Raw genomic sequence first — 46,566 nt, 5'->3', positions numbered from 1 at the left:
GAAAATGATTTCCACGCGACGGTTCTGCGGTTCACGCACGCCAGGGCCGGTGGGCACCAGCAGGTGGGTTTCACCGAAGCCGTGGATCTCGATCTCCGAAGCGGGAACGCCATCGGCCACCAGCTGCGCAGCAACCGCCTTCGCACGTTTGATGGACAGGCCCATATTGTACTTCGCGGCACCAGAGGTGTCAGTATAGCCGTTCACCTTCAGGGTGGTCACGTTCTGGGTCTTGGAGTCAGACGCGGCCAGCGCGATGATCTGGGTCGCGCGCGGGGTCAGGTTGTACTTATCCCAGTCGAAGAACACCAGATAGGTCTTGGCCGGAGCCGGAGCCGGAGCAGCGACCGGAGCAGGAGCAGGAGCAGGAGCAGGCGGCGGCGGGGGCTGGAACAGCTGATAGCGCAGACCCAGCAGGAAGGTGTGGCTGGTGGACTGGCCAACTTTGATGTCGCCGTAATTACGGCTGGCGGTCAGCTGGGTGAACTTATACTCAGCCGTAGCGGACAGGCCAGGCACGAAGGACAGCGGGTAGGAAATACCGCCGATGATGTTGTATGCGAAGCTACCCTTGGTGCCGCCGACGACCTGGCCGCCAGCGCCGTTCATCGAGCTGTTGAACTTCTGCCACTGATAACCGACACCAGCACCCACATAGGGGAAGATTGGCAGGCCGACATTCATGTCATACAACACGTTGACCATCGGGCCATAGGTGTTGAGACCGCCGGTCACGCGCTGCTGGGCGCCACCGTCAGCATCGATCTTGTGGTCGGTGTTACGGTAGAAGTTACCGTTCAACTCCACGCGCCAGCCATTACCGAAGCCATAACCAACAGCGGCATCACCGGAGTAGGAATTGCGGAACAGCGCCTTGCCGCTCCCGCCGCCGGTGTTGGAGTGCAGGTTGAGCGGGTTCTCGATCGTGGTACCCAAACCGAGGCTCACATAAGGGCCGGTGACTGGCTGCGCGTGTGCCGCGAGAGGCAGCACAAGGCAGGTGGCAGCGGCAAGAGCTAAACGCAGCTTCATGTCGTAACTCCAATGAGTAGTGAAATTAATCAACTACGAACCATTTAGCCCTGAATACCGAAAATCAACAGGGCTAATTCAATTGAGACAATAACATTCTGGCCCTGTTGCATTTTTAGCACAAAAGCCGGGCTCTCACCGCCTAATTTACGAGCAGTTAATAACGCGGAAAGCTTCATCTGCATTCCCAGCGTCCGTTGCGCCGGGGGCGGAACGAACCATCCAGCCACGGTAAACCGGGCTACCCGAGCTATCATCCTTGGGTTGCAAGGTGACAAAAACAGCTGCATCCGGCAGGGCTTTTGGGGGACGCACAACGCAAGCCTGGACGCTGACCGTAAGGTCCCCGACCGTGGCTTGACCGCCAACCGGAATCGTTATGGTTTGGGTGCTGCCCTCTACTTTATTAAGAACACCCAGCGTGGCTGTTTTGCCCGGCACCCAGACATTGTCCGGCGTGGGCGGCACGTCATTCACCGGAGGCGGCGCGGCAACGCTGCCGGGTGCTGGCGCGGTGGGGCTGGCGGCTGGGGGCGCGGAGGGGGACACCGCCTGCAACTGCATGGTTTGACTACCGCCATTATCAGCATTGGCAGGGATAGCGCTCTGGCTGGCGTCGGGCGGCGGCAGCGGGGTTTCCACCAGCCCCGGCGGCGGCGCCACGAGGTTGGGCTTAGCCACCGGCGCCGGAGCCGCGGGCTGCGCCACCACGGCGGGCGGCGGCGCCACGGCAATGGCGGGTTGCTCGCTCTGCCCACCGGGCTGGCTTTGGCCCAGCAGGCTTTGTGCGAATGCGGCGCCGCCAAGCAAGCTGGCCGCCGAAGCGAGAAGCAAGAGACGCATTACTGAGGCAACGCCGCTGGATTGGTGGAGGAGGACGAAGCACCAGCGCTTTGACTCTTGCTGGACCCGTTGCCCATAGAGAAGATGAACTTGCCGATCAGATCTTCAAGATTGATCGCGGATTGAGTGACCGGGAAGCTCGCCCCGGGCTTTAGCATATTATTGGAGCCGCCGGGTGAAACGGAAACATATGGCCCGCCGAGCAGACCGTCCGAGGTGATGGAGGCGCTGCTGTCTGTCGGGATCTTGATGTTGTTGTTGATCGCCAGCTTCACGATCGCGGCATAGGTGGTGGGGTTCAGCTCCTCGGACGCGACATGCCCGATGACCACACCGCCGATTTTGACGTCAGAGCCGACAGTTAGCCCGCCGACTGAGCCGAACTGCGCCTTCAGCATATATCCGCCCGTATTGATCTCACCCACGCCACGCAGCGCGTAAACCAGGAAAAAGGCAGCGACGATGATGACGGCGAAGCCGGCGAGCAGCTCAGGAACGCGCCGGACCATCAGGTCTGATCCGGTGTCCAGGATTCATAATCGGCCGAGGCGGGGGCGCGCTGGCCGCCTTTATAATCATGGCCGGAGGGGCGGTAGCTCTGCGCGGTGCCTGTGAGGTTGGGCAAATGTGGGCGCTGCCAGGAGCGGCGCGGCGCGGCGAGCGGTGCGTCGGTCAGGTGATGCAGCCAAGCATGCCATTCGGGGGGCACCACGGATGGGTCCTGCACACCGGCATAAACTACCCAGCGGCGCGCACGCTGTTTGCCGGGACGCTCGAAATACTGGTTCCCTGCCTCGTCCCGGCCGACAAAGCGGCCACGGAACAGCGTGAGGAAGTACAGGCCGGGGTTACGGATAAGACCCGTGAGGCCGAGCGGCCGGGCCTTGGCGGAGGGGCCGCTCGCGGCCGGAGTCTGGGCTGCATTGCTCATGCGCTCCGATATAGGAGATGCCGGGCGAATGGTCCATCTCGATATTGCGGCGCAGAGTTTCGCGGCTGCACGACTCTATCCACAAGATTCTGTGGCTGACAGGCAGATTCACCACAAGATGCACTTTTATTGAGTCTTATCAGGGCTTAAACTCTGCGCATGGCACAAATCCGAACCGATAAATCATGGCACGGTATTAAGCTCGCCACCTTTGAGGCAGCGGCTGATCCTGATGCACCGTTCGTGCTGGCGACCCTTCCCGCCGCCTGGGGTCAACGTGCCGCGGACGGGCTGGCCGCCATTCTACCGGGCAAACGAATGCTGCATATCGCCGAGGCGGCGGAAAGCTGGATCGCTCCGCTGGCCGCGCGGGCCAAAGCCGCCGGGATAGAGGACGGACTCGCCGCCAGGCTGCACGCGATGCTGGCCACCCACCGCGCCAGCCCCAGCGCCAATGTCTGGCGCAAACGTGCCGCCGGGCAGCCGGGTTTCGTGTTTAACCCCGCCGCTTATTTGGATGAGGCAGGCGTGTTCGACAGCGTCGCGCTGGGCCGGGACGTACGGCTGGCAGTGACGGCCCTGACCCTGGCCGCGCCAAGCGAGCCGCGGCTGCGCCTTGGATTCACAAACTTCAACCTGCTGCTGGCGCGGCTGGGTTTGGCCTACGACTCGGCGGAAGCCCAGGATCTGGCGGTGATGCTGGCGGGCTTTATCGGCGCTGAGGCGGATACTGCCTCCGCGCGGATGCTGAACGGCGCCGGGCACAAGATCACCACGCCGAAACTGCCGGAAACCTGCCCCCTGCCCGGCCTGCTCGCGGATGCCCGCGCGGCGCAGACCGAGGCCGCGCAGGCTGGGGCGCGGCGCCACGAAACGCTGCTGGGCTTTTTGAACGAACCCGAGATTGAAGCGCTGCTGGGCGCGGCTCAGGTGAATTTCGCCCCGGCTTTGTCGGCCCTCGATGCGGATGGCAAATTGGCCGATTGGGCCTTGCAGTCCCTGGCGGCGCGCGGGCTGACGGCAGAAGGAGCCCTCGCCCGGATGGTGGGCGGGGAAGAAATTTTCCCGCTGCCGCGCACCGCCGCCCATGCCGCGATGCACGATGCACTGGCCGAGTTAGTGCCGGTGATGCCCGCGCGCCCCGCCGCACCGCTGGCGCCGCGCCACGAATCCACCCGCGAGACGCTGCCTGCCCGGCGCAGCGGCTATACGCAGAAAGTGGCCGTGGGCGGGCACAAGCTGTTCCTCTCCACCGGTGAATATAAAGATGGCCGCCTGGGCGAAATTTTCATCGCCTTGCATAAGGAGGGCTCGGCCTTCCGGGGGCTAATGGATGCGTTCGCTATTTCCGTTAGCATCGGGCTCCAGCATGGCGTTAACCTCGCGGATTACGTGGAAGCCTTTACGTTCACCCGCTTTGGCCCCGCCGGCGTGGTGGAGGGCGACCCGGCCGTGCCCGCCGCGACCTCCATGCTGGATTATGTGTTCCGCAATCTGGCTGTGAATTATCTGGGCCAGACCAACCTGGCCCAGGCCAGCATTGACGAGGCGGACAGCGTGGGCGAGGGTGCCGCCGAGCGTGCGCCGCTGCTGCCGCTGGACCTGCCGGCCCCTGCACCGCGTGAGCGCCGCCGTAATTTGAAATTGGTGAGCTGATCCATGAGCATTTCCGATCGTTTGGCTGATCTGGGTATTACCTTGCCGCAGGCCATGGCCCCCGTGGCGAATTATGTGCCGGTGAGCATCACGGGCAATCTGGTGACGGTCAGCGGCCAGTTGCCCGCCATGGAGGGCAAGGTGGCGGTGACCGGCAAGCTCGGCGCCACGGTGGCGCTTGAAGAAGGCCAGCACGCCGCGCGGCTCTGCCTAATTAATGTGTTGGCGCAGTTGCAAGCCGCGCTGCCGGGTGGGCTGGACAGCATTACCAAGGTGGTGCGGCTGGGCGGGTTTATCTCCTGCACGCCGGATTTCACCCAGCATGCGGTGGTGATGAACGGTGCCTCGGACCTCGCGGTGACGGTGTTTGGCGAGGCTGGACGCCATGCGCGCTCCACCGTTGGCGTGGCCTCCCTGCCCCTGGACGCGGCGGTTGAGGTCGAAGGGCTATTTTATATCGGCTAATTGTTGCGTAAAACGCTGATCGCACTTTTTTCTGCCGTTTTGTCCTGGCTATAAGTCAGGCATGAGCCATAGCGAAAACCCGCTTTTGCCAATGCGAATGGCGGTGAATATTGGTTTGGACGGCGCCCTAGCGGCGTTGGCGGTGGGGGCGAGCTTCTGGCTCGCCAACCCCGCCGCGCCCATGCCACATCCAAACAGCTTGCCGCTGGCGGGCGCAGCGGCGATCTGGCTGCTGGGGATCCCATTCGGCCTCTCGCGTCTACATTGGCGTTATGTCTCGCTGCGGGACTTGGTGCTGGTCGGTAGTGCGGCCATTATCACCACCATCATGCTAACGCTGCTGATGGTGGGCGCCGGCTTTTCCCTGCCCTCCCCAGCTTTTCCGTTTATTCTGGTGCTGACCTTGACCGCGTCCTTGACCGTGCCCAAGCTGCTTTACCGGATGGTACGCCAGAAGCGCGGCGTGCAGGGCGCTGCGCAGACCGCCTTGCTGGTGGGCGATGGAGAAAATGCCGAGCTGTTTCTCTCCGCCCATGCCCAGCAGAAGGGTATTGTACCCTACCGAGTGACGGGGCTGATCGCCTTGTCTGAAAAACATATCGGCCGGCGGTTGCAAGGGCTGGATGTGGTGGGCGCCAGCGACGAGGCCGAGGCCATGCTCGCCCGGCTGGCCCAGAAGCCGGATTTGCTGATTGTCACCGCGCCGCATTTCACCGGCGACCGGCTGCAGGCACTGATGCGTACCGCCGATGCGCTGAACATAAGAGTGATGCGCGCCCCCTGCCTCACCAAACTGGCGCCCGCCGACCAGCAGGTTGCGTTGCTGCCAATTGCCATTGAGGATTTGCTGAACCGCCGCCAAGTGCGGCTGGACCATGCGGCGATGGCGAAGATGATCGCGGGGCGGCGGGTGATGGTAACCGGCGCGGGCGGAAGCATTGGCGCGGAGTTGTGCCGGCAGATCGCCGGGTTTGGCCCGGCTGAGATCCTGCTGCTCGATTCGTCGGAATTCGCGCTCTGGCAGATTGACCTTGAGATCAAGGAACTCGCCCCCGCCTTGCCCCGCCAGACCATTGTCGCGGATGTGCGTAATGCCCCGCATATCCGCGCCATCGCGCAGGCATTCCGGCCGGAGCTGGTGTTCCATGCCGCGGCGCTGAAGCATGTGCCGATTGTGGAAGCAAACAAGCTGGAAGGGCTGCGGACCAATGCGCTCGGCACGCAGTTGGTAGCGGATGCCGCCGCGGCTTCCGGGGCAAAGCTGATGGTGCTGATCTCGACCGACAAGGCGGTGAACCCGAGTTCTGTGATGGGAGCATCGAAGCGGCTGGCCGAGATGTACGCGCAGGCGCTGGATGTGGAGGCGCGGCATAAACGCCAGGGTATGCGCTGTGTCACGGTGCGGTTTGGCAATGTGCTGGGCTCAACCGGGTCGGTGGTGCCGCTGTTCCGGCGCCAACTGGCCCAGGGCGGGCCGCTCACCGTGACCGACCCGGCCATGCAGCGCTATTTCATGACCGTCCGCGAGGCGGTGGGGCTGGTGTTGCAGGCCTCCGCCGTAGGCTGCGGCGAGGAAGCCATCCCCGATGGCGGGATTTTCGTGCTGGATATGGGCGAGCCGGTGAAGATCGTGGATCTGGCACGGCAGATGATCCGTCTAGCCGGGTTGAAGCCTGATGAGGATATTAAGATCAAATTCACCGGGCTACGGCCGGGCGAGAAATTATTTGAAGAATTGTTTCATGGCGCGGAGCAGCCAGTGCCTACCGGCTATGAAGGGCTTCTCATGGCAACACCGCGTTTTGTGGATCTGGCCGCCGTGAACGCCACCATGCAGGAGCTGGCGCAAAGTGCCCGCCACGGCGATGAGGCCTACGCCATGGCCTTGCTGCACCGGATGGTGCCTGAATTTTTACCGCCACCGGGTCTCGCCGTGCCGCGCGCGGCAGAGTAGTCTGCCGCTCCATGAACGCTGAGACCTTTCCGCTGATCCCGTTTCTCGACCTCAAAGCGCAGCAGGCACGATTAGGGCCGGGGTTAAAGGCGAGACTGGATGCGGTGCTGGCACATGGGCAATATATTCTGGGTCCCGAGGTGCGCGAGCTAGAAGCCAAGCTGGCGGATTTTTGCGGCGCTGCCCATTGCGTAAGCGTGAGCTCCGGCACGGATGCGTTGCAGATTGCGTTAATGGCGGAAAATATCGGGCGCGGAGATGCGGTGTTTCTGCCCGCTTTCACCTACACCGCCACCGCCGAGGTGCCGCTTTTGCTAGGTGCCACGCCGGTCTTCGTGGATGTTGATCCCCGCACCTTCCAAATTGATCTCGCCAGTCTCGAAGCCCGGATTAAGGCCGTGAAGCAGGCGGGGGCGTTGAAGCCGCGCGCGATTATCGGGGTGGATCTGTTCGGTCAACCCGCCGACTGGATCGCGCTTACCACCATTGCCGCACTCGAGGGGCTGTTCACGCTGGATGATTGTGCGCAGAGCTTCGGCGCCGCTCAGGATGACGTGCGCCTGGGCAAGGCGGCGGATGCCACGGCGACTAGCTTCTTTCCCTCCAAACCGCTGGGGGCTTATGGCGATGGCGGGGCGCTGTTCACCGAATCCGCTGAGCGGGCGGCGCTTTACCGTTCGCTGCGCACCCATGGCGAGGGCACGACCCGCTATGAGGTGCTGCGCACCGGCATGAACGGGCGGCTGGATACGATGCAGGCCGCCGTGCTGCTGGCCAAGCTGGAAGTGTTTGAGACAGAGTTGGCCCGGCGCGAGGAGATTGCCCGGATTTACGATGCGGCGCTGAAGGATGTTGTGGAGGTCCCCACGCGGATGCCGGGCACAACCAGCGCCTGGGCAGTTTATTCCGTGCTGCTGCCGGACGAAGCCACGCGTGAAACCGCCAAGGCGGCGCTGGCGGCGGCGGGCATTGGCCATGCGGTTTATTATCCGCGCGCGCTGCATGAGCAGCCCGCTTACAGAGCCGCCCATGATGGCACCAGCCTGCCCGTGGCGGAGGGGCTGGGCCAGCGGATTCTGGCATTGCCAATCCATCCTGACCTGAGCGACGAACAGGCCAAGCGCGTCGCAGCCACGCTTATTCAGACGCTGGGGCGCTAAAATGCCGCGCGGCGACCTGTTTCCAGAAATCGGGCCGTTCGAGTCCGGCTATCTCCCGCTCTCCGAAGGGCACGTGATGTATTGGGAGCAGGTGGGCAACCCGGCGGGTAAGCCGGTGCTATTTCTGCATGGCGGGCCGGGGGCTGGCGCTGGGGCGGTGCATCGGCGGTTTTTCGACCCCGCAATCTGGCGGGTGATTATTTTTGACCAGCGCGGAGCTGGGCGCTCCCGCCCGCTGGGGAGCCTGGAGAATAACAACACCCCGCAGCTGATCTCGGATATTGAGACGCTGCGGACCTTTCTGGGGATTGAGCGGATGCTGCTATTTGGCGGCTCCTGGGGCTCAACCCTGGCGCTGGCCTATGCCCAGGCACACTCGGACCGCGTGGCGGGGGCGGTGCTGCGCGGCATTTTTCTGGGCAGGGCTGCGGAAGTGGAGTGGTTTCTCTACGGTATGCAGCGCATCTTCCCGGATGCTCATGCTGTTTTTGCAGATTATCTGCCGCGTGAAGAGCGGCACAACCTGCTGGAAGCCTATTTCACTCGCCTGACCGACCCAGACCCACGCGTGCAGACTGAAGCGGCGCGGGCTTGGAGCTTGTATGAGGGCTCCTGCTCCACCTTGTTGCCGAGCTTTGAGGCGGTGGCCACATTCGCGCAGGACCGCAGCGCGATTGGGCTGGCACGAATCGAGGCGCATTATTTCCGCAACGAGCTGTTTCTGCCACCTGGCGGGCTGCTCGCCCATATGGACAAGCTGCGCGATATTCCGGCGGAGATTGTGCAGGGGCGGTACGACATGATCTGCCCGGCGCAAACAGCATTTGAACTCGCCGCCGCCTGGCCGCGTGCGCGCCTGACCCTGGTGCCGGATGCGGGGCATTCAGCACTTGAACCAGGGGTGCGGATGGCCTTACTCTCAGCCCTGGACCGCAGTCGGGTGCTGCTATGAGCCTGACACGGAGAAGCCTGATTGGAACTGGGGCGGCCTTGGCGCTAGTCAAGGCAGGACAGGCAGCGCAGGCCCCTTGGCCCGGTGCGCTGGTGATGGGCACCGGGGAACCGGGCGGCGCCTATGCGATTTTTGGCCCAGCTTGGGGGCAGTTGGTTAAACATGCCACGGGCATCGACATTGCTTACCGCGCCACGGGCGGCTCCAGTGCCAATCTGTTGCTGATCGAAGAAGGAAGTGCCCAGCTTGGCCTAGCCTCCGTGCCGGTGGCGGCGCAGGCGCGCGCTGGGACAGCAAACTGGACGGCCGGGGTGAAACTGGACAGCTTCCGGGCTTTGTTCCCAACTTACCCCTCAGTGCTGCAAATTATCGCCGCGACGGGTAGCGGCGTGACGAATTTGGCCGGACTGACCGCGCAGCCGATTGGCGTGGGACCGGCGGGGGCCAGCAGCGCGGTACTGTTGAAGCAGATACTGACCAGCATTGGCGTCAATCCAGGGCGAATCGAGACCGGCAATTACGAGCAGCAAGTGCGGCGGATGCTTGAAGGGCAGTTGGCCGCCTGCGCGTTTATCGGCGCGCCGCCTCTGCCAGCCATCAACGCCGCGGCGATGGGGAGGAAGCTGGTGCTGATCGGCTTCTCAGACGCGGAGGCGGCGCAAGCGGGGCGGTTTATTCCGGGGCTGTCGCGGATGATTTTGCATGCGGGCACCTTCCCGGGGCAGACAGTGGATGTGGGCAGCCTGGGGGCGATGAATGTGGCCGTTGGCACCTCGGCTCTGCCGGACAGTCTGGCGGAAGCAATTACGGCTGCAGCCTTGAAAAACCGGCATCTGCTCGCCGTGGCGGTACGCGACGCGGCTAAGCCTCAGCCGGTGAAGCCGGTTTATGAGGCGGGACTGCGGTTTCATCCCGGTGCCGCAAAGGCGCTGCGGGCGGCGGGGTATCATCTGCCGCGCGATGCGGTACAGGCGTGATCATCCGGCCCGCCATACCGGAAGATCATGAGGCGCTGCAAACCCAGCTTTGGGCATTGAACCAGTTTGAGCAGGAGATTTCAGGCGACAGGCGGATCGATCTCGCCGGGACAACTGACAGCTTGGCCGAAGCGCTAGACACTGTAGCGCAACAAGACGGCGCCGTGCTGGTGGCCGAGCAGGCTGGCCGGATTGCCGAACATCTGTCCATGTATTTTGAAATGGACGATGTTTATATGCGGGAAGATTTGCGCAGCTACGCCCCTATCTCAAACCTGTTCGTGGACGAAGCCTTGCGCGGGCAAGGCGTTGGCCGCGCCTTGACGGAGGAAGTGGAAAAGATTGCCGCCGCCAGGGGGCAAAGCAACTCAGGCTGAATATTTTGTCGACAATGAACGCGTGCGGCGCGTGTATGACGAGGCTGGATTTTCAGCCTATGGGATCGAGATGGTGAAGCCCCTCCCCCCAATGGCCTGAAATTGGGGGGGGCGTGGAGCCTCTACCTTAAACCAAACGCCCATCGCGCAGCGTGATCTGCCGGTCCATCCGAGCCGCGAGGTCGGGGTTATGGGTGGCGATTAGCGCGGCGGTGTTTTCGCTGCGGACCACATGCAGAAGTTCCTCGAACACGATGTTGGCGGTGGCCACGTCCAGATTGCCGGTTGGCTCATCGGCCAGCAGCAGCGAGGGGTTGTTGGCCAGCGCCCGGGCAATGGCGACGCGTTGCTTTTCACCGCCCGACAGCTTGCCAGGCAGATGCGAGGCACGCGGGCCGAGACCGAATTTCTCCAGCAATTCCAAGGAGCGTTGATTGGCCCGCGACTGCGGGACACCGGCGATCATTTGCGGGACGGAGATATTCTCCAGCGCCGTGAACTCAGCCAGCAGATGATGGAACTGATAGACGAAACCAACATGCTTCAAGCGCAAGGCGGTGCGCCCGGTATCATTCAGGTCGCCCGCGTTCTGACCGTTGATAATCACCGAGCCCGCATCCGGCTTTTCCAACAGCCCCGCCAGATGAAGCAAGGTTGACTTGCCGGAGCCCGAGGGCGCGACCAGGGCGACAATCTCACCTGGAGCCAGCGTGAGTGCCGCGCCGTTGAGCACGGTGAGCGCGCCTTCGCCGGACTGATAGGTGCGGCAAATGGCTTTCAGGGATAGAAGATACTCACTCACTGCGCAGCGTCTCCACCGGGTCGATCTTCGCGGCGCGCCAGCTTGGGTAAATGGTGGCGAGCACCGACAGCACGAGCGACATCACGATGACTTCGGTGACCTCGCGCCAGTCCAGCTTCGCGGGCAAGGATTCCAGGTAATAAATTGTGGGGTTGAAAAGTTGCTGGCCGGTGAGGCCCTGGATGAACAGCCGAATCTGGTTGATATGCTCGCAAAACAGCACGCCCAGCACAAACCCGATCAACGTGCCCAGCACACCCACGGACGCACCCGCCATCAGGAAGATCCGCATGATCGAGCCGGAACTCGCCCCCATCGTGCGCAGAATGGCGATGTCCTTGGCTTTGTCTTTCACCATCATGATCAAGGAGGAAATGACGTTGAACGCGGCGACGATGATAATGAGCGTGAGGATCAGGAACATCACGTTCCGCTCCACCGTGACGGCGGCGAGGAAACTGTTATTGTTCTGCTTCCAGTCCTGAATGTTCAAGGGCACATTTGGAAACTCATTCACGATGGCCTGTTTGACGGCGGTGTCGTTATCCGGGTTTTTGACAAAAACCTGAATCTGCGACGCGGTACCGTTTTGCTGAAACAGTGTTTGCGCGGCCTGGAGCGGCAGGAACACGAAGCTCGAATCATATTGCTGCATGCCGGTCTGAAAGATCGCCACCACCTTGAAGCTTTGGATGGATGGGATTGTGCCGATGACCGTTGCCTTTCCTTGAGGCAAAATCAGTGAAATTTGTGAACCGATAGAAAGGTTGAATTGCTGCGCCAGCACGCCGCCAATGGCGATGCTGTCCCCGCCTTTGAGGTTTTCGAGGCTGCCCGCGATGACGTGTTTGGAAACGGTGGGAAGCTGCTCCAGCCCCGCCGGGGTGATGCCGCGCGCAATGCCGCCCGTGGCGCCGCCTTGCGGGCCAGACATTAGCACCTCCCCCTGCGAGATGGGGAACGCACCGGTGACGCCTTTGATGTTTCTGATCTTAGCGGCCATTTCATCGTAATTGTTGAGTGGCACACCGGCGCCATAGACGCCGATATCACCATTCAGCCCAAGAATCTGGCTCAACAATTCCTGGCGGAAGCCGTTCATCACGCTCATCACGATGATGAGCGTGGCAACGCCAAGCGCGATGCCGACGAGCGAGAAAATGGCGATGACGGAGACAAAGCGCTCGCCGCGCCGGGCACGCAGATAGCGCGCCGCGATCTTCCGCTCGAAGGCATTGAACATCAGGCGCCGACCTTGGCCAGAGCGTCCTTAACGGGGAGTTCGAACCGCTCGCCCGTGGCACGGCGTTTCAGCTCCACCATGCCATTGGCGGCACCGCGCGGGCCGATGATGATCTGCCAGGGATGGCCCATCAGATCAGCCTCCGCGAATTTGGCGCCCGCGCGTTCCTCGCGGTCATCATAAAGCGCATCATTGCCGAAGCTAGCGTAGATTTTCTCGCACAGTGCATCCGTGGTGGCATCGCCCTGGCGCAGATTGAGGATGGCGGCCTTAAAGGGGGCGATGGCATCCGGCCAGATGATCCCGGCTTCGTCATGCCGCGCCTCAATAATGGCGCCGACCAAGCGGGAGACGCCGATGCCGTAAGAGCCCATCTCGGGGAAGAATTTTTGGCCATCCGCGCCGGTGACGGCGAAATTCATCGCTTGCGAGTATTTGATGCCGAAATAGAAAATCTGACCGACCTCGATACCCCTGCCCTCACGCTTACGCTCAGCCGGGATTTTGTCCCAGGCGGCCGTGTCGTGCTTTTCGTCTGTGGCGGCGTAGATAGTGGTCATTTGTTCGTAGAAGGCGTCGATATCCGTGGCGGTCATGGCATCGCCTGCCTCGAAGGCGGCGTCGTAAAACACGCCGGATTCACCCGTAGGGGCAAGGACGTGGAATTCGTGGCTGAGATCGCCGCCGATCTGCCCGGTATCGGCGCGCATAGGAATGGCTGTGATGCCTATGCGCTGGAAGGTGCGCATATAGGCAAGCATCATTTTCTTGTAGCTCACCACGGCGCCGTCACGGTCCAGGTCGAAGGAATAAGCGTCCTTCATCAAAAACTCGCGGCCGCGTAGCACACCAAAGCGCGGGCGCACCTCGTCACGGAATTTCCACTGGATCTGATAGGGGATTTGCGGAAGTTCACGGTAGGATTTGATGGAATCCCGCATGATCGCAGTGATCATTTCCTCGTTCGTGGGGCCAAACAGCAATTCGCGCTCGTGACGGTCCATGATGCGCAGCATCTCTTTGCCATAAGCGTCGTAACGGCCGGATTCGCGCCAGAGATCGGCACTCTGGACTGTTGGCATCAGCACTTCCTGCGCCCCGGCGGCGTCCTGCTCTTCCCGCACGATCTGCGCGATCTTGGAAAGCACGCGGGTGCCGGTGGGAAGCCAGGCATAAATGCCCGAGGCCATCTGGCGGATCATACCCGCCCGAAGCATCAGCCGGTGCGAGGCGATTTGCGCCTCGGCGGGCGTTTCCTTGAGGGTGGGAATCAGGCTTTTGGAGAGACGCATGAGGGACCTTAAAACAGGGATTGAGGCTTTTCAGTGGCTCGCGCCACTTGTTTAACGGCGTCTTGAGGGGTGAGCCAGCGATTGGCAAGCTTGCGGCAAGGCTGCTCAACCAGCACACGCAACAGCATGGCGAGGGCAAAGGTGCTTCCGGTCATGCAGGCAGCGAACAGCCAGCCATGCGTGGTGGGCTGCCAGCCGAAATGCCGGAAGCCCTGGACGGTGAGCATCTCGGCGGTGGCGAAGCTCATATAGAAGCAATAAGACAGCAGGCCGAGAAAATGCAGCACCGGACGGCGGCCAAAGACAGGCGGCTTTTCGGAATCAGCCTGGAGATAAAGCGCGAAAAGCACCCCCCAAAGGCCAAGTACCGCGAGAACATCCACCGACAATGCCGCGCCAAGGAAGGTTAACCCCAGACCTGCCCAGAAAAATAGCTGCCGGGCAAACTCGAAGTCCGACACGATGGTCGTAACACGGAATGATGCGATACCAAGCAGGAACTCCGGGAAAAAACGGATGAGCCCCGCGGAGAAGGTGAGATTGAGCGTATTTCCCGAGATATAATAGATCAGCCCGAGCACCGGCCACAGGAGGACAGCCAACTGGATTGAAACTTCACGAATAAAATAAGAGAGGAGCGTCGCAAATAAGGGAAATAATAAATATCCGGCCCACTCCGTACTGATGGACCAGGATGGATAATTCCAGGCACCAAAATGATCCCCGCCCCAGCCCTGAACCAGAAACAGATTCTGCACCAAGGTAGTCATACCGAAGCTCTTTGGCGTATACGGGGTTAACCCCAGGGCCGCGCCCCCCGCCAACAGTGCCAGCAAGATAAGCAGCGTCGCCAGATGGACGGGATAGATGCGCGCGAGACGCTTTGCGTAGAAGCTGAATATTGCCTTTGGAGCTGGCCAGGTTAGCTCTGGCTTTATCCAATCCATTTTTGGAACATGAAACTCACGGTGCGTATGCATCAGGATCAGGCCGGAGAGGATGAAGAACCCATCCACCCCGAGATAGCCATGCCGGATCAGCCCCGAAAGCGGTCCTAGCCAGGCCGAGAAATGCAGATGCAAATCCAAATGATAGAGGAACACCCAGGCCGCGAAAGCGGAACGGCAGATTGTCAGGTCGGTAATGTCCGTCTTCTGGCTCATCGGCGCCCCTGGTGTAAATCAATATGGCGCTGGATTAAAGCAGCGCCCCGGGGATGCAAACCTGAAATAGCCATCAGCCAAAAGAAAGAAGCCCGCCAACCCGTAAAGGGTGGCGGGCCAAGTTCAGGGAGGAAACGCCAGTCACACGGCAGGATGAAGAACCAATCTCCATCCTGCGTTCATAATGCACCGCAGCATTGCGAGGCGTCGAGAAAAAACACGCGGAAAAAAGCTTTTCTTTTAGCCTTTCAGACACAAATTGACCAAAAAATACGCAAGAAAATACAAAAAGCCAGAAAATGACCATATTTAAGTCAAACCGTTAGAATATGCACTTCCACCAGTGGGCGCTTACCGAGCGGTTTACCAACAATCCGGCGCAGACCGGCACGGGCGGCTTCAGCAAAAGCGGCTTCGTCCTGCCGCAAAGCAGGGGCAAGATCCTCCAGAAGCTCGTGGAATTCATGCTCACAGGCGATGCGCTGGGCACCGTCCAGCTCCTCCAGCAGGCCGGGGGCGGAAATACGGGGGGCGCCGACCAGCTTGCCTTTGGCATTGACGGCAAAGCTGCCCACCACCACGCCATTGAACAACATCCGCTTGCGCGCCGCCAATACGCTGCCCTTCAGTGGCACAATCCGGTCGCCATCCACTACTAGGCGCCCAGTGGGCACAGCATCCACCACCGCCGGGCCATTGCCGCCGAACAGCACGACATCGCCGTCCTCGACCAGAACAGTGTTGATGCCGTTCTCCTTGGCGAAGGCCGCCTGGGCGGAGAGATGGCGCCATTCACCGTGGGTGGGGATGATGAATTTTGGCCGTATCAACTTGTAGAGCTTCCGCAGCTCCTCCCGCGCCGGATGGCCAGAGACATGCACGAACTCGTCACCATCCACGATCACCTGCACGCCGCGCTTGGTGAGTTGGTCCTGCACCGCGAAAATGGCGCGCTCATTACCAGGGATGGTGCGGGCGGAGAAGATGGCTTTATCCCCTTCCCCCAGGACGGCGTAACGGTGCGTATCAGCCGCGATGCGCGCCATGGCGGAGCGCGGCTCGCCCTGGCTGCCGGTGACGAGCAAGAGCAGGTTATCGTCCGGGATACCGCCGATTTCTTCCTCCGGCACGAAATCTGGCACATCTTTCAGATAGCCCGCCTCCTGGGCGGCGGCCATGTAGGTGTTTAGGCTTCGCCCCACCAGCGCCACATGCCGCCCGGCAATTTCTGCCGCGGCGATAATGCTGGCCACACGCGCCACATTGCTAGCAAAGCAGGTCACCGCAACACGGCCTGTGAGGTCCGGCAGCAGCGCCTCAAAGCTTTTCTTCACGTCGGCTTCAGAGCCGGAATGCCCCTCCACCGTGGCGCAGGTGGAATCGGAGATGATGGCCAGCACGCCTTCATCGCCCAGCGCCTTCAGCGCGGCTTCATCGGTCACAGCCCCCACCACCGGGGCGGGGTCGAACTTCCAGTCCCCAGTATGCAGCACGGTGCCGTGATGAGTGGTGATGGCGAGCGCCTGCGCCTCCGGGGTGGAGTGCGTCATGCGGATATAGCGCAGCTTGAAAGGGCCTAGCTCGAATGCGCCGCCGGGGGGGATGATGTGCAGCTTCACCTCGCGACTGAAGCTGGTTTCCTGCAATTTGCGGCGGATCACGGCGGCGGCGAAGGGGGTGGCGTAAACCGGGCAACGCAGCTGGGGCCAAAGCCTCGCAATGCCGCCAATATGGTCCTCATGCGCATGGGTAATGACAATCCCCAGCAGATCCTCGCGCTGCTGCGCGATGAAAGCGGGGTCTGGCAGGACAATTTCCGCCTCGGGCGTTTCAGGGCCCGCAAAGCCCATGCCACAATCCACGGCCAGCCACGCGCCATCACAGCCATAGAGGTTGAAATTCATCCCGATCTCGCCCGTACCGCCGAGCGGGATGAAGATGAATCCAGCCTCGGCCTCGTCAAGGACGGGGGTGGTTTTGCCTTTGGATTTAGCCACGAACGAATTTGCTCCTGTGCGCTGTGTCAGTCTGTTTCCAGGAACCGCGCACGGTCGCGCGGTAAGGCTGGGGGCTTATTGCGCGCCGCGAGAAGGCGCAACCCTTCCAATGTCAGATCAGGGTCAATGGCAGTGAATTTGCTGGTGCCTTCCGCGAAAAGCGGCGCCAAGCCGCCGGTAGCGATGGCCTTGAGCGGCGCGCCGAACTCGCCTTCAATCCGCGTCAGCAACCCCTCGATCATCCCGATATAGCCCCAATAAATGCCGGATTGCATGGCGGGCACAGTGTCCTTGCCTATCACCATTTGCGGGCGGCCAATGCCGATGCGCGGCAGCCGGGCGGCGGCTTGGTGCAAGGCCTCGATGGACAGGTTGATCCCAGGAGAAATTATGCCGCCAATATAGGCGCCTGTCTCGTCAACCACGTCGAAGGTGGTGGCTGTCCCAAAATCCACCACCACCAGCGGGCCTTTATAGTGGTGATGCGCCGCTAACGCGTTTAGCAGGCGGTCCGCGCCGACCCCTTCCGGGTTAGCGGTTTTGATGTCAAAGCCCCAATCCAACGAGGCGCGGGCCACCAGCGGCTCGGCATTGAACCATTCCCGGCATAGGCGGCGCAGATGGTAGAGTGCCGCCGGCACCACCGTGCCGATGACCGTGCTGGTGATCTCCTGCGCCTGAATTCCGGCGCGGCGAAGCAGAACCTCCAACCAGACGCCATATTCATCCGAAGTCCGTTGAGCGGAGGTGGCCAGACGCCAATTTCCCCGCCAATCCATTCCGTCATGCACGGCGAACACGATATTGGTATTACCCGCATCGATGACCAGCAGCATGCCGCCCTCCTCTTTTATCCGTTCGCCAGCAGAACTTCGCCGGTATTGAGGGTCTCGATACGATTTTCGCACTGCAACAGCAATTCGCCATGCTCAGAGAGTCCCGCAAAATGCCCTGACTGACGGTGCCCTGTGTAGGCAATTTCCATCGGCGTGCCGAGCGGGTGGGCTTTTGCCAGCCAGGCCGCGCGAATCTCGGCGGCGGGTGCGTCCAGCCAGGGTGCCAAGCGGGCCAGAAAAGCGTGGGCTGCTTCATCCGGGGCGATATGCAGCCCTTGCGCCGCCAGGTCGGCGGTGCGGCGGCCGGGAATGTCCGGCGCGGTTTTCAGATTCACGCCAATACCGATGGCAAGCCAGTCAAGGCGTGGCCCATCGGGCATGGCATCGATTAGGATTCCCGCCAGCTTGGCGCCGCTACAGAGAATATCGTTCGGCCATTTCAGCGAGAGATGCCGGGCGTGCAGGCTTTCCAGCGCCTCCAGCACCGCAATGCCGGCGATGAGAGAAAACAGTCCCGCCGCCTCGGTTGGGCGGGTAGGGCGCAGCAGGATGGAGAGATTTAAATTCCCCTCCGGCGCGGTCCAGGCACGGCCGCGTGAACCGCGCCCGGCTGTCTGCCGTAAAGCCAGAACAGCGAGCCCGGCAGGTTCCCCTGCTTTGGCCCGCCGTACGATTTCATCGGAGGTCGATCCCAGTTCGGGATATTGCTCCAGACGCCAGCCGATCAACCCATCAGGGCTTTCGCGGCCTCGCCCGCCACCGCCATCAGCGGGCCGGGAACAACGACGAAGAAGATGGTCGCCAACGCGCCAATCACCATCACAAAACCAGCGCCCGCCGAGGTGCGGTCGAATTGCGGTTCACCACGGTCGAAATACATAACCTTGATCACGCGCAGATAGTAGAAGGCGCTGATAACGCTGACGATGATACCGATGATGGTCAGCGTGTCGTACCCTGCGTTCAAGGCTGTGGCGAACACATACAGCTTGGCGAAGAAGCCAGCCAGCGGCGGAATGCCCGCCATGGACCACATGAACACCGCGAAGGCGAAGGCAAAGCCCGGACGCTCGGAGGAGAGACCGGCGAGGTCATCGATATTCTCGACCGCCTTGCCGTTGCGGCGCATCGCCACCACGCAGGCAAAAGCACCGAAGGACATCACCACATAAATGGCGATGTAAGCGAGGCTCGCCTGGATGCCGTTGACCGTGCCCACCGCCAGACCCATGAGCGCATAGCCCATGTGGCTGATGGAGGAATACGCTAACAGACGCTTGATGTTGTTCTGGCCAATGGCGGCCAGACCGCCAATCACCATGGACAGCACAGCGATGATCTGGATCAGCATCTCCCACTGGTCGGTCAGGTGGCCGAAGGGACCCGCCATGACCGAGAGAAACAGTGCCATGGCGGCCGCCTTGGGAGCCGTGGCGAACAGGGCCGTGACGGAGGTGGGCGCGCCCTCATACACATCCGGCGCCCACATATGAAACGGCGCGGCGGAGACTTTGAACGCCAGCCCGACCAGCACGAACACCACGCCCGCGATGGTGCCGGTATCAGCGCCCTTCTGGAACACATTGGCCAGCGCGGTGAAACTTGTGGTGCCCGCGAAGCCATAAACCAGCGAGATGCCATAAACCAGCAGGCCGGACGCAAGCGCGCCGAGGACGAAATATTTCAGGCCCGCCTCGGTGGAGCGTAGGTTATCGCGCGCCAGGGCCGCGCAGATATACAGCGCCAGCGATTGCAACTCGAACCCGAGATAAAGGCTCATCATATCCGACGCAGAGATCATCGCGATCATGCCCAGCACCGCGAACAACACCAGGATCGGGTATTCAAAACGCGCTATTTTTTCACGCTTGTTGAAATCCACCGAGAGGATGAGTGCTGCAATGGCGCCTATATAAACCAGCGTATCCGCGAAACGGGTGAACAGGCTAGTCGTGAACAGGCCGTGGAACAACATACCGTCCGGCGCCGTCAAGTTTAACAAAGCCGCGATGAGCAGCAGCACAACGGCGCCGAAGGTGACGGCCGGGGTTGTGTCTGTTTTCTTGTTCAGCACGCCGCCTAGCAAAAGCACCATGCCTCCGACGCCCAAAACGAGGGACGGGAGAAGAGCGTAGAAATCGGTCATTTCGCAGTCACCATGGCCAGCGCGATATGCGGGTTGAGGGCAGCGGTGTGCGCCTGCACCATCGCGGCGATGGGCGCATCAAACGCGTGGGTGAAGCTGGAGGGGTAAACACCCAGCCACATGACAAGCACCGCCAGCGGCACCAGCATGGCGTATTCGCGGCCGGTAAGGTCTTTCAGCCTGGACAGCTCCGGGCGGGCGTATTTCTCGAACAAAACAGCGCGGACCAGTACCAAGGAGTAGGTCACCCCCAGCACCATCCCGGCGCCACCCAGCAGCGAGACCCAGAAATTCACTTTCAGCGCGCCGACGATCACCAGGATTTCACCGATGAAGCCGGAGGTACCGGGCAGGCCCATATTGGCCAGGGTGAAGAACAGCAGCGCCGCTGCAAAGACTGGCATATTGATGGCCAGACTGCCGAGGTTGCGCAGCGTGAGCGTTTCACCGCGCGCCGTAATGATGCCAGCACAGATGAACAGGCCGGCGATCACCAGACCGTGGCTGAGCATCTGGAACAACGCCCCCTCAATCCCTTCTACCGTGAAGGTGAACAGACCGATGATAATGACGCCCATATGCGCGACGGAGGAATAGGCGATCATGCGCTTCATGTCCGTCTGCGCCAGGGCAACATAGGAAATGTAGATGACCGCCACCACACCGAGCACGAACATCAGCGGCTCAAACATGGCCGAGGCGTTAGGCAGCATGGGCAGGGCAAAGCGCAGAAAACCGTAAGCGCCCATTTTGGAGAGCACGGCCGCGAGCATGATGGTGCCGGGGATCGGCGCCTCTCCATACGCGTCCGGCAACCAGGTATGCAGCGGCCACACCGCGGCCTTCACACCAAAGGCCGCGAGGAAGGCCAGGAACAGCCAGGTCTGTGCTTCCGGCGAGATGTGGGAATGCGTCATCACCGCGATGTTGGTGGTGCCAAGGTGGCGCCAGATCCAGACCAGGGCCAGCAGCATGAACAGCGAGCCCGCCAGGGTGAAGACAAAGAACTTCACCGCCGCGTAAACGCGCCGCTCACCGCCCCAGACGCCGATGATGAGATACATCGGTAGCAGCACGGCCTCGAAGAAGATGTAGAAAAGCACGAAATCCGTGGCGGCGAACATGCCGACCGTCATCGTCTCCAGCAGCAGCATGGCAGCGAAGAAGGAACGCGCGCGGGTCTTGATGCCGTGGCTGGCGAGAATGGCGATGGGAGTCAGCAGCAGCGTCAGCAGAATGAGGAACAGGCTGATGCCATCAACCCCCATGCTGTATTCGACATTGATGCCGGACAGCCAGGGCACTGCCTCAACGAACTGATAGCCCGCGATAGCGGGGTTAAACTGCGTCCAGACGAAAACGCCCAGTGCCAGCACGACGATTGAGAAGATAAAGGCGATGCAGCGCGCCTTACCGGCCACTTTTTCATCATCCCCGCTGAGTGTGGCGACAATGAACGCCCCCACCAGCGGCAGATAAGTGATAAGCGAAAGGATGGGAAAACCGAGCTGGTTCATTGATCATCGCACCCAGATAAAGAGGCTGACAAAGACCACCAGGCCAATCAGCATGATGAAGGCGTAGAGTGCGATGGAGCCGGTTTGCAGCTTCACCGCCTGAGCCGAGGCGTCCGAGGTCAGGGCCGCGAGGCCCTTGGGTACGCCATCGATCACCTGCTCATCGCCGAAGCGCCAGGCAAATTTCGCGAGCCTGAGGGACGGTCGCACCAACAGCGCGTCGTACATCTCATCGAAATACCATTTATTGAGCAGGAATTTGTACACCGGCGAGAAGCTCTGCGAGAGCCGGCCCGGCAGAGCGGGAACCAGCAGGTAGAACAGAGCCGCTACCAGAATGCCGAAGATGGCCAGCGCAAGCGGAGCGTTTTCAGCCCAGTTGGCGACCTTGTCCATGGTGAACATGGTTGAGTTGGCCGCGACATTAATGGAGTTACCCCAGAAGCTCTGGAACTCACTGCCGATGAAGTATGGCTTCAGCACAAACCCGCTGGCGAACGCGCCAATGCCAAGAACCAGCAGCGGCAGCAGCATCACGAATGGGCTTTCATGCACATGGTCCTGCACATGCTTGGGCGCGCGAGACTTGCCCGTGAAGACCAGGAAGAACAGGCGCGAGGTGTAGAATGCCGTTAACCCCGCACCCAGCGTGCCGCAGACCCAGCCATAGGTTGCGATGGGCGTATGGGCGGAAAACGCCGCATCCAAAATCGCATCCTTGGAGTAATAGCCGGAGAAAGGCGGAATGGCGATCAGCGCCAGGGATCCAATCAGCATCATCGCGCAAGTGAAAGGCAGCTTGCCGGCCAGCCCGCCCATCAGGCGGATGTCCTGCTCATCGGACATGGCATGTATCACAGACCCGGCCGCGAGGAAGAGCAATGCCTTGAAGAGCGCGTGGTTGATGAGATGGAACATCGCCACCGGATAGGCGCCAACCCCCGCCGCCAGGAACATATAGCCAAGCTGCGAGCAGGTGGAGTAGGCGATCACGCGCTTGATGTCGTTCTGTACGCAGCCGATGGTGGCCGCGAAGAACGCCGTGGTACCGCCAACGAAAGTGATGAAGCCCATTGCGGCTGGAGCGGCATTGATGAGCGGCGACATGCGCACGATCATGAATACACCGGCCGCGACCATGGTGGCGGCATGGATGAGGGCGGAGATCGGCGTGGGGCCTTCCATCGCGTCGGCCAGCCAAGTATGCAGCACAATCTGCGCAGATTTACCCATGGCGCCTATGAAGAGCAGGAAGGATATGACCTCCAGCACCGGCATCTGCGTGCCAAACAGCGTGTAATACTGGCCGACATGACTAGAAACGCCCGCGAAGATCACATCGAACTGGATGGAGCCGAAGGTGAAATAAGCCAGCGCGATACCAACGGCAAAGGCAAGATCACCCACGCGGTTGACTATGAAGGCCTTGATGGCGGCATCGTTGGCGGCTTTGCGGTCGTACCAGTAATTGATCAGCAGGTAGGAGACGAGACCCACGCCTTCCCAGCCGAAGAACAGCTGGAGCAGGTTATTCGACGTCACCAGCATCAGCATCGCGAAGGTGAACAACGAGATATAGGACATGAAGCGCTGCGGCGTCTTGTCGTGCGCCATGTACCCCACGGAATAGACGTGGATAAGCATGGAGACAACGCTGACCATTACCAGCATGACCAGGCTGAGCTGGTCCTGACGCAGAGTCCAGCTGGAGGTGAAAGTCCCCACCTGCACCCAATGCGCGATATGCAAGGCCGGCTGCACCCCGCCACGATAGGCCATGATGGCCGACGCAGCGGAGATCAGCATAAACACAATCGTCGACCAGACGGAAACCAGCTTGCCCAGGAGGGGCCGCGCGACACCCGAGAGAATGGCGCCCACAAGCGGCGCTAAAACGGCAATCAAGGTGAACATGTTCAGCCCTTCATCAGCGTCACGTCCTCGACCTCGATCGAGCCGCGATTACGGAAGTAGATGACCAGGATAGCAAGACCGATCGCTGATTCAGCCGCTGCGACGGTCAGCACGAACATGGTGAAGACCTGGCCCACCATATCGTGCAGGGCCCCGGAGAACGCGACAAAATTGAGGTTGGCCGCGAGCAGGATCAGCTCGATCGACATCATGATGACGATGATATTCTTGCGGTTCATGAAGATGCCGAAGATGCCTATAACCAACAGCATCGCGGACACCACAAGATAATGCGACAGCGGGATGAGCATTACAGCGTCTCCTTTTGCGTCTGCTTGGGGGGCAAGGAAGCGCCCTCGCCCAGCTTGGCCGGAACCATCGCCAGGGTTTGTTCCGGCGTACGAGCGTGCTGTGCCGCGAGGTTCTGATGCAGGGAGCGTTGACGGTCACGATGGGTGAGCACAATGGCGCCGATCATCGCCACCAGCAGCACCATGCCCGAGAGCTGGAACAGCGGCAGGTAGGATGTGTAGATCAGGCTGCCCAGCGCCACACTGCTGGTGAGATGCTCCGGGGTGGGAAACATTCTATCCGCCGAACCGGCAGGGGCGATGGCCCAGTTCCCGGCGATGAACACCAGTTCGATGAACATGATGAGCGCCACCAGCGCGCCCACCGGCGCATAACGCTGGAAGCCTTCATTCAGCTTCACGAAATCTACATCCAGCATCATCACCACGAACAGGAAGATGACGGCGACGGCGCCGACATAAACAATGGCGAGAATGAAGGCGAGGAACTCCGCGCCGGTGAGCAGGAACAGCACCGCCGCATTCACGAAACCGAGAATGAGGAACAGCACCGCATGCACGGGGTTACGACTGGTCACCACCATCACCGCTGAGGCCAGCAGGATGAAGGAGAAGAGATAGAAAGCGAGATTTGCGATCATGTTTGCGGGCCCTTACCGGTACGGTGCGTCCAGCTCGAGCCGCTTGGCCAATTCCGGCTCCCACCGGTCGCCGTTATCCAAGAGCTTGGCTTTGTTATACATCAGCTCCTCGCGGGTTTCGGCAGCGAACTCGAAGTTCGGGCCTTCCACGATGGCATCCACAGGGCAGGCTTCCTCGCACAGCGCGCAATAGATGCATTTGGTCATGTCGATATCGTAGCGCGTGGTGCGCCGTGACCCATCCTCACGCGGCTCGGCCTCGATGGTGATGGCCTGAGCCGGGCACACTGCCTCGCACAACTTGCAAGCAATGCAGCGTTCCTCACCGTTGGGGTAACGGCGCAGCGCGTGCTCACCCTTGAAGCGGGCGGAGGTGGGGTTCTTCTCGAACGGGTAATTAATTGTCGCCTTGGGCCGGAAGAAATAGCGCAAGGTAATGCCCAGGCCGCAGATAATTTCCCACAGCACGAGGCTCCATGTCCAACGGAGGACCTTGTTCATAATTCTGCTCCCTTACGCAACCGGCAGCAAACCGAAATATTCCACCACGCCCGCAACCAAGACGAGATAGACCAGAGAGATCGGCAGGAAAACTTTCCAGCCTAGCGCCATCAGCTGATCGTACCGCAGGCGCGGCAGTGTGGCGCGCACCCAGATGAATACGAACAAGCAGAGGAACACTTTAAGGATAAACCACAGCACGCCCGACGGCAGGAACGGCACCGGCGAGAGCCAGCCGCCCAGGAACAGCGTGGTGGTCATGCCGCTGATCAGGATCATGTTGGCATATTCGCCTAGGAAGAAGAGGCCAAAGGCCATCGAGCTATACTCAACGAAGAAGCCCGCCACGATTTCCGATTCACCTTCCGCCAAGTCGAACGGCGCGCGGTTAGTTTCCGCGAGACCTGAGATGAAGAAGATGATGAAAAGCGGGAAAAGCGGCACCGCGAACCAGAGATGCTTCTGCGCCAGCACGATGCTGTTGAGGTTCTGGCTGCCCGCCAAAATCAGCACCGTGACCATCACGAAGCCCATGGAGACTTCGTAAGAGACCATCTGCGCGGCGGAGCGCAACGCGCCAAGGAAGGCATATTTAGAATTGGACGCCCAACCCGCGATGATGATGCCATAAACGCCCAACGAGGACACCGCGAACAGATACAGCACGCCGACATTAATGTCCGCGATGCCCCAGCCGTTATTCACTGGCATCACCGCCCAGGCGATGATGGCGAGGCCAAAGGTGAGCATCGGCGCCAGGATGAACAGGAACTTATCCGCCCCGGTGGGGATGATGGTTTCCTTGGTCAGCATCTTCAGCGCGTCGGCAAAAGGCTGCATGAGGCCGAACGGCCCAACCACATTGGGGCCTTTACGGGATTGAATGGCGCCCATCACCTTACGTTCAAAATAGGTGAGATAGGCGACGCCAATCAGCAAAGGCACAAGCAGCGCCAAGGTTTTGAGAAGCGTGAGAATCACGATTCCGGTATTGGTATCCCAGAACGGGCTCATTCCGCGGCCTCCGCGAGGGCAGGATTATGGGCGGCAACACAGGCGGCCATGGTCGGGCTGGAACGACTAATCACGTCCGTCTGATAGTAGTTCGGCAACAGCGGGGCGAACGCGTCGCTGCTCAGGGGACCGGCGGTGGCGGGGCCCGCTTGGTCGTTGCCAGCGAAACGGTGGAACTCCTCAGCAAACACCGGATAAGCAGCCTTCAGATGCGCACGGAGCTGCTCCAGCGTATCGTAAGGCAGCGCATGACCGATATAAGCGGAGATGGCACGCAGAATGCGCCAATCCTCACGTGCATCACCCGGCGGCTTCACCGCAATATAAGCCTGCTGCACACGGCCTTCGGTATTTACGTACAGACCGTCTTTTTCCGTGTAGGCAGCCCCCGGCAGGATGATATCCGCGCGGGCGGCACCGGCATCACCATGATGGCCCTGGTAAACAACAAAGGTCTGGGCCGGGATGTTACGCACCGCAGCGTCATCCACGCCGAGCAGCCAGAGCAGGTCCGCGCCGCCTGAGAGCATCGCCTTCGCGTCCATTGACCCTTCACCCGGCAGGAAGCCGAGATCCAGCCCGCCAACACGGGCGGCGGCGTGATGCAGCACGTTGAAGCCATGCCATTCGGGGGTGAGCATGTTGAATTGAGTGGCCAGCTTCCAGGCGGCGGTGTGAATAGCCGCGCCATCCGGACGTTCCAGCGCCCCGGCGCCGAGAATGAGCATCGGCTTCTGCGCTGATTTCAGCACTTCAGCGAATGGATGCGTGCCATCCAGAATCGCCTGGAGCGCATCCGCCCCCTCCCCGACATGGTCGTATTTGTAGGTGAGGTCCACCGGCTGGCCGATCACCCCAGCCTTGAAGCCGCCCGCCAGCCAGCGCTTGCGGATACGGGCATTCAGCACAGGCGCCTCGTGACGCGGGTTGGAGCCGATGATCAGCAGCGCATCCGCTTCTTCAATGCCCGCGATAGTGGTGTTGAAGAGGTAGAACGCGCGCTTGGAGGCATCGAAAGCTGCGCCGTTGATACGGCAATCAATATTCTTGCTACCCATGGCGGCGAAGAATTCCTTGAGCGCCAGCATGGATTCGACATCCACGAGGTCACCAGCCAGCGCGCCCATTTTGGCCGGGGCGGTTGCCTTTGCCTTATTGGCGATGGCGGCGAAGGCTTCTTCCCAACTGGCCGGGCGCAGCTTGCCATTTTCGCGGATCCAGGGACGGTCCAGACGGCGGCGCTTCAGGCCATCGACAGAGAAACGGGATTTATCGCCCAGCCATTCCTCGTTCACCTCGTCATTGATGCGCGGCAGGATACGCAGAACCTCGGCGCCACGGGCATCGATGCGGATATTGGACCCTACGGCGTCCAGCACGTCGATGCTGTCGGTCTTGCGCAGCTCCCAGGGGCGCGCGGTGAAGGCGTAAGGCTTGGAGGTCAGCGCGCCGACCGGGCAAAGATCAATGATATTGCCCGAAAGCTCAGAGGTCAGAGCCTTTTCGACATAAGTGCTAATCTTGGTACTCTCGCCCCGGAAGGTACCGCCAATTTCCGCAGTGCCCGCAACCTCGGTGGTGAAGCGCACGCAACGGGTGCAATGGATGCAGCGCGTCATGGTGGTGCGCACCAGCGGGCCCCAGTCAGGTTGCGCGACGCTGCGCTTGTCGTCCTCATAACGCGAAGTATCGCGGCCATAGGCCACGGCCTCGTCCTGCAGGTCACACTCACCGCCCTGGTCGCAGATCGGGCAATCCAGCGGATGATTGATGAGCAGGAACTCCATCACGCCACGGCGGCCCTTGCGGACCATCTCGCTATCCGTGTGGACCACCATGCCATCCGCCACCGGCTGTCCGCAGGAAGCCACGGGTTTCGGCGGCATCTTCTCGATCTCGACAAGGCACATGCGACAGTTGCCCGCGATGGATAGGCGCTCATGGTAGCAGAAGCGGGGAATTTCGATGCCCGCCGCCTCGCATGCCTGAATTACGGTCGAGCCGTTCGGGACCTCAACCTCAATGCCATCAATGGTGAGTTTTGCCATGACTTACTCCGCCGCCTGCGCCTGAACGGGCGGTTGATAATCAATTGCCCTCGCCTCCACCTCCGGCCGGAAGGCGCGCATCATGCCTTGGATCGGCCAGGAGGAGGCTTCACCGAACGCACAGATCGTGTGCCCCGCCACCTGGGTGGTCACTTGCTCCAGCAGATGAATATCCGCGAGGCTGGCCTTGTTTTGCACGATACGATCCATCTGGCGCATCATCCAGCCCGTGCCTTCACGGCAAGGGGTGCACTGGCCGCAGCTCTCATGCTTGAAGAACTTTGAAAGTCGCCAGATCGCCTTCACCACGTCCACGGATTTATCCATGACGATAATGGCGCCGGAGCCCATCATGCTCTTGACCGCGCCCAAACTGTCGAAATCCATCAACTGCGTGTCGGCCATCGCCTTGTTCAGAACCGGAGAGGACGCGCCGCCGGGGATGATGGCCTGGAGATTGTCCCAGCCGCCACGCACGCCTCCCGCATGTTTCTCGATTAGTTCCTTCAGCGGGATACCGAGTTCTTCCTCGACATTGCAGGGATTATTCACATGGCCGGAGATGCAGAATATCTTGGTGCCCGCGTTCTTGGGACGGCCAAGCCCCGCGAACCACGCGCCGCCACGACGCATGATGGTCGGCACGCCCGCGATGGTTTCCACGTTGTTCACCGTGGTCGGGCAGCCATACAGACCCATTGCTGCCGGGAAAGGCGGCTTCATGCGCGGCATGCCTTTTTTGCCTTCAAGGCTTTCCAACATTGCGGACTCTTCGCCGCAAATATAAGCGCCCGCACCGCGCTGTAGGATCAGGTCAAAATCCCACCCCGAACCCGCCGCATTCTTGCCGAGAAGTCCTGCTTCATAAGCTTCATCGATGGCCGACTGGAGGCGCTGTGCTTCGTTATAATATTCGCCGCGAATATAGATGAACGACTTATTCGCTCCCATCGCGAACGAGGCGATCAATGCACCTTCAATGAGCTTATGCGGCTCATTGCGGATGATGTCGCGGTCCTTACAGGTGCCGGGCTCGGACTCGTCGGCGTTGATGACCAGATAATGAGGTCGCCCGTCGCTCTGCTTGGGCATGAAAGACCATTTGAGGCCGGTGGGGAAGCCAGCGCCTCCCCGCCCGCGCATACCGGAGGCCTTCATTTCCTCAATCAGCGCGTCCCGCCCCTTGGCGATGATCGCGGCGGTGTTGTCCCAATCCCCGCGCGCACGGGCGCCAGCCAGCCGCCAATCCTGCTGACCGTAGAGATTTTGATAGATGCGGTCTGAATCGTTCAGCATCGGCTCATTCCCCGGCAGGTGGGTTGGAAAGCAGCGAGGTCTGGGCAGGCACCGGCGCGGAGGATTTGCGTCCGCCCAGCGAGCCCGCGGGCGGCAACGGCTTGCCCGCCTTCAGGTCCGCGATCAGCGCCTCGGTGCGCTCCGCATTCATGTCCTCGAAATAATCGTCATTCACTTGCAGGATCGGCGCGTTCACGCAGGCGCCGAGGCATTCCACCTCTTTCAGCGTGAACAGACCATCCTCGCTGGTCTCACCGAACTTCTTGATGCCAGTGGCTTTTTTGCAGGCGGCGACGATGTCATCCGAACCACGCAGCCAGCAGGGCGTGGTGGTGCAGAGCTGGAGATGGAACTTACCCACCGGCTCCAGATTGAACATCGTGTAGAAGGTCGCTACCTCGTAAACGCGGATTGGCGCCACGTCGAGAATCTCGGCCACCTTGTCCATGGCCACGCGGGGCAACCAGGCGGAGCCGGTTTGCGCCCCCATCTGCCGCTGGGCCAGGTCCAGCAGGGATTTCACCGCGCTCATCTGGCGGCCTTCGGGATATTTCTTGATCGCTTTTTCCACCAACTTCATGTTGGCTTCGGTAAAAGCGAAGCTGGTCGGTTCTGCGTGTGTGCTGCTCACCGGTCGATCTCACCAAAAACAATATCGAGCGATCCGAGAATCGCCACCATGTCGGCCAGCATGTGGCCCTTGCAGAGTTTTTCCGTCGCCTGCAAATGCGCGAAGCCGGTTGCCCGTATCTTGCAGCGATAAGGACGGTTGGTGCCGTCCGATTGCAGATACACGGCAAACTCGCCCTTCGGCGCTTCCACGGCCGTATAGGTTGCCCCTGCGGGAACGTGGTAGCCTTCGGTATAAAGCTTGAAGTGATGAATCAAAGCTTCCATCGAGTGCTTCATCTCGGCGCGGGTTGGCGGGGTGATTTTGCGGTCCTGCACCTTGATCGGGCCGGGCTTCATCTTCGCCAACGCCTGCTTCACGATCTTCACGCTCTCGCGCATCTCGGCCATACGGACGAGATAGCGGTCGTATGAATCGCCATGCTTGCCGACGGGAACATCGAATTCCACTTCGGCATATTTATCGTAAGGCTGGGCGCGGCGCAGATCCCATGCCACGCCGGAGCCGCGCAGAGACGGGCCGGAGAAACCCCAGGCCAGCGCATCCTCAGCGGAAATCACACCAATATCAACGAGTCGCTGCTTGAAGATGCGGTTGCCGTTGAGGAGGTTTTCCATCTCATCGAGGAATTTCGGATATTCCTCGGCCCAGGCCGCGATATCCTGCTCCAGCCCGGCGGGGAGATCTTTCGCCACACCACCCGGACGGAAATAATTGGAGTGGAACCGCGCGCCAGATGCCCGCTCATAAAATTCGAGGAGCTTTTCACGCTCCTCGTACATCCAGAGGCTCGGCGAAATCGCGCCGCAATCCAGCGCGAAATGGCCCACATTAAGAAGATGGTTCAGCACGCGGGTGAGTTCGGCGAACATCACGCGAATCCACTGAGCACGCTCCGGCGCTTCCACGCCCAGCAGCTTCTCGGTGGCGAGCGCGAAAGCGTGTTCGCAGCCCATCGGAGAGACATAATCCAGACGGTCGAAATACGGCACCGCCTGCATGTAGCTCTTATATTCGATCAGCTTTTCGGTACCGCGATGCAAAAGCCCGATATGCGGGTCGCAACGCTCGATCACCTCGCCTTCCATTTCCAGAATCAGACGCAGCACACCATGCGCGGACGGATGCTGCGGACCGAAATTGATGGTGTGGCTATCGACCTCGAAGGTCTTTTTGGTGGTCGGTACGGTCTCGCTCATGACCGGCTCCTGTTCACTTTCTCATCGCCGGGCAGCAGGGTCATCCCCTCCCAAGGCGAAAGGAAATCGAAATTCCGGAATTCCTGTGTTAGTTTAACTTTGTCGTAAACGACGGTTTTCCTGTCCTCGTCATAATGGACCTCGACATAACCGGTGAGCGGGAAGTCCTTACGCAGAGGATGCCCCTCGAACCCGTAATCGCTGAGGATACGACGATGATCTCCCAGCCCCGTGAAGCTGATGCCGAACAAATCCCATACTTCGCGCTCCCACCAGACCGCGCAAGGCCAGATATCGCTGGCCGACTCGACCGGGGTAGCGTCGTCCGTGTTCAGCAGCACGCGCACACGCTGGTTCCGGGTCACGGAAAGCAGGTTGTAAACCAGCTCAAAGCGCGGCGAACGTTCAGGATAGTCAACGCCGCAAATATCCATGACCTGCTGAAACGCGAACTCGTCACGCAGCGTTTTCAGCAAAGCGTGAGCCCTGGCGCGTTCGGCCCGCAGCACAACTTCATCAAGCTGCCGGTTGGCCTCGGTCACGCCCGGCAGCGCCTTCAGCGCCTCCAACACCTCATCAACGGGTGCCGCCGGAATTTCTTCCTGGATTTCGGTTTCGTCAGCCACGCAGCACCGTCCCCGTCCGCCGGATCTTCTTCTGCAATTGCATGATACCGTACACCAAAGCTTCCGCAGTGGGCGGGCAGCCGGGCACATACACATCCACCGGCACAATGCGGTCGCAACCGCGCACGACGGAGTAGGAATAATGGTAATAGCCGCCGCCATTGGCACAGCTGCCCATGGAAATCACCCAGCGGGGCTCGGGCATCTGGTCATAAACCGTGCGCAAGGCCGGAGCCATTTTATTGGTCAGTGTCCCAGCGACAATCATCACATCCGACTGGCGGGGCGAAGAGCGCGGGATAATGCCGAACCTGTCCAGGTCATACCGCGGCATGTAAGCGTGGATCATTTCCACCGCGCAGCAGGCCAGACCAAAAGTCATCGGCCAGAGACTGCCGGTACGGGCCCAGTTCACTACCTTATCGATATTGGCGACGATAAACCCTTTGCCGGCCAGTTCGCCGGTAATACCCTTGATCACCGCATCCTGTTCCGCGCCGGGCGGCAGATGCTGATTATTCCAGGCGATGTCAGCGCTGTTTGCGGCTGCGGTCATGCCTTTACTCCCAATCCAAAGCGCCTTTGTTCCACTCGTATATAAAACCGACAGTGAGCACCGCCAGGAAGCCCATCATCGACCAGAAGCCAACCAGGCCAATCCGCCCCAGAGACACCGCCCACGGGAACAGAAACGCCACCTCGACATCAAAGATAACGAAAAGAATGGCTACCAGGTAAAAGCGCACGTCGAATCGGCGGCGGGTATCACCAAACGCCTCAAAACCGCATTCGTAAGCCGAAAGCTTCTCGGCATAGGGTTTTTGCTTACCGGCCAGCAAGGAGCCAGCGATGAAAGCGACACCCAATATAGCGGCCAGGGCGACAAATATGAGAATTGGGAAGTACTGCGCCAGGTTCAGCTGCACTTGCTCATCTCCTTGATCGCGCAAGGGCAACCGGCACGGCCGCCCCACATGGAATAATTACCGCCCCTGTCGCACCGCAACAGGTTCGGGTCAAGCCCACGGCAAAACGGGCAGCCATGCTGCTTCAAAGCACTGCGGAGACTACCCTCCGTGCCGCAGCCAAACCTATTTGTTTTTCAGGGAAAAAGGAATGGCGCGAGTGACGGGGCTCGAACCCGCGACCTCCGGCGTGACAGGCCGGCGCTCTAACCAACTGAGCTACACCCGCGTAAGGTGGTGCGCGATTTACTTTGCATTCAGATCAGCGTCAAGCGCAGGACGCTAACTTTACTGAATAATCTGTGGATAGTTTGGTGGGCGGTGACGGGTTCGAACCGCCGGCCCTCTCGGTGTAAACGAGACGCTCTACCGCTGAGCTAACCGCCCACAAGACAACGAAAAAACAAAAAGGAAATGGACGGAGACCGCCCATTTCCGAGCCTAGATAGTCTTAGTTCACAGCGTCTTTCAAGGTCTTGCCAGCCTTGAAACGCACGGAAGTGGACGCCGGGATGTCGATCTCCTCGCCCGTACGGGGGTTGCGCCCCTTGGAAGCCTCGCGCTCGGTGGTGGCGAAGGTGCCAAACCCAACCAAGCGGACCTCTTCCTTCTTCTTCAGCGTCTTCTCGATCGCGCCGAACACGGCGTCCACCACCTCGGCGGCCTTGGCCTTGGAGAGGTCAGTGTCTTCCGCCACGGCGGCGATCAGATCATTTTTGTTCACGGGCAAAACTCCCTGTAGTCGGGTTGAATGTGACAGGCTTGTCCGCAAACCTAGCGGGCAGACCACAAAAAAGGTGGCGCGCGGTCATAGCCAAACTGCGCGCCACCCGTCAAACGCCTGCCCCGCTTAGTGCGGCAACAAGGCTGTAACGCCGCCTTCCGGTGCTTTAGGCAGCTCTTCAGGCGAGTCGTCCCACTGGATTGGCTCCGGCGCGCGAACCAGCGCCTTGCTGATCACCTCATCCACATGGCTGACTGGGAGAATGGTCAAACCCTTCTTCACATTCTCAGGGATTTCAACGAGATCCTTCTCATTATCCTTGGGAATGAAGACCGTGGTGATGCCCGCGCGCAACGCCGCCAGCAGCTTCTCTTTCAAACCGCCAATCGGCAGCACCCGCCCGCGCAAGGTAATTTCGCCGGTCATGGCGATATCCCTGCGAATCGGGATGCCGGTGATGGCAGAGACAATGGAGGTGGCCATGGCGATACCAGCTGACGGGCCATCCTTCGGAGTCGCACCTTCAGGGACGTGGACATGTATATCCCGCTTGTCGAAGAAAGGCGGCTTGATGCCGAACTGCGTGGCGCGCGAACGAATGTAAGAATAAGCCGCCGCCACGCTTTCCTGCATGACATCACCAAGCTTGCCGGTCTGCTTGATCACGCCCTTGCCGGGCAGCAGCACCGACTCGATGGTTAGGATTTCACCGCCAACCTCGGTCCAGGCCAGACCGGTGACCACCCCCACCATGTCCTCCGCCTCAGCCTCACCGTAGCGGAATCTCGGCACACCCGCGAATTTCTGTAGGTTCTTCTTGGTGATGGCAACCTTCTTGGCCTTGGCGGTGACAATCTCCTTCACCGCCTTACGGGCCAGCGTCGCGATCTCACGTTCCAGATTACGCACGCCAGCCTCGCGGGTGTAGGTCCGCACCAACTCCAGCAGCGCCTCGTCGGAGACGGACCATTCGTCCTTCTTCAGCCCGTGCGCCTCGGTCTGCTTAGGAAGCAGATGGCGCTTGGCGATCTCCACCTTCTCATCCTCGGTGTAGCCAGGGATGCGGATGATCTCCATTCGGTCCAACAGCGGCTGGGGCATACGCAGACTATTGGCGGTGGTGACGAACATTACATCCGAGAGGTCGTAATCCACCTCCAGGTAATGATCCGCGAAGGTAGAATTCTGCTCGGGGTCCAGCACCTCCAGCAAGGCGGAGGCAGGGTCACCGCGCCAATCCGCGCCCAGCTTGTCGATCTCATCCAGCAGGAAGAGCGGGTTGGAGGTTTTGGCCTTCTTCATACCCTGAACGATTTTGCCGGGCATGGAGCCGATATACGTCCGACGGTGGCCGCGAATCTCGGCTTCATCCCGCACGCCACCCAGGGACATGCGCACAAAATGCCGTCCCGTCGCCTTGGCGATGGACTTACCCAGCGACGTCTTACCCACACCAGGCGGACCAACGAGGCAGAGAATCGGCCCCTTCACCTTCGGGCTACGCGCCTGCACCGCCAGATATTCGACGATGCGCTCCTTGATCTTCTCCAGGCCAAAATGGTCGGTATCGAGGATTTTTTCCGCCTCAACCACGTCATTCTTGACCTTGCTGCGCTTCTTCCAGGGGATGCCGACGATCCAGTCCAGATAATTCCGCACAACCGTGGCTTCGGCGCTCATCGGGCTCATGGAGCGCAGCTTCTTCAGCTCCGCCATAGCCTTCTCGCGCGCTTCCTTGGAAAGTTTGGTGGCCTTGATCTTTTCTTCCAGCTCGGCGGTTTCGTCCTTACCGTCCTCGCCTTCGCCCAACTCCTTTTGGATCGCCTTTAACTGCTCGTTTAGGTAATATTCGCGCTGGGTCTTCTCCATCTGCCGCTTCACGCGGTTGCGGATCTTCTTTTCGACCTGCAGCACGCCGATCTCAGCTTCCATGTGGTTGAACACGCGCTCCAGCCGCTCGGCTGTGCTGTCCAGCTCCAGAAGCTCCTGACGCTCAGAAATTTTCAGGCCCAAATGGCTGGCTACCGTATCCGCCAGCTTCGAGGGGCTTTCAATCTGGTTAACGGAAACCAGCACTTCCGGCGCGATTTTCTTGTTGAGCTTAATATACTGCTCAAACTGTGCGACCACCGTGCGGCCCAGCGCTTCGACTTCCTTCGATTCGTCGTCGCGGTCCTCGATGGATTCGGCCTCGACCTCGAAAAAATCCTCCGAGGTTTTGAAATCCGTGATTTTCGCCCGGCGCAGCCCTTCCACCAGCACTTTCACCGTGCCGTCCGGCAGCTTCAAAAGCTGCAAAATCGTGGACACGGTGCCAACGCGGTAGATGTCGTCAGCAGCGGGGTCATCCTGGGCCGCGTTTTTCTGCGCCACCAGCAGAATCTGCTTGTCCTCTTTCATCACGCTTTCCAGCGCGCGGACGGATTTCTCGCGCCCTACGAAAAGCGGCACGATCATATGCGGAAACACCACGATATCGCGCAGCGGCAGTACCGCAAGAGTCTCTGTAGGCGATCCGGGTTTCGTAACGTCTGACATAATTTAAATTCCTCAGGTCTCCCGGCTGCCCTTTAGAGGCACAGCGCGAGGTGCCGTTTTATACGGCCACAAACGACATATCGGCAGGCAGGGCAGGCCCTGCAAGCCCCCATGAGCGGAGGCTTGCAGACGGAGCGTCAGGAAACGTTTTCCGAACGCTTCTCAGCATAGAGGTAAAGCGGGTCGGCTCGGCCTTCGGCCACCTCGCCAGAGATCACCACCTCGGACACGCCTTCCAACCCAGGCAGGTCGAACATGGTGGCGAGCAAAATGCCCTCCATAATTGACCGCAGGCCGCGCGCGCCGGTTTTGCGCTTGATGGCGCGGTTGGCGACCACTTTCAGCGCATCTTCGGTGAAGGTTAGCTTCACCCCCTCCATCTCGAACAGTCGGCCATATTGCTTGACCAGCGCGTTCTTGGGCTGGGTGAGAATCTCAATCAGCGCGGCCTCGTCCAGGTCTTCCAGCGTGGCGACCACCGGCAAACGGCCGATAAATTCAGGGATCAGCCCGAATTTCAGCAGATCTTCCGGCTCCACCTCGCGCAGGATGGCGCCCATGCGGCGTTCATCCTGAGAGCGCACATCAGCCCCGAAGCCAATGCCCGAGCCCTTACCGCGGCCGGAGATAATCTTCTCCAGCCCCGCGAAGGCACCGCCGCAGATGAACAGAATGTTGGTGGTATCCACCTGCAGGAATTCCTGCTGCGGGTGCTTGCGCCCACCCTGCGGCGGCACGGCGGCCACGGTGCCTTCCATGATCTTCAGCAGGGCCTGCTGCACGCCTTCACCCGAAACATCCCGCGTGATGGAGGGATTGTCCGACTTGCGGGAAATCTTATCCACCTCGTCGATATAGACGATTCCACGCTGGGCGCGTTCGACATTATAGTCGGCGGCCTGGAGAAGCTTAAGGATGATATTTTCCACATCCTCCCCCACATACCCGGCTTCGGTCAGGGTGGTGGCGTCCGCCATGGTGAAGGGCACGTCCAGAATCCGTGCCAACGTCTGCGCCAGCAGCGTCTTGCCCGAGCCGGTGGGCCCGATCAACATGATGTTGGACTTCGCGATCTCGATATCGTTGCTCTTGGTCGCGTGCGCCAAGCGCTTGTAATGGTTATGCACCGCCACCGAGAGCACGCGCTTGGCATGGCCCTGGCCGATGACATAATCATCCAGCACCTTGCATATCTCGCGTGGCGTGGGCACCCCATCCCGCGTTTTCACGAGGTGCGTCTTGTGCTCCTCGCGGATAATATCCATGCACAGCTCGACGCATTCATCGCAAATGAACACGGTCGGGCCGGCAATGAGCTTCCGCACCTCATGCTGCGATTTGCCGCAGAAGGAGCAGTAAAGCGTATTCTTTGTGTCGCCCGATTTACTGGTCATAGTCACTCCACAACCCGCGTCTTATCAAAAAAGACTAATCCCCTGTGCCAGAGGGCACAAGCACCGGTCATTTTTCAAAATAATACAGGGTTTTCAGCCCCATAGATCAAAAACCGGACCGGAAAAGGTCTTTTTAATACCGCGGAACGTCAAAAAACTGAAAAATCCGGCCATCCCGTTGCAAGGAGGCCGGATTTTCCGAAACCGCCGAAAAACTGAACGTCAGGATCAGCTTCCGCTGGTTTCGGGCTTCGGCGCGTCACCCTTCACGGCGCTCGCTTCGGCCTGATACCTCACCACCTCGTCCACGATGCCGAAATCTTTGGCTTCATCAGCAGACATATAGGTATCGCGCTCGAGCTTCGCCTCAATTGCTTCAAGGGGCTGGCCCGTATGATCCACATAGATCTGGTTGAGCTTGCTGCGCAGCTTCAGGATCTCGCGGGCCTGGATCTCGATATCCGTAGCCTGCCCCTGGGCACCGCCGGAGGGCTGATGCACCATCACGCGCGCGTTCGGCAGGGCAAAGCGCTTGCCCTTGGCCCCGGCGCACAGCAGCAGCGAGCCCATGGACGCCGCCTGCCCCAAGCACACGGTGGACACCGGCGAGCGGATATACTGCATCGTGTCGTAGATCGCGAGGCCGGACGACACCACACCGCCAGGGCTGTTGATGTAGAAGGAGATTTCCTTGTTTGGATTCTCGCTCTCGAGGAACAGCAACTGCGCGCAAAGCAGGGAGGACACCACATCATTCACCTGACCGGTGAGGAAGATGATGCGTTCCTTCAGAAGCCGGGAATAGATGTCGTAGGAGCGCTCCCCGCGCGCCGTCTGCTCCACGACCATGGGCACGAGGTTGTTATTATAGACCTCGACAGGATCCCGATCCCACATGTATTTTCAATCCTTTATCTCATATAACCGCCGCACCCGCCTTGCCGCCCGCCAGCAGCGGCCAGGCGGCGGACAAAACGCGGCGTCATGTGTTTAGGTTAGAGCATCTTTCCGCTTCGTCTAGGGGCGCCCCCAGAAAGCTGAAGCCCTGCCTCCCATCGGAGACAAGGCTTCGGCCCAAACTTCAGATATTTCGAGGCGCCCTTTTTTCTCAAAGGGCGGCTATTTCTTACGCTTCCGGGTCTTTGGCCAGCTCTTCGGCGGAAACCTCAACCTCGTCCTGCTTCACGCTGCCGAGCAAATGGTCGATCACCTTGTCCTCGAAGATCGGGCCGCGGAAACGCTCCATCTGCTGCGGGTTCTTGCGGAAGAATTCCACAACCTGCATGGCCTGAGGCCCATAGCGCATCGCCTCGTTGAACATGGCGCGCTGCAGTTCCTGGTCGGTCACCTGCACGTCGTTGGCGCGGCCGATTTCGGCAACCAGCAGCCCCAGGCGCACGCGGCGGTCAGCGATGGCCTTGTACTCAGCCTTCAGCGTCTCTTCATCCTTGCCCGCATCTTCGGGGTCCTGCTCACCAGCTTCCTTTTCAGCCTGGACCTGGCCCCAGATCGCATCGAACTCGGCATCCACCAAGGAGACCGGCGCCTCGAACTGCGCCTTGTCAGCCAGCACGTCCAGCAGGGCGCGCTTCAGCTTGGAGCGGGTCATCCCGGCATATTCGTTGCCGATCTGTTCCTTCACGCGCTCTTTCAGTTGCTCCAGCCCTTCCAGACCGACCGCCTTGCCCAGCTCGTCATCGATCGCCGGAACCTCGGCCACCGCCAACTCCTTGGCGGTGATCTCGAACTCGGCGGTCTTGCCGGCCAGATCCTTCGCGCCGTAATCCTCGGGGAAGGTCACGGTAATGATCTTGGTCTCACCGACCTTCATGCCCTCAACCTGCTCGGTGAAGCCGGGGATGAAGCCTGGACCGGCCACAACCAGCGCCACGTCCTCAGCCGTGCCGCCCTCGAAGGCCACGCCGTCGATCTTGCCGACGAAATCCACCTTCAGCTGCTCACCGGCGGCGGCGGGGCGCTCTTCCTCAACCTTGGCGAAGCTCTTGCGCTGCTCGGCGATGTTCTTCAGTGCCTCGTCCAGCTTCTCATCGCTTACAGCAGCGACGGGCTTGGAGAGGGACACATCGGCCAGGTCCGGGATGGTGACCTCGGGGAGGATTTCCATCTCGACAGTGAATTCCAGGTCGGATTCGGTACCCGGCTTCACGATCTCTAGCTTCGGCTGCATGGCCGGGCGCAGATTACGCTCGGAAAGCAGCTGGGAGTGTGCCTCGTTCACCGCGCCCTCGACGATCTCGGCCGCCACGGCCTCGCCATAGCGCTTGCGCACGATGTTCATGGGCACCTTGCCCGGGCGGAAGCCCGGCATCTGGATGGTTTTGCTAAGCTCGGCCAAACGCTTCTCACGCTTGGCGGCCAGCTCGGGTTCGGGAACCACGACCGTGAAGCCGCGCTTCAAGCCGTCGGAGAGCGTCTCTGTGACCTGCATGGACAAACTAACCTCAATATAATCAAAACCTTAGTCCCATTTGGTGCGGGCGGAGGGACTTGAACCCCCACGGCTTTCGCCACCAGAACCTAAATCTGGCGTGTCTACCAATTTCACCACGCCCGCCTCTGGGCCTATAACTTAAGCCGCGGCGCATAGCGCGTGTTGCGCTCTTTCACAAGCTTGCCTCTCGTCTATTGCCGGAAAAGCGACTAATTCCTGCGCATGGACAGGCACAGAGCACCCGTTTCTCACCAGAAACCTCAGCCCCGGCGCTGGCGGCGCTATATTTTTCTGGCCATTCTGGTCATTATCATGGTGCCCGTGGTGGGGCTTGGCGTGTTTATCGCCCAGTTCAACCCCAACGCCTATGCACCGCAGATTATTGCCGCCGTCCAAAAGGCCACGGGCCGCACGCTCACCATTGGCGGGCCGATCCGGCTGAAAATCTCCCTCACCCCCACCTTGGCCGCCACCAATCTCAGCCTGTCCAACCCCTCGGGCTTCGCCGACCCGCGCTTGCTGACGCTGGATGAAGTGCAGGCGCAGATCGCGCTACTGCCGCTGCTGCGCCATGAGCTGGATATTCTGGATCTCAAGCTGGTCGGACCGAAGCTGTATCTGGAACGCAACGTTAACGGGCAGGCGGACTGGAAGCTCAACACCGCACGGCCGCAAACCGGCACCGCCATACCCACCCCCGCCAGCGACGCGGGTGGCTATCAGATTGCGCTCGAATCCGTATCGCTGGAGAACGGGCAGATCATCATACGCCCCCATGACGGCGGGCAACCGTATATCATTCAGCTTACGCGGCTGGCCGGGCGCGCCGCCTCCATCAGCGCGCCGCTGCATCTCTCCGGCAGCGCGACGCTGGGCAATGCGCCATTGAGCCTGGCGGGCGTGGTCGGCCCCGTGGCTGGGCTGACCGGCGCCAGCACCGGCCCGTGGCCGGTTGATCTGGCCTTCAAGTTCGCCGATGCCACCGCCAAGCTGCAAGGCCAGGTGAAAAGCCCGCAAAATGCCCGCGGGTACGACCTGACCCTCACCACCAACATCCCGGCGCTGGAAAAGCTGGGCGCGGCCCTGCCCGCGGACTGGCTGGGCGGGCTGAAACTGCCTGCCTTGCACGACTTGACCGCCACGGCCACGCTTAAGGACCAAGGCACCGCGCTGCCCGCGATCAGCAATGTCGTGCTTAAGGCCGGGGCGTCTGATCTTTCCAGCCTACGGGCCGGGCTGACCCTGGCGTCGGCAGAGTTGAATCTGCCCAGCCTCGCCAAATCCGGCACATTTAGCGCTAAGGGCGCGCTGGGGACATCGCCTTTTGTGATCCAGGCCGATTTCACCGCGCCCAGCGCCTTCGTTCCGCCCGCGCTGCTGCCCGCCCAGAACCCGCCCGCCGCGAGCTTCTCTGAAAGTCTCAACGCGAGCCTGGGCAATGCCAGCCTGAGCCTGACCGGCGGCATCGCTACCCCGCGCCGCCTGACCGGCGCCGCGCTGGGGCTGACGCTGAACATCCCTGACCTTTCCAGCCTGTCCGCCGCTGCCGGCGCCAAGCTGCCAGCCTGGAAGAATATCCTGGTCAAAACCACCTTGATTGATCCTGGCGGGCAAGGGCTGGACCATGCCATCGGGTTCAACAGCCTCACCGCCAACATGGACAATGCGAGCCTGGGCGGCGATGCGCGGGTCAATCTCGGCGCCACCCCCGACGTGGAAGCGAATCTGAACATCGCCAAGGCCAATCTGGATGCGCTGCTGGCCGCCCTGCCCGCGCCGCAACCATCCGCCGCCGCGCCAGCGCCCGCCGCGTCCCAGCCTGCCCAGGCCGTACCCAATATCGCCCTACCACTCCCCCTGCTGCGCCAGGCCAATGCAGATATTGAGCTGAGCGCCAACAACCTGATTTACAACAAGGCCACCTATACCGGCGTGCAGGCCCATCTGGTGCTCAAAGACGGGGTGCTGACCCTCAACCCGTTCACCGGCCAGTCGCCAGGAGGCACCATCTCGGCCTCAGGCAGCATCGATGCCAGCGTGGCCCCCGCCACCGAGACGCTGAAGCTCAACGCCCCGGCCTTGGCGCTGCACCCCATGTTGGAAGCCTTTGGCCTGCCCGGCGCGGCCAAAGGCACCGCGCAGCTGCGGCTGAATGCCACCGCGCACGGCAATGCCCTTCCCGCCATTCTGGGCTCCGTGACCGGCCAGTTTGGCCTCGCCAGCGTCAATGGGGTGGTGGATGGCGCAGCGCTTGGCAAGCTGTTCGGCAGCGCGCTGCAATCGGCGGGGCTACCCGCCAATCTCGTCGGCTCGCAGGGGCCGGTGACGGTGCGCTGCTTGGCCCTGCGGTTGGATACCAATAACGGCTCCGGCGTGGTGAAAGCCCTGGCCCTGGATTCCAGCCGCCTGCTGATGGTGGGCGGCGGCACCCTGAACTTTGCCGACGAAACGCTCGGGCTGGTGCTGAAGCCCCGCCTACGCGTGGGCGGCAGCAACATCACCGTGCCGGTCTCCGTCACCGGCACCTTCCTGGCGCCGCATTATGGCGTGGCCCCGGAAGCCGCCGTGGCCGCCGCGTCGCAGGCCGCCGTGGGGCTGGGCGGCAGCTCGCTGCAACAGGCGCTGGGCAGCAATTCGCTGCTGGATAAGGTGGCGGGCGCGCTGACAGGGAGCAACAGCACGCAAGGTGATGTCTGCCCCGCCGCGCTCAATCTGGCCCGCATGGGTCAATCCGGCCCCGCCCCTGCACCGGCCGCCAGCACCAGCAGTACCGGCACCTCAACTTCCGGGAGCAGCAGCCAGCCCGCCAGCGGCCCCCGCGATCTGTTGAAAGCACTTCTTGGGCAATGAAACGATTTTGGTCGAACGCAACCCCGGTTGAGACGGGTGGCCTTTACGGCGTTCTGCTGGACAGCCGCGCGGTGAAACTACCCAGCGGCGCGGAAATGACCGTGCCGTACAAGAAGCTGGCCGCGGCCATCGCCCAGGAATGGGCAGTGGCGAAAGCCGAGTTCTCGCCGAACGACCTGCCATTGACCCAGCTTGTCTGCACCGCACAGGAGCGCGTGGCCCCGCACCGGGCAGAGATCATCGCGCAACTCGCCGCTTATGGGTTGAACGACCTGCTCTGCTACCGGGCGGACAGCCCGCCTACCCTGGTTGCCCGCCAGCATGAGGAATGGGACCCCTGGCTGCGCTGGCTGGATTCCGCCCATGGCATCGGCCTCATCACCACCAACGGGCTGATGCCGGTGAATCAGCTCCCCTGGACGGCGGGCAAGCTCGATTCGCTGCTCGCCGCCCGCAGCGATTATGAGCTGGCGGCGCTGGGGGTGCTGATTCCGGTACTGGGCAGTTTCGTGCTGGGCCTGGCCACCGCCGAGGGCCTGCTGCTGCCCGAAACCGCCTGCGCCGCCGCCTCGCTGGATGAGCTCTGGCAGACCGAGCAATGGGGCGAGGACGAGGAGGACTCCCTCAAGCGCGGCAAAATCCTCGCGGAGGTTGAGGACGCTATCCGCTTTCTGCGGCTGGTTGCCCCGTGATCGCGCGCCACCTTGTCATCCATGGCCGGGTGCAGGGTGTTGGCTACCGGGACTGGCTGGCCCAAACCGCCCGCGCGCGTGGCCTCACTGGCTGGGTCCGTAACCTTACGGATGGCACGGTGGAAGCCGTGCTCGCCGGACCCGAGGCCGCGCTGCAAAGCTGCCTCACTGCCTGCCAGGACGGTCCGCCTCTGGCCCGTGTGTCTAGAATCGAAAATACCCCTGCCCTTTCCCGAGCCTGACAGATTTCGAAAAAAAGCCGACAGCCGCCTGCTAAGCCACTCCGAATCGACTCGCCACCCGCGCGCCTTGTGTTTATAATCTTAAACGCACCGCGAGGCGGTGATTGATTCACGCGATGGAGATGCGACCAGGATGAGCACGAATAGCGAAATGATGGCGCGCCGCATGGCGGCTGTGCCGCGCGGCGTGGGCAACGCCCATGCGGTATTCGCCGCAAAAGCGGAGAATTCCGAACTGTGGGATATCGAAGGCAAACGCTATATCGATTTCGCGGGCGGCATCGCGGTGCTGAACACCGGCCACCGCCACCCGAAGGTGATGGCCGCCGTGCAGAAGCAGATGGACGCCTTCACCCATACTTGCTTCCAGGTGGCGCCCTATGACAGCTATATCGAGCTGGCCGAGAAGCTGAACGCACTGGCACCGATCGAAGGCCCGGCCAAGACCATCTTCTTCACCACTGGCGCCGAGGCGTTGGAAAACGCCATTAAGATTGCCCGCGCCCATACTGGTCGTCCCGGCGTGATCACCTTCGCCGGCGGTTATCATGGCCGCACCATGCTCACCATGGCGATGACCGGTAAGGTGCTGCCTTACAAGAAGAAATTCGCGCCGATGCCGGCGGAAATCTACCATGTGCCCTTCCCGCACGAGCAGTTCGCCGTGACGGTGGAAGACTCCCTGAAATATCTCGAAATGCTGTTCCGCGCGGACATTGAGCCCTCGCGCGTTGCCGCCATCACCATCGAGCCCGTGCAGGGCGAAGGCGGCTTCCTGCCGGCCCCAGAGGAACTGCTGGTGGGGCTGCGCAAGATCTGCGACCAGCACGGCATTCTCCTGGTGGTGGACGAGGTGCAGACCGGCTTTGCCCGCACCGGCAAGATGTTTGCCATCGAGCATAGCGCGATCAAGCCGGACATCATGACCGTTGCGAAGTCTCTGGCGGGCGGGTTCCCGCTCTCCGGCGTAATCGGCAAGGCCGAGATCATGGACGCCGCCGAGCCGGGCGGCCTCGGCGGCACCTATGCCGGGTCGCCGCTGGCCTGCGCCGCCGCGCTGGCGGTGCTGGACGTAATCAAGGAAGAAAAGCTGGTTGAGCGCGCCAATGTGATCGGCACCAAGATGAAGGCGCGGCTGGAAGCCATCTCCCAGCGCAACGATACCCACCCGATCTCCGGCATCCGTGGCCCGGGCGCCATGATCGCCTTTGACGTGGTGAAATCTACCGGCGAGCCAGACCCGGACACCACCAAGAAGATTTTGGCCACGGCGAAGGATAAAGGGCTGATCCTGCTCTCCTGCGGCGTGTTCGGCAATGCCATCCGCCTGCTGATGCCGCTCACCATCTCCGATGAGCTGCTAGATGAAGGGCTGGATATCCTCGAAGCCTCCCTCGCCACCGCGTAACAGCGCGTTGGTCCTGGAAAGCCGCCTTTTCACAAAGGCGGCTTTTTTTGCGTCAGCTCTGTGCGGCGATGTGAGCCACAAACCGTGCCCCAGCGGCCACCAGATCCGCTGCGACGGCGTCGCCCAGCGCGGCGCTGCCCTCGGCCCAGGCGGCCTCTATGGCAGGTTTGGCAACGGCATTGAATTCCAGCGGCGCCTCCACCGTCAGCCCTTCAAAATCCAGCGCGCCGAAATCCTTGACGGTGAGCCCCAGCATGTCACCACCCTCAACAGGCGCCGTGCCAGCCTGCACACAATCCGTCCGCAGTGCCATGTTCAACGATAAAAGAGGCTCAGCCCCATGGCCAAATCGCGCCCCTGCGCCGGTCCGGCGTTCCATGAGCTGCCGGGCGATTTTCCAAAGATAAAAAGACGGGATCACTACGTTTTGGCGGCGCCTGATCTCCAGCGTTACCTCATGCACCACCGGCACGTTGCCGCCATGGGCGTTGAGAATCACAATCCGGTCCAGCCCGTGACGTAGCAACCCATCCAGCAGATCCGTTAGTACTCGGCGGAAACTCTCCGGCGCCAAAGCCAGCCCGCCAGGGCTGGAGCCGAAATAATCCGCGACGCCAAACGGCAAGGCGGGCGCCACCAGGCAAGGCGTTCCGGTCGCCCGCGCGCATTCAGCGATTCGCGCGGCCAATAGATCCGCCAAAAAAAAATCCCCCATCGGCTGATGCGGGCCATGATCCTCATGGCTGCCCAGCGGTAACAAAATCACCGGGCGGCGAGTCAGCAGGGCGGCGAAGTCCGGCGCGGTGAGGTCCTGCAACCGGACGGGAAAAATATCTTGCGTCATGCGCCTACTCTGCCCGGCTCGCTGGACAGTTTCCAGGCACGCGGTTTAACTCAGCCCCACTAAATATGGGGGTATGATGCCAGACCAGGCTGCGGTGGAAAGAATTGTTCCCGTTATCTTGTGCGGCGGTTCGGGCACCAGGCTCTGGCCAGTTTCACGCAAGAGCTTCCCGAAACAATTCTGGCCGCTGATCTCCAACGCCTCGATGCTGGCTGAAACCGCCCTTCGCGCAGCCGGGCCGGGCTTTACGGCGCCGATTGTCATCGCCAATCAGGAGCATCGCTTTGTTGTCGCGGAACAGCTGCGTGATGCGGGGCTACAAGAGCCGCAGATTTTACTGGAACCAGTGGGGCGCAATTCAGCCCCCGCCATCGCCGCCGCTGCTTTGCTGGCGGCCGAGGCAAACCCACATGCCGTGCTGTGGATCATGGCTGCGGACGCCGCAATTCAGGACCTGCCCGCATTGCACAAGGCGCTGGGCGCCGCGGCCCAGGCTGCGCAGGCAGGGCATATCGTGATGTTCGGCATGCAGCCCACGGCGCCGGAAACCGGCTATGGCTATATTTCCCAGGGGGCGCCCCTGGACGCTCTGTCCGGCGTCTACCGGCTGGACCGCTTCATTGAAAAACCTGACACCACCCGCGCGGGCGCAATGCTGGAGGAAGGCGGTTATCTCTGGAATTCCGGCATGTTCGTTTTCCGCGCGGATGTGATTCTGGAGGAGATGCAGACCCTGGCGCCGGACGTGCTGGCCGCGGTGCGCGCCGCAATGGCCGCGCGCAAGACCGACCTCGACTTCATCCGGCTGGACGCGCCTGCCTTCAGCGCCGCGCCGGATATCTCGATCGACTACGCCATCGCCGAGAAAACCCAAAAGGCCGCCGTGGTGCCCGCCGCGCTTGGCTGGTCAGATGTCGGCTCCTGGTCCGCCCT

44 protein-coding genes and 3 tRNA genes are annotated in these 46,566 nt (G+C 61.0%); 12 read left to right on the top strand and 35 right to left on the bottom strand.

Annotation, left to right across the window (positions count from 1 at the left end; translation table 11 throughout):
- The 4 genes from BUB54_RS05510 to BUB54_RS05495 all read right to left on the bottom strand — a co-directional run.
- Positions 1–1,032: OmpA family protein (locus BUB54_RS05510; RefSeq protein WP_073211349.1), on the bottom strand; the 1,032-nt coding region annotated here is incomplete at its 3' end.
- Positions 1,033–1,179: 147 nt separating this feature from the next.
- The gene (locus BUB54_RS21765; protein WP_048878139.1) at positions 1,180–1,875 is read right to left on the bottom strand and encodes a DUF2155 domain-containing protein; all 696 of its coding nucleotides are present in this window, start codon (positions 1,873–1,875) and stop codon (positions 1,180–1,182) included.
- Positions 1,875–2,384: an outer membrane lipid asymmetry maintenance protein MlaD gene (mlaD, locus tag BUB54_RS05500; RefSeq protein ID WP_048878140.1), complete on the bottom strand. Its 510-nt coding sequence runs from the start codon at positions 2,382–2,384 to the stop codon at positions 1,875–1,877. Before mlaD ends, BUB54_RS21765 begins: the two co-directional genes overlap by 1 nt.
- Entirely contained in the window at positions 2,384–2,806 is a 423-nt protein-coding gene (locus BUB54_RS05495) for an NADH:ubiquinone oxidoreductase subunit NDUFA12 (RefSeq protein ID WP_082075606.1), read from the bottom strand. The genes mlaD and BUB54_RS05495 overlap by 1 nt, the downstream gene beginning before the upstream one ends.
- Before the next feature lie 159 nt (positions 2,807–2,965).
- Between BUB54_RS05495 and BUB54_RS05490 the strand changes: the two genes are divergently transcribed.
- From BUB54_RS05490 to BUB54_RS05460, 7 genes are all read left to right on the top strand, one after another.
- Complete coding sequence (locus tag BUB54_RS05490) at positions 2,966–4,462, top strand: TSCPD domain-containing protein (RefSeq protein WP_048878141.1); 1,497 nt, start codon at positions 2,966–2,968, stop codon at positions 4,460–4,462.
- A gap of 3 nt (positions 4,463–4,465) precedes the next feature.
- Entirely contained in the window at positions 4,466–4,927 is a 462-nt protein-coding gene (locus BUB54_RS05485) for a RidA family protein (RefSeq protein WP_048878142.1), read from the top strand.
- A gap of 61 nt (positions 4,928–4,988) precedes the next feature.
- A complete protein-coding gene (locus BUB54_RS05480; protein ID WP_048878143.1) occupies positions 4,989–6,881 on the top strand; it encodes a polysaccharide biosynthesis protein in 1,893 nt (630 codons plus the stop codon).
- 11 nt (positions 6,882–6,892) lie between these two features.
- Positions 6,893–8,041 carry a DegT/DnrJ/EryC1/StrS family aminotransferase gene (locus BUB54_RS05475; protein WP_048878144.1) on the top strand — a complete coding sequence of 383 codons (1,149 nt, stop codon included), beginning with the start codon at positions 6,893–6,895 and terminating at the stop codon, positions 8,039–8,041.
- A gap of 1 nt (position 8,042) precedes the next feature.
- Positions 8,043–8,993, top strand: a complete 951-nt coding sequence (pip, locus tag BUB54_RS05470) for a prolyl aminopeptidase (RefSeq protein ID WP_048878145.1) — start codon at positions 8,043–8,045, stop codon at positions 8,991–8,993.
- The gene (locus BUB54_RS05465; RefSeq protein WP_073211346.1) at positions 8,990–9,970 is read left to right on the top strand and encodes a TAXI family TRAP transporter solute-binding subunit; all 981 of its coding nucleotides are present in this window, start codon (positions 8,990–8,992) and stop codon (positions 9,968–9,970) included. The genes pip and BUB54_RS05465 overlap by 4 nt, the downstream gene beginning before the upstream one ends.
- Positions 9,967–10,347 carry a GNAT family N-acetyltransferase gene (locus tag BUB54_RS05460; RefSeq protein WP_048878147.1) on the top strand — a complete coding sequence of 127 codons (381 nt, stop codon included), beginning with the start codon at positions 9,967–9,969 and terminating at the stop codon, positions 10,345–10,347. Before BUB54_RS05465 ends, BUB54_RS05460 begins: the two co-directional genes overlap by 4 nt.
- 127 nt (positions 10,348–10,474) lie before the next feature.
- On the opposite strand, the gene BUB54_RS05455 is transcribed toward BUB54_RS05460, so the two are convergent.
- The 30 genes from BUB54_RS05455 to BUB54_RS05310 form a co-directional block, all read right to left on the bottom strand.
- A complete protein-coding gene (locus tag BUB54_RS05455; RefSeq protein WP_048878148.1) occupies positions 10,475–11,149 on the bottom strand; it encodes an ABC transporter ATP-binding protein in 675 nt (224 codons plus the stop codon).
- Positions 11,142–12,392: a lipoprotein-releasing ABC transporter permease subunit gene (locus BUB54_RS05450; protein ID WP_048878149.1), complete on the bottom strand. Its 1,251-nt coding sequence runs from the start codon at positions 12,390–12,392 to the stop codon at positions 11,142–11,144. The genes BUB54_RS05455 and BUB54_RS05450 overlap by 8 nt, the downstream gene beginning before the upstream one ends.
- Complete coding sequence (gene proS, locus BUB54_RS05445) at positions 12,392–13,684, bottom strand: proline--tRNA ligase (RefSeq protein ID WP_048878150.1); 1,293 nt, start codon at positions 13,682–13,684, stop codon at positions 12,392–12,394. Before proS ends, BUB54_RS05450 begins: the two co-directional genes overlap by 1 nt.
- 8 nt (positions 13,685–13,692) lie before the next feature.
- On the bottom strand, positions 13,693–14,847 hold the full coding sequence (locus tag BUB54_RS05440; RefSeq protein WP_048878151.1) for an acyltransferase family protein: 1,155 nt from the start codon (positions 14,845–14,847) through the stop codon (positions 13,693–13,695).
- A 73-nt stretch (positions 14,848–14,920) separates the two neighbouring features.
- Positions 14,921–15,154, bottom strand: a complete 234-nt coding sequence (locus BUB54_RS05435; protein ID WP_048878152.1) for a hypothetical protein — start codon at positions 15,152–15,154, stop codon at positions 14,921–14,923.
- Positions 15,155–15,161: 7 nt separating this feature from the next.
- The gene (locus BUB54_RS05430) at positions 15,162–16,751 is read right to left on the bottom strand and encodes a ribonuclease J (RefSeq protein ID WP_048878177.1); all 1,590 of its coding nucleotides are present in this window, start codon (positions 16,749–16,751) and stop codon (positions 15,162–15,164) included.
- Between the two features lie 119 nt (positions 16,752–16,870).
- Positions 16,871–17,680: a type III pantothenate kinase gene (locus BUB54_RS05425; protein WP_048878153.1), complete on the bottom strand. Its 810-nt coding sequence runs from the start codon at positions 17,678–17,680 to the stop codon at positions 16,871–16,873.
- 14 nt (positions 17,681–17,694) lie between these two features.
- Positions 17,695–18,408 (bottom strand): biotin--[acetyl-CoA-carboxylase] ligase, encoded by a 714-nt coding sequence (locus tag BUB54_RS05420; RefSeq protein WP_048878154.1) that lies wholly within the window; start codon positions 18,406–18,408, stop codon positions 17,695–17,697.
- Entirely contained in the window at positions 18,405–19,826 is a 1,422-nt protein-coding gene (gene nuoN / locus BUB54_RS05415; RefSeq protein ID WP_048878155.1) for an NADH-quinone oxidoreductase subunit NuoN, read from the bottom strand. Before nuoN ends, BUB54_RS05420 begins: the two co-directional genes overlap by 4 nt.
- On the bottom strand, positions 19,823–21,343 hold the full coding sequence (locus BUB54_RS05410) for an NADH-quinone oxidoreductase subunit M (protein ID WP_048878156.1): 1,521 nt from the start codon (positions 21,341–21,343) through the stop codon (positions 19,823–19,825). The genes nuoN and BUB54_RS05410 overlap by 4 nt, the downstream gene beginning before the upstream one ends.
- Before the next feature lie 3 nt (positions 21,344–21,346).
- On the bottom strand, positions 21,347–23,257 hold the full coding sequence (gene nuoL, locus BUB54_RS05405) for an NADH-quinone oxidoreductase subunit L (RefSeq protein WP_048878157.1): 1,911 nt from the start codon (positions 23,255–23,257) through the stop codon (positions 21,347–21,349).
- A 2-nt stretch (positions 23,258–23,259) separates the two neighbouring features.
- Positions 23,260–23,568: an NADH-quinone oxidoreductase subunit NuoK gene (gene nuoK / locus BUB54_RS05400; RefSeq protein WP_008494402.1), complete on the bottom strand. Its 309-nt coding sequence runs from the start codon at positions 23,566–23,568 to the stop codon at positions 23,260–23,262.
- Positions 23,568–24,209, bottom strand: a complete 642-nt coding sequence (locus tag BUB54_RS05395) for an NADH-quinone oxidoreductase subunit J (protein ID WP_048878158.1) — start codon at positions 24,207–24,209, stop codon at positions 23,568–23,570. Before BUB54_RS05395 ends, nuoK begins: the two co-directional genes overlap by 1 nt.
- Before the next feature lie 12 nt (positions 24,210–24,221).
- On the bottom strand, positions 24,222–24,710 hold the full coding sequence (gene nuoI / locus BUB54_RS05390) for an NADH-quinone oxidoreductase subunit NuoI (RefSeq protein WP_048878159.1): 489 nt from the start codon (positions 24,708–24,710) through the stop codon (positions 24,222–24,224).
- Positions 24,711–24,722: 12 nt separating this feature from the next.
- Positions 24,723–25,724: an NADH-quinone oxidoreductase subunit NuoH gene (nuoH, locus tag BUB54_RS05385; protein ID WP_048878160.1), complete on the bottom strand. Its 1,002-nt coding sequence runs from the start codon at positions 25,722–25,724 to the stop codon at positions 24,723–24,725.
- Complete coding sequence (nuoG, locus tag BUB54_RS05380) at positions 25,721–27,772, bottom strand: NADH-quinone oxidoreductase subunit NuoG (protein ID WP_048878161.1); 2,052 nt, start codon at positions 27,770–27,772, stop codon at positions 25,721–25,723. Before nuoG ends, nuoH begins: the two co-directional genes overlap by 4 nt.
- A gap of 3 nt (positions 27,773–27,775) precedes the next feature.
- On the bottom strand, positions 27,776–29,068 hold the full coding sequence (nuoF, locus tag BUB54_RS05375; protein WP_048878162.1) for an NADH-quinone oxidoreductase subunit NuoF: 1,293 nt from the start codon (positions 29,066–29,068) through the stop codon (positions 27,776–27,778).
- Between the two features lie 4 nt (positions 29,069–29,072).
- Positions 29,073–29,699 carry an NADH-quinone oxidoreductase subunit NuoE gene (gene nuoE, locus BUB54_RS05370; RefSeq protein WP_048878163.1) on the bottom strand — a complete coding sequence of 209 codons (627 nt, stop codon included), beginning with the start codon at positions 29,697–29,699 and terminating at the stop codon, positions 29,073–29,075.
- Positions 29,696–30,898: an NADH-quinone oxidoreductase subunit D gene (locus tag BUB54_RS05365; protein ID WP_048878164.1), complete on the bottom strand. Its 1,203-nt coding sequence runs from the start codon at positions 30,896–30,898 to the stop codon at positions 29,696–29,698. The genes nuoE and BUB54_RS05365 overlap by 4 nt, the downstream gene beginning before the upstream one ends.
- Entirely contained in the window at positions 30,895–31,524 is a 630-nt protein-coding gene (locus tag BUB54_RS05360; RefSeq protein WP_052948321.1) for an NADH-quinone oxidoreductase subunit C, read from the bottom strand. The genes BUB54_RS05365 and BUB54_RS05360 overlap by 4 nt, the downstream gene beginning before the upstream one ends.
- On the bottom strand, positions 31,517–32,080 hold the full coding sequence (locus tag BUB54_RS05355) for a NuoB/complex I 20 kDa subunit family protein (RefSeq protein ID WP_048878165.1): 564 nt from the start codon (positions 32,078–32,080) through the stop codon (positions 31,517–31,519). Before BUB54_RS05355 ends, BUB54_RS05360 begins: the two co-directional genes overlap by 8 nt.
- Before the next feature lie 4 nt (positions 32,081–32,084).
- Entirely contained in the window at positions 32,085–32,450 is a 366-nt protein-coding gene (locus tag BUB54_RS05350; protein ID WP_082075608.1) for an NADH-quinone oxidoreductase subunit A, read from the bottom strand.
- A gap of 191 nt (positions 32,451–32,641) precedes the next feature.
- A tRNA-Asp gene (locus BUB54_RS05345) sits at positions 32,642–32,718 on the bottom strand.
- Between the two features lie 83 nt (positions 32,719–32,801).
- Positions 32,802–32,876, bottom strand: a tRNA-Val gene (locus BUB54_RS05340).
- Positions 32,877–32,940: 64 nt separating this feature from the next.
- Positions 32,941–33,219, bottom strand: a complete 279-nt coding sequence (locus BUB54_RS05335; RefSeq protein ID WP_048878166.1) for an HU family DNA-binding protein — start codon at positions 33,217–33,219, stop codon at positions 32,941–32,943.
- 120 nt (positions 33,220–33,339) lie between these two features.
- A complete protein-coding gene (lon, locus tag BUB54_RS05330; RefSeq protein WP_048878167.1) occupies positions 33,340–35,751 on the bottom strand; it encodes an endopeptidase La in 2,412 nt (803 codons plus the stop codon).
- Positions 35,752–35,888: 137 nt separating this feature from the next.
- Positions 35,889–37,145 carry an ATP-dependent Clp protease ATP-binding subunit ClpX gene (gene clpX / locus BUB54_RS05325; RefSeq protein ID WP_048878168.1) on the bottom strand — a complete coding sequence of 419 codons (1,257 nt, stop codon included), beginning with the start codon at positions 37,143–37,145 and terminating at the stop codon, positions 35,889–35,891.
- A 228-nt stretch (positions 37,146–37,373) separates the two neighbouring features.
- Positions 37,374–38,042 (bottom strand): ATP-dependent Clp endopeptidase proteolytic subunit ClpP, encoded by a 669-nt coding sequence (gene clpP / locus BUB54_RS05320; RefSeq protein ID WP_048878169.1) that lies wholly within the window; start codon positions 38,040–38,042, stop codon positions 37,374–37,376.
- A 229-nt stretch (positions 38,043–38,271) separates the two neighbouring features.
- Positions 38,272–39,594, bottom strand: a complete 1,323-nt coding sequence (gene tig, locus BUB54_RS05315; RefSeq protein WP_048878170.1) for a trigger factor — start codon at positions 39,592–39,594, stop codon at positions 38,272–38,274.
- Between the two features lie 41 nt (positions 39,595–39,635).
- Positions 39,636–39,720 (bottom strand) — tRNA-Leu (locus BUB54_RS05310).
- A 99-nt stretch (positions 39,721–39,819) separates the two neighbouring features.
- Between BUB54_RS05310 and BUB54_RS05305 the strand changes: the two genes are divergently transcribed.
- The 4 genes from BUB54_RS05305 (at position 39,820) to gabT (ending at position 44,789) form a co-directional block, all read left to right on the top strand.
- Positions 39,820–42,447, top strand: a complete 2,628-nt coding sequence (locus BUB54_RS05305; protein WP_048878171.1) for an AsmA family protein — start codon at positions 39,820–39,822, stop codon at positions 42,445–42,447.
- Entirely contained in the window at positions 42,444–43,139 is a 696-nt protein-coding gene (locus tag BUB54_RS05300) for an ATP12 family chaperone protein (protein ID WP_048878172.1), read from the top strand. Before BUB54_RS05305 ends, BUB54_RS05300 begins: the two co-directional genes overlap by 4 nt.
- Positions 43,136–43,381, top strand: coding sequence for an acylphosphatase (locus tag BUB54_RS05295; RefSeq protein ID WP_048878173.1), 246 nt, complete (start codon positions 43,136–43,138; stop codon positions 43,379–43,381). Before BUB54_RS05300 ends, BUB54_RS05295 begins: the two co-directional genes overlap by 4 nt.
- Before the next feature lie 133 nt (positions 43,382–43,514).
- Positions 43,515–44,789 (top strand): 4-aminobutyrate--2-oxoglutarate transaminase, encoded by a 1,275-nt coding sequence (gabT, locus tag BUB54_RS05290; RefSeq protein ID WP_048878174.1) that lies wholly within the window; start codon positions 43,515–43,517, stop codon positions 44,787–44,789.
- A gap of 52 nt (positions 44,790–44,841) precedes the next feature.
- On the opposite strand, the gene BUB54_RS05285 is transcribed toward gabT, so the two are convergent.
- A complete protein-coding gene (locus BUB54_RS05285) occupies positions 44,842–45,633 on the bottom strand; it encodes a creatininase family protein (protein WP_048878175.1) in 792 nt (263 codons plus the stop codon).
- A 76-nt stretch (positions 45,634–45,709) separates the two neighbouring features.
- On the opposite strand from BUB54_RS05285, the gene BUB54_RS05280 reads away from it, so the two are divergent.
- On the top strand, positions 45,710–46,566 hold an 857-nt coding region (locus BUB54_RS05280), incomplete at its 3' end, for a mannose-1-phosphate guanylyltransferase/mannose-6-phosphate isomerase (protein WP_073211343.1).

The organism is Acidocella aminolytica 101 = DSM 11237 (assembly GCF_900129125.1).
Classification (GTDB): domain Bacteria; phylum Pseudomonadota; class Alphaproteobacteria; order Acetobacterales; family Acetobacteraceae; genus Acidocella; species Acidocella aminolytica.
Note: the sequence above shows the minus strand (reverse complement) of the source record. Positions and strands in the feature narration are given on the sequence as shown.

Excerpts from the sequence above, each read along its gene's own strand:
- BUB54_RS21765 (WP_048878139.1), bottom strand. The coding sequence starts at position 1,875 with ATGCGTCTCTTGCTTCTCGCTTCGGCGGCCAGCTTGCTTGGCGGCGCC.
- mlaD (WP_048878140.1), bottom strand. The coding sequence starts at position 2,384 with ATGGTCCGGCGCGTTCCTGAGCTGCTCGCCGGCTTCGCCGTCATCATC.
- BUB54_RS05495 (WP_082075606.1), bottom strand. The coding sequence starts at position 2,806 with ATGAGCAATGCAGCCCAGACTCCGGCCGCGAGCGGCCCCTCCGCCAAG.
- BUB54_RS05490 (WP_048878141.1), top strand. The coding sequence starts at position 2,966 with ATGGCACAAATCCGAACCGATAAATCATGGCACGGTATTAAGCTCGCC.
- BUB54_RS05485 (WP_048878142.1), top strand. The coding sequence starts at position 4,466 with ATGAGCATTTCCGATCGTTTGGCTGATCTGGGTATTACCTTGCCGCAG.
- BUB54_RS05480 (WP_048878143.1), top strand. The coding sequence starts at position 4,989 with ATGAGCCATAGCGAAAACCCGCTTTTGCCAATGCGAATGGCGGTGAAT.
- BUB54_RS05475 (WP_048878144.1), top strand. The coding sequence starts at position 6,893 with ATGAACGCTGAGACCTTTCCGCTGATCCCGTTTCTCGACCTCAAAGCG.
- pip (WP_048878145.1), top strand. The coding sequence starts at position 8,043 with ATGCCGCGCGGCGACCTGTTTCCAGAAATCGGGCCGTTCGAGTCCGGC.
- BUB54_RS05465 (WP_073211346.1), top strand. The coding sequence starts at position 8,990 with ATGAGCCTGACACGGAGAAGCCTGATTGGAACTGGGGCGGCCTTGGCG.
- BUB54_RS05450 (WP_048878149.1), bottom strand. The coding sequence starts at position 12,392 with ATGTTCAATGCCTTCGAGCGGAAGATCGCGGCGCGCTATCTGCGTGCC.
- proS (WP_048878150.1), bottom strand. The coding sequence starts at position 13,684 with ATGCGTCTCTCCAAAAGCCTGATTCCCACCCTCAAGGAAACGCCCGCC.
- BUB54_RS05440 (WP_048878151.1), bottom strand. The coding sequence starts at position 14,847 with ATGAGCCAGAAGACGGACATTACCGACCTGACAATCTGCCGTTCCGCT.
- BUB54_RS05435 (WP_048878152.1), bottom strand. The coding sequence starts at position 15,154 with ATGGTCATTTTCTGGCTTTTTGTATTTTCTTGCGTATTTTTTGGTCAA.
- BUB54_RS05430 (WP_048878177.1), bottom strand. The coding sequence starts at position 16,751 with ATGAATTTCAACCTCTATGGCTGTGATGGCGCGTGGCTGGCCGTGGAT.
- BUB54_RS05425 (WP_048878153.1), bottom strand. The coding sequence starts at position 17,680 with ATGCTGCTGGTCATCGATGCGGGTAATACCAATATCGTGTTCGCCGTG.
- nuoN (WP_048878155.1), bottom strand. The coding sequence starts at position 19,826 with ATGACCGATTTCTACGCTCTTCTCCCGTCCCTCGTTTTGGGCGTCGGA.
- BUB54_RS05410 (WP_048878156.1), bottom strand. The coding sequence starts at position 21,343 with ATGAACCAGCTCGGTTTTCCCATCCTTTCGCTTATCACTTATCTGCCG.
- nuoL (WP_048878157.1), bottom strand. The coding sequence starts at position 23,257 with ATGTTCACCTTGATTGCCGTTTTAGCGCCGCTTGTGGGCGCCATTCTC.
- nuoK (WP_008494402.1), bottom strand. The coding sequence starts at position 23,568 with ATGCTCATCCCGCTGTCGCATTATCTTGTGGTGTCCGCGATGCTGTTG.
- BUB54_RS05395 (WP_048878158.1), bottom strand. The coding sequence starts at position 24,209 with ATGATCGCAAATCTCGCTTTCTATCTCTTCTCCTTCATCCTGCTGGCC.
- nuoI (WP_048878159.1), bottom strand. The coding sequence starts at position 24,710 with ATGAACAAGGTCCTCCGTTGGACATGGAGCCTCGTGCTGTGGGAAATT.
- nuoH (WP_048878160.1), bottom strand. The coding sequence starts at position 25,724 with ATGAGCCCGTTCTGGGATACCAATACCGGAATCGTGATTCTCACGCTT.
- nuoG (WP_048878161.1), bottom strand. The coding sequence starts at position 27,772 with ATGGCAAAACTCACCATTGATGGCATTGAGGTTGAGGTCCCGAACGGC.
- nuoF (WP_048878162.1), bottom strand. The coding sequence starts at position 29,068 with ATGCTGAACGATTCAGACCGCATCTATCAAAATCTCTACGGTCAGCAG.
- BUB54_RS05365 (WP_048878164.1), bottom strand. The coding sequence starts at position 30,898 with ATGAGCGAGACCGTACCGACCACCAAAAAGACCTTCGAGGTCGATAGC.
- BUB54_RS05355 (WP_048878165.1), bottom strand. The coding sequence starts at position 32,080 with ATGACCGCAGCCGCAAACAGCGCTGACATCGCCTGGAATAATCAGCAT.
- lon (WP_048878167.1), bottom strand. The coding sequence starts at position 35,751 with ATGTCAGACGTTACGAAACCCGGATCGCCTACAGAGACTCTTGCGGTA.
- clpX (WP_048878168.1), bottom strand. The coding sequence starts at position 37,145 with ATGACCAGTAAATCGGGCGACACAAAGAATACGCTTTACTGCTCCTTC.
- clpP (WP_048878169.1), bottom strand. The coding sequence starts at position 38,042 with ATGTGGGATCGGGATCCTGTCGAGGTCTATAATAACAACCTCGTGCCC.
- tig (WP_048878170.1), bottom strand. The coding sequence starts at position 39,594 with ATGCAGGTCACAGAGACGCTCTCCGACGGCTTGAAGCGCGGCTTCACG.
- BUB54_RS05305 (WP_048878171.1), top strand. The coding sequence starts at position 39,820 with ATGGACAGGCACAGAGCACCCGTTTCTCACCAGAAACCTCAGCCCCGG.
- BUB54_RS05300 (WP_048878172.1), top strand. The coding sequence starts at position 42,444 with ATGAAACGATTTTGGTCGAACGCAACCCCGGTTGAGACGGGTGGCCTT.
- gabT (WP_048878174.1), top strand. The coding sequence starts at position 43,515 with ATGAGCACGAATAGCGAAATGATGGCGCGCCGCATGGCGGCTGTGCCG.
- BUB54_RS05285 (WP_048878175.1), bottom strand. The coding sequence starts at position 45,633 with ATGACGCAAGATATTTTTCCCGTCCGGTTGCAGGACCTCACCGCGCCG.